This window comes from Streptomyces sp. NPDC006516 (assembly GCF_040611875.1).
Taxonomy (GTDB): Bacteria; Actinomycetota; Actinomycetes; order Streptomycetales; family Streptomycetaceae; genus Streptomyces.
Genome location: NZ_JBEXPD010000005.1, coordinates 1 through 56,878, shown reverse-complemented (window position 1 = coordinate 56,878; position 56,878 = coordinate 1). Strand labels below are relative to the sequence as shown.

Sequence of the window (56,878 nt, the reverse complement as noted above, 5' to 3'; positions counted from 1 at the left end):
TTAGCTTCCAGCGCCATGAGGCCCTTGCGGAGGACGCGACAGCTGACGGCGACGGCACTCTGCGGGGCGGCGGTGATCGCGGCGCTGGCCGCGCCGCCGGCGCAGGCTGCCCCGGAGAAGCACCAGGAGCCCGGATGGGTGCTCTCCACGACGGGGTCGGACGCACGCTTCCGCGGTCTCGCCGCGGTGGGCCGGGACGCGGCCTGGGTCGCGGGCTCCGGGGGCACGGTCCTGCGCACCGTCGACGGGGGCCGGCACTGGAGCGATGTCTCGCCCCCGGGCGCGGCGGGGCTGGAACTCCGCGACATCGAGGCGTTCGACCGGCGACGGGCGGTGGCACTGGCCATCGGCGAAGGAGAGGCGTCGCGTGTCTTCCGTACCGAGGACGGCGGAACCACCTGGACCGAGTCCTTCCGCAACACCGACGCCCGCGCCTTCTACGACTGCCTGACCTTCTTCGACAGCCGCCACGGGCTCGCGATGAGCGACCCGGTGGACGGCAGGTTCCGCATCCTGTCCACCTCCGACGGCGGACGGAACTGGCGGGTGCTGCCCGACGCGGGGATGCCCGCCGCGCAGCCCGGCGAGGCGGGGTTCGCTGCGAGCGGCCAGTGCCTGGTCAGCTCGGGCGCCCGGGACGTCTGGCTCGCCACCGGTGGCGCGGCGACCGCCCGCGTGCTGCACTCCCGGGACCGTGGACTGACGTGGACCGAGACCGAGTCGCCGATCCCGGCGGGGGATCCGGCGCGCGGTGTCTTCGGCCTCGCGTTCCGCGACCGTACGCACGGCATCGCGGTGGGCGGCGACTACCGCGCTGACCAGCCGTCCCCGGCCGCCGCCTCCGTCACCCGGGACGGCGGCCGGAGCTGGGAGCGCTCGGCCACCCCGCCGCCGGCCTACCGCTCCGGCGTGGCATGGCTGCCGCACAGCGCGCGGTCGGCGCTGGCCGTGGGTCCGACGGGAACCGACCTCACCCGGAACGGCGGACGCACCTGGCGGACCGTGGACACCGGCTCGTACGACACGGTGGACTGCGCACCGGACGGCGGCTGCTGGGCATCGGGCGAGAAGGGCCGCGTCGCCCGGCTGCGGTGACGGCGCGAGAAATGAGTGGTGCGCGGTCCCGCGGCCCCTCTAGGGTGGCAGCGCGACCGCGCCCCCGATGCGCCCGGCTGCGGCTACTTCCTTCTGACATCCAAGTTACGCCGCGGCCCTCTTCTTGATCTCGGAGGCGCGGCCGTTCCCGCCCGGGCCCGCCCATATGCCTGTCGGCGGCCGTCCGTTGCTCGAATCCGGGGGGATTCACTGCCTCGTCACACCCAGCGCGTCTCCAAGATCTGGACGGAGATGCTCGTGGCCCCGCACGTCTCGGCGGCCGCCCGCACCGCCTCCTCACGGCCGGGATCCCGCCCCGGCCCGGCCGAACAGAAGCTCAGGACGCACGCCGGGGGCCCGGCCTTCGTCCGGGAGCCCCGGGAGGAACTCTTCCTCCTGGCCGTCGGCAACTTCGTCACCCAGCAGACCTTCTACGAGAGCGGCCAGGAGCGCGACGACCGCTACGTCAGCCTCGTGAGCCGGCTCGCCGTCGAGGATCCGGTGTGGACGGCCGACCTGCTGCGCCGGCTCCGCGCCGAGGGCAACATGCGTACCGCGCCCCTGGTGGGCGCCGCCGCGTACGTCCGGGCCCGGCTCGCGGCCGGGGTCGCCGAGGGCCCGTCCAACCGGTCCGTGATCGACTCGGTGCTCCAGCGCGCCGACGAACCGGGGGAACTCCTCGCCCACTGGATCTCGGCGTACGGACGGAACGTGCCGCAGCCCGTCAAGAGGGGCATCGCCGACGCCGTGCGGCGGCTGTACTCCTCGCGGTCGCTGCTGAAGTACGACACCGCGTCCAAGGCCTTCCGCTTCGGCGACGTGCTCAACCTGGTGCACGCGTCCCCCGACCCGGCGAAGCCCTGGCAGGGAGCACTGTTCCGGTACGCCCTGGACCGCCGGCACCACCCCGAGCGGGCGGTCCCGCCGCCCTCCGACCGGTTGCTGACCGCGCACCGGGCACTGACGGAGCTCCAGCCCGACGAGTGGCGCGCGGTGGTGACCGGCCCGGGCGGCGCCGAGCGGCTGGCCGAGGCGGGCGTGACCTGGGAGGCCGTGGCGGGCCGGCTCCAGGGGCCGATGGACGCCGCCGTGTGGGAGGCCGTGATCCCGTCGATGGGGCCGATGGCCCTCGTGCGCAATCTGCGGAACTTCGACGAGGCGGGAGTCTCCGACGAGGTGGCGGCCCAGGTCGCCGCACGGATCTCGGACGCCACCGAGGTCGCCCGGTCCCGGCAGTTCCCCTTCCGCTATCTTGCCGCCCACCGGCACGCGCCCTCACCGCGCTGGGCGGACCCGCTGGAACGAGCGCTGGGCCACTCGCTGGCCGCCGTTTCCACCCTGCCCGGCCGGACGCTGGTCCTCGTCGACCGGTCCGACTCCATGTTCTGGGACACCGTCTCCGAGCGCTCGGAACTCACCCGCGCCGACGCGGCAGCCGTCTTCGGCGCGGCGGTGGCGCTACGGGCCGAGCACGCCGACCTCGTGCAGTACGGCTGGTCCAGTGCGGCGGTGCCGTTCCGGGCCGGGGAGCCGGTGCTGGAGATACTGGAGCGCTTCCGTGCTCTCGGGGGCACGTACACCACGAAGGCGCTCCGCACCCACTTCAGGGGCCACGACCGGGTCCTGATCGTCACCGACGAGCAGGACGCGCCCCCGGGCCCCGGCGGGCTCGCGGACCCGGTGCCGGCGGACACCCCGGTCTACACCTGGAACCTGGCGGGGTACCGGCCTGCCCACGGCCCCACGGGACCGCACCGGCACACCTTCGGAGGACTCACGGACGCCGCGTTCAGGACGGTCGGTCTCATCGAGGCCGGCAGCCACGCGGACCGCCCGTGGACCGCCGGCTCGGCATGAGGCGCTGCGGGTCCGGGCTGCCGGCCCGGCACGAGGCGCACCGGCGGCGGGGCTGCCGGCCCGGCCCGGCGCGCACCCGAGCCGGGCCGCCCAGGAACGGGCGCTCCTAGCCGGGCAGTTGCTGACGGTACGGCGCGAGCGCGTCCGAGGTCTTCGTCGCGAGGAACTCCGTGATCCGGTAGGCACACACCCCGTGTGCGGCGAAGGGGTCGGAGGCCGCGATGCGCTCGATCTCGGCGCGGTCGTCGCCCACGGCCAGGATCACACCGCCGTCGCGGGGGTTCTTGCGCCCGGAGGCGATGAACACCCCGGCCGCGTACTGCGCGTCCAGCCAGCTGACGTGCTCCGTCATGAGGGCGTCGACGCGCTCGACCGGTGCCGTGTAGGTCAATTCGAGTACGAACATGACCGGCAGGTTACCGGGCTGCCTAGACTGGCCCGTCATGACGACTTTCCGGACGCCTGCCGACGAGGCCGAGGCCCGCGCCGTCCAGGACGCGCTGCGCACCCGCGTGGTGCTGGACGAGACGGGGCCGGAGCCCGGCGCCGGGCGGGTCACCGGTGTCGACGTGGCCTACGACGACGAGCGCGATCTGGTCGTCGCGGCGGCCGTCACCCTGGACGCCGCAACCCTCGGAGTGATCGCCGAGTCCACCGCCACGGGCCGCGTCTCGTTCCCGTACGTCCCAGGGCTCCTGGCCTTCCGTGAACTCCCCACCGTCCTTGCCGCGCTGGAGGGCCTGCCGGCGGATCCGGGACTCGTCGTCTGCGACGGCTACGGACGGGCCCACCCGCGCAGATTCGGGCTCGCGAGTCACCTGGGTGTCCTCACCGGACTGCCCGTCATCGGTGTCGCCAAGAACCCCTTCACCTTCCGCTACGAGCAACCCGGCCCCCGACGAGGCGACTTCACCCCGCTCATGGACGGCGACGAGGAAGTGGGCCGGGCGTTGCGCACGCAGGACGCGACCAAGCCCGTCTTCGTCTCGGTCGGCCACCGCACCGGACTGGACAACGCCTGCGCCCATACGCTCGCGCTGGCCCGGGACTTCCGCCAGCCCGAGACCACCCGCAGGGCCGACGCCCTGTGCCGGTCCGTTCTCAGGGAAGCGATCGGAAGCGATCGGCTGACCCGGTAGCCGGTCCGGCAACTGTTGCCGACTGAGTACGAATACGGATGTTGCTCGTCGAACATCAGGGGCAGGCTGGTACACATGATCGACCACCACACTCCTCAGATGAGCACCGGAACCGTACGTCTCTCGCAGCGCGGCGTCGCCGTGGGCATGACCCTCGGCGTCCTGGCGGGCGCCGGCTGGACCGTGTCCATGGTCGTCACGCTGGCGTCCTGGATGCTCTGACCGGCCGCGTCCGCCCGTCCCGGGCTCAGCGCACCGTCGCGACCCGGAAGCGCAGCCCGGCCTTCGTCAGCCGGTGCAGCAGCGCATCGCCCGCCACGACCGCGGTCGTGACCTGTCCCGACGTCGCGGGCAGGTCGTCGAAGGCGAGGGCGAGAGCCGTCTCGGCGAGCATCTTCGCCGTCTCGCCGTAGCCGGGGTCGCCCCCGGACACCTCCGTCCACACCTGCCGGCCCCCGCCCTCGCCGATGAAACGGACGGTGAACCAGCTGCGGCGCCTGCGCTGCTCGTCAGGGCCCGTGCCCGGTTCGACCCGCGCCGAGAGCCAGGCCCGAGCGGCCGGGATCTGGGCGGCTCCGGCCAGCAGGGCCACGGCGGCCGTCCCGCCGAGCGCCATCGGCAGGCGTTTCACGGAGGCGAAGTGCCGGTAGCGGAAGTCGGGACCGTAGCGCTCCAGCGCTCGCGCGGACCGCTCGACGACGCGAGGGTCAAGGGTCGGCAGGGGCAGGGCCCAGGTGCCGGTCTCCGGGCTGAAGTGGGGCGAGCCCTGCGGGGCGCGGGCCCGGCGCCCGACGAGCCGCGGCTCGTGCAGCCGGCGTTCCCTGGCGGCCCGTAGGGTCTGCTGCCCGCGGCTCATCGCGGTCAGCGCCGAGGCGAACGTACCGCCCGAGAAGACCGCGTCGGTGCGGACGTAGCCGTCCACCGTCAGCGGGACCCCCTCGGGGAGCTGCCGGACGGTGAAGTAGACCCCGAGGTCGTGCGGTACGGAGTCGAAGCCGCAGGCGTGCACGAGGCGGGCGCCGGTCTCGCGGGCCCGGGTGTCGTGCTCCAGATACATGCGGTCGACGAACTCCGGTTCCCCGGTGAGGTCGGCGTAGTCGGTACCGGCCTCCGCGCAGGCGGCCACCAGTTCCTTGCCGTGCTGGATGTACGGTCCGACCGTCGACGCCACCACGTGGGTGGACTCGGCGAGTTCACGCAGGGCCGCGGCGTCGTCCGCGTCGGCCGTGAGCAGCGGCAGGTCCGCGCAGTGCGGACGGTTCACCGCGAGGAGGGCGCGCAGCTGCTCCAGCTTGCCGCGGTCGCGGCCCGCCAGTGCCCAGCGGCAGCCTTCCGGCGCGTGGCCGGCGAGATATTCGGCGGTGAGCGCCCCAACGAAGCCGGTGGCTCCGAAAAGGACGACGTCGTAGGGGCGTTCTGCCCCGTTCTGCCTGTTCATGAGTGCCTCCGCAGGGCCCGGCGCAGATGTGGCAGGCAGAGGTTAGCGGAGGTGTTCGTGGTGCCGTGCGGCCGGGCGGGCTCCGGTGCGAGAGGATCCCCTGAAAAGAACTAAGCGCTTGCTCGGCCAAAAGGGTTGTGCGGAGCGCGGTCCCTTCTTAGCATCATCGATGTTACATCAGTTGTGTCACACCGCTGGGGGCTTGATGGCAACGACAGGACAAGGGCCGCAGGGCCCGTTGACCGGGGTGCGCGTCGTGGAACTGGCGGGCATCGGCCCGGGGCCGTTCGCCGCGATGCTCCTCGCCGATCTCGGGGCCGACGTGGTGCGCGTGGACAGACCGGGCGGTTCGGTCATCGGCATCGAACCCGCCTTCGACCTCACCAACCGCAACAAGCGCTCCGTCCTCGTCGATCTGAAGGCCGAGGGCGGGGCCGACACGGTCCTCGACCTCGTCGAGCGTGCCGACGTACTCATCGAGGGATACCGGCCCGGCGTCGCGGAGCGCCTCGGCGTCGGCCCCGAGGTGTGCCTGAAGCGCAATCCGCAGCTCGTCTACGGCCGGATGACCGGCTGGGGCCAGGACGGACCGCTGGCCGACCGGGCGGGCCACGACATCTCCTACATCGCTCTCACCGGCACCCTCTCCATGATCGGCAGGTCCGGCGAGCCGCCCACCGTGCCCGCCAATCTGGTCGGCGACTTCGCCGGCGGCTCGCTCTACCTGGTCGTCGGCGTGCTCGCCGCCCTCCAGCACGCGCGTACGCCCGGCGGAACGGGGCAGGTCGTGGACGCCGCCATCGTCGACGGCGCCTCCCATCTCGCCACGATCATCCACGGGATGCTGGCGGCCGGAAGCTGGCAGGACCGGCGCGGCGCCAACCTCCTCGACGGCGGATGCCCCTTCTACGGCTCCTACGCGACCTCCGACGGCGAGTACATGGCGGTCGGACCCCTGGAACCCCGGTTCTACGAGGAATTCGCCCACCACCTCGGACTGGGGGAGGAGGCGCCGGACCGAAACGACCCCGGGCGCTGGGAGGAGCTGCGGGCCCTCGTCGCCGACCGTTTCAGCACCCGCACGCGCGCCGAGTGGACGGAGGTCTTCGAGGGGACGGACGCCTGCGTCGCGCCCGTCCTCTCGCTCCGTGAAGCACCGCACCACCCTCACCTCGCCGCCCGCTCCACCTACGTGGAGCACGGCGGACTCACCCAGCCCGCCCCCGCCCCCCGCTTCTCCGTGACGCCCGTCTCCGTGCGCAGCGCGCCGGCGCTGCCCGGAGCGGACACCGAGGCCGTCGCCGCGGACTGGGGCCTGCCGGGCCTGCTGACCACCGGGAAGGACACGACCGGCTGATGGAACTCTCCCTGCCGCTGAACTACGCGGGTGACCCGCGCGTCGCCTGCGACCAGGTCGCGGAACTCGAGTCCGCCGGACTCGACGCCGTCTGGGTGGCCGAGGCGTACGGCTTCGACTCGCCGACCCTGATGGGTTACCTCGCCGCCCGCACCGAACGCATGAAGATCGGCGCGGCGATCCTCAACGTCTACTCCCGCACCCCCGCCCTCATCGCCCAGACCGGCGCCGGTCTGGACGCCGTGTCCGGCGGCCGGGCGCTGCTCGGACTGGGCGCGTCGGGGCCGCAGGTCGTGGAGGGCTGGCACGGCAAGCCGTACGACAAGCCGCTCGGCCGCACCCGTGAGACCGTCGAGCTCTGCCGGCGGATCTGGCGCCGCGAGATCATCGACCATCACGGCATCACCGACATGCCGCTTCCCGAGGAGAAGGGCGGCAGGCTCGGCAAGCCGCTGAAGATCCTCACCAAGCCGGTGCGCGACACCATTCCGCTCTACGTGGCCTCCCTCGGCCCGGCGAACGTCAGGATGACCGCCGAGATCGCCGACGGCTGGCTGCCCACGCTCTACATCCCGGAGAAGGCCCAGCAGGTCTGGGGCACCGCGCTCGCCGAAGGCGCCGCGAAGCGCGACCCCGCGCTGGGACCCCTGCAGACCGTCGCGGGCGGCCTGCTGGCCATCGGCGAAGACGCGGCGGCCGTCCGTGACCTGGCCCGCCCGCAGATCGCGCTGTACGTCGGCGGCATGGGCGCGCGGGGCAAGAACTTCTACAACGACCTCGCCGTCGCCTACGGCTACGAGAAGGAGGCCGCCACCATCCAGGATCTCTACCTCTCAGGGAAGAAGAGGGAGGCCGAGGCGGCGGTTCCCGACGAGTTCTGCGAACTCATGACGCTCTGCGGCCCCGAGGGCTACGTACGCGACCGCGTCGAGGCCTTCCGCGAGGCCGGGGTCACCATGCTCAACGTCACGCCCGTCGGCCCCGAGCCGGCGCGGTTGATCTCCACCGTCAAGAACTGGCTCCAGGGGGCTTGAAGTGCAGCGGAAGATCTTCACCGAAGAGCACGACGCGTTCCGCGAGACCGTCCGCACGTTCCTGGTCAAGGAGGTCCTCCCGCACTACGAGCAGTGGGAGAAGGACGGCATCGTCTCGCGCGAGGCCTGGCTCGCGGCCGGCCGGCAGGGGCTGCTCGGCCTCGCCGTCCCCGAGGAGTACGGGGGCGGAGGCAACGCCGACTTCCGCTACAGCGCGGTCATCGCGGAGGAGTTCACCCGGGCGGGGGTGGCCGGCCTCGCACTCGGCCTGCACAACGACATCATCGGTCCCTACCTCACCGGCCTCGCCACCGAGGAGCAGAAGCGCCGCTGGCTGCCCGGCTTCTGCAGCGGTGAGACGATCACCGCCATCGCCATGACGGAACCCGGCGCGGGCTCCGACCTCCAGGGCATCCGTACCACCGCCGAGGACAAGGGCGACCACTGGCTCCTCAACGGCTCGAAGACCTTCATCTCCAACGGCATCCTCGCCGACCTCGTCATCGTCGTCGCCAAGACCTCACCGGAGGGCGGTGCGAAGGGCCTGTCGCTGCTCGTCGTCGAGCGCGGCGCCGAGGGGTTCGAGCGGGGCCGCAACCTGGACAAGATCGGCCAGAAGTCCCAGGACACCGCCGAACTGTTCTTCAACGACGTACGCGTTCCCAAGGAGAACCTCCTCGGCGAGCTCGACGGCGCCTTCATCCACCTCATGACCAATCTGGCCCAGGAGCGGATGGGCATAGCGGTCGCCGGGATCGCCGCCGCCGAACACCTGCTGGAGATCACCACCCAGTACGTCAAGGAGCGTGAGGCCTTCGGGCGCCCGCTCTCCAAGCTCCAGCACATCCGCTTCGAGATCGCCGAGATGGCCACCGAGTGCGCCGTCACCCGGACCTTCCTCGACCGGTGCATCGCCGACCACTCCGACGGGACGCTCGACGCCGTGCACGCGTCGATGGCCAAGTGGTGGGCCACCGAGCTCCAGAAGCGTGTCGCCGACCGCTGCCTCCAGCTCCACGGCGGATACGGATACATGACGGAGTACCGGGTCGCCAAGGCGTTCACCGACGGCCGTATCCAGACCATCTACGGCGGCACGACCGAGATCATGAAGGAGATCATCGGCCGTTCGCTGCTCGCCTGACCCAGGGCCTCCCGTCCGGGGCGCGCCAGGCCCGCGTGATCCGGCCCGATCCGGACGGAAGACCCCACCCGCCCAGCACCGACCCGAAAGGCAGCTGCCTTGAGTACCGAAGCATTCGTCTACGACGCGATCCGCACCCCGCGCGGCCGTGGCAAGGCCAACGGCGCCCTGCACGGCACCAAGCCGATCGACCTCGTCGTCGGTCTCATCCACGAGATCCGCGACCGATTCCCCGGCCTCGACCCGGCGGCCATCGACGACATCGTCCTCGGAGTCGTCAGCCCGCTCGGCGACCAGGGCTCCGACATCGCCCGTATCGCCGCGATCGCCGCCGGACTCCCGGACTCCGTCGCGGGCGTACAGGAGAACCGCTTCTGCGCCTCCGGCCTGGAGGCCGTCAACCTGGCCGCAGCCAAGGTGCGTTCGGGCTGGGAGGACCTCGTACTCGCCGGTGGCGTCGAATCGATGTCCAGGGTGCCGATGGGCTCCGACGGCGGCGCCTGGGCCATGGACCCGATGACCAGCTTCGAGACCGGCTTCGCCCCGCAGGGCATCGGCGCCGACCTCATCGCCACCCTCGAGGGCTTCTCGCGCCGTGACGTCGACGAGTACGCCGCGCTGTCCCAGGAGCGCGCCGCGATCGCCTGGAAGGAGGAGCGCTTCGCCCGCTCCGTCGTCCCCGTCAGGGACCGCAACGGGCTGCTCGTCCTCGACCACGACGAGCACATGCGCCCCGGCACCACCGCCGACTCACTGGCCTCCCTCAAGCCGTCCTTCGCGGCGATCGGCGAGATGGGCGGCTTCGACGCCGTGGCCCTGCAGAAGTACCACTGGATCGAGAAGATCGACCACGTCCACCACGCGGGCAACTCCTCCGGGATCGTCGACGGCGCCGCCCTCGTCGCGATCGGCTCCAAGGAGACCGGCGAGCGTTACGGGCTCACCCCGCGCGCCCGGATCGTCTCCGCGGCGGTCTCCGGCTCCGAGCCGACCATCATGCTGACCGGCCCGGCGCCCGCCACCCGCAAGGCGCTGGCCAAGGCGGGGCTCACCATCGACGACATCGACCTCGTCGAGATCAACGAGGCCTTCGCCGGAGTCGTCCTGCGCTTCGCCAAGGACATGGGCCTGAGCCTCGACAAGGTCAACGTCAACGGCGGCGCCATCGCACTCGGCCACCCGCTGGGCGCGACCGGCGCGATGATCCTCGGCACGCTCATCGACGAGCTGGAGCGGCAGGACAAGCGCTACGGCCTCGCCACCCTCTGCGTCGGCGGCGGCATGGGCATCGCCACCGTCATCGAGCGTCTCTGACCGTCCCCCGGCCACCCCTGCTTACGGAGAAGACAAGAATGACCGAGAGCACGACCATCCGCTGGGAACAGGACGAGACCGGCGTCGTCACCCTCGTACTCGACGACCCCGACCAGTCCGCCAACACGATGAACCAGGGCTTCAAGGATTCCATCGCGGCCGTCGCCGAGCGCGCGGCCGCCGAGAAGGACTCCATCCGGGGCATCATCTACACCTCCGCCAAGAAGACCTTCTTCGCGGGCGGCGACCTCAAGGACATGATCAAGATCGGTCCGGAGAACGCCCAGGAGGCGTTCGACGCCGGAACCGCCATCAAGCGGTCGCTGCGGGTCATCGAGACCCTCGGCAAGCCGGTCGTCGCCGCCATCAACGGCGCGGCGCTCGGCGGCGGTTACGAGATCGCGCTCGCCGCCCACCACCGCATCGCCCTGGACGCCCCCGGCTCGCGTATCGGCCTGCCCGAGGTCACCCTCGGCCTGCTGCCCGCGGGCGGCGGCGTCACCCGCACCGTACGGCTGATGGGCATCACCGACGCGCTGCTGAAGGTGCTGCTCCAGGGCACCCAGTACACCCCGCACCGGGCCCTGGAGAACGGTCTGGTCCACGAGGTCGTCGCCACCCGCGAGGAGATGCTCGAGAAGGCCCGCGCCTTCATCGACGAGCACCCCGAGTCGCAGCAGCCGTGGGACGTCAAGGGCTACCGGATCCCCGGCGGCACCCCGTCGAACCCGAAGTTCGCGGCCAACCTGCCCGCCTTCCCCGCCAACCTGAAGAAGCAGCTCGCGGGCGCCCCCATGCCGGCCCCCCGCAACATCATGGCCGCTGCTGTCGAAGGGGCGCAGGTCGACTTCGAGACCGCGCAGACCATCGAGGCGCGCTACTTCACCGAGCTGGTCACCGGCCAGGTCGCGAAGAACATGATCCAGGCGTTCTTCTTCGACCTGCAGGCCGTCAACTCCGGCGCCAGCCGCCCCGCCGGCGTCGAGGAACGCCAGGTCCGCAAGGTCGCCGTCCTCGGGGCCGGGATGATGGGCGCGGGCATCGCCTACTCCTGTGCCCGCGCCGGCATCGACGTCGTGCTCAAAGACGTCTCCACCGAGGCGGCGGCCAAGGGCAAGGCCTACAGCGAGAAGCTCCTCGCCAAGGCGCTCTCCCGGGGCCGTACGACCGAGGCGAAGCGCGACGAGCTGCTGGCCCGCATCACCCCGACCGGCGACCCGGCCGACCTCGCCGGCTGCGACGCCGTGATCGAGGCCGTCTTCGAGGACACCGCGCTCAAGCACAAGGTGTTCCAGGAGATCCAGGACATCATCGAGCCGGACGCCCTGCTCTGCTCCAACACCTCCACGCTGCCCATCACCGTGCTCGCCGAGGGCGTCACCCGGCCCGCCGACTTCATCGGCCTGCACTTCTTCTCGCCCGTCGACAAGATGCCCCTCGTCGAGATCATCAAGGGCGAGAAGACCGGGGACGAGGCCCTGGCCCGCGCCTTCGACCTGGTGCGCCGCATCAAGAAGACCCCCATCGTGGTCAACGACTCACGCGGATTCTTCACCTCGCGGGTCATCGGCCACTTCATCAACGAGGGCGTCGCGATGGTCGGCGAGGGTGCCGAGCCCGCGTCGGTCGAGCAGGCGGCGGCACAGGCCGGCTACCCGGCCAAGGTGCTCTCGCTCATGGACGAACTGACGCTCACCCTCCCGCGCAAGATCCGCATCGAGACCAGGCGCGCCGTGGAGGAGGCGGGCGGCACCTGGGCCACGCACCCCGCGGACGAGGTCGTCGACCGCATGGTCGACGAGTTCGGGCGGCCGGGCCGCAGCGGGGGAGCCGGCTTCTACGAGTACGGCGAGGACGGCAAGCGCGGTGCGCTCTGGCCGGGCCTGCGTGAGCACTTCACGAAGCCGGGCGCCGAGATCCCGTTCGAGGACATGAAGGAGCGGATGCTCTTCTCCGAGGCGCTGGACAGTGTCCGCTGCCTGGAGGAGAACGTCCTCATGACCGTCGCCGACGCCAACATCGGCTCCATCATGGGTATCGGCTTCCCGCCTTGGACGGGCGGCGTGCTCCAGTACATCAACGGTTACGAGGGCGGCCTGCCCGGCTTCGTAGCCCGCGCCCGGCAGCTCGCGGAGCGCTACGGCGACCGCTTCCTGCCGTCCCCGCTCCTGCTGGAGAAGGCGGAGAAGGGCGAGACCTTCCACGACTGACGGTGCCGAAGGCGGGCCGCGTTCACTTCCGCTCCCCGCGGGTGAACGCGGCCCGCAGTTCCTCCTTCAGCGAGCGCTGGAAGGCCGTCAGGAGGGCCTGGAGCACCATCGGCTGCATATGGACCGAGAGGGACCTCATCGCCTCCACGCGCTCGGGGTCCGACTCCCGCTCCCGGTAGGGGTGCCACACCTCGTCCCGGAACAGCCGGGTCAGTTCGTGGGCCGCCGACCGGGTGTGCTCCAGCAGGACCGTGCGCGCGGCCAGGATCGTCTCGTGCGCGATGGGCACGTCCAGGAGCTCCACCCCGAGCCGCAGCAGCCCCGGGTCCACACGCAAGGGCCCCTCGGGCGTCGAGGGGCGCTCCAGCACGCCCATGGCGGCGAGCCGGTCCACGTCCTGCGCGCTCAGGGGCCGGCCCGCCCGCCGTTCCAGCTCGGCACGCTCCATGTCCTCGGCTGAGTCCGGGGCCCAGGAAGCCACCAGGGCACGGTGGATTGCCAGGTCCTTCGCGCTCAGGTCGGGGGGCAGCTGCTGGAGATAGCGCTCGATCGCCGCGAGCGTCATGCCCTGATGCTGGAGTTCCTCGATGAGGGCCAGCCGGGAGAGGTGGTCGTGCCCGTAGTGCCCCACCCGCCGGGGCCCGATCACCGGGGGCGGCAGCAGGCCCCTGGTGCTGTAGAAGCGCACGGTGCGCACGGTGACCCCCGCGCGCGCCGCCAGTTCGTCGACGGTCAGCGTCGGCTCTTCCGTCCCGGTCGCCATGTCCACTCCTCGTTGTTGCCAAGGCACCACTGCTCACGTGCCGCTGTGCCGGTGCTCGTGCCTGTGTCTGTCCCTGTGCACCAATCAGGTGCAACAGTATTGCTGTCTCACCACTGTTGTGAAAGTGTCCGGCAGCATCGAAGCGCAGTCTTACCCCCGGTGCGGACCGCATGGGTCCGACCGAACGGACAGGAGGCGGCCGTGACCACGATCCTGCGACTTCCCACCGAACCCGAGCAACTCACACTCCCCGCCCTGCTGCTGCGCAACGCCGAGGACCACGGTGATCTTCCCGCCCTCTCCTGGCGCACGGCGACCGACGGCGGGAACGACGCCGGCTGGACCACCCTCACCTGGCGCGAGGTACGCGGCGAGGCAGCCGTACTCGCCGCCGGCTACAGCTCCCTGGGGGTGCAGCGCGGCGAGCAGGTTCTCATGATGATGGGCAACCGGCCCGAGCACTGGCTCAGCGACGTGGCCCTCACCCACCTCGGTGCCGTGCCCGTCACCGTGTACGGCACGTCGGCCCCCGGGCAGACCGCACACATCGCCCGGCACAGCCGTGCCCGGGTCGCCGTGGTCGAGGGCGCCCGTGAACGGGAGCTCTGGGAGCCCCTGCTGGCTGACCCCACCGTGCCGCTGGAGAAGCTCGTCGTCGTGGAGCCGGCGGACGCCGGGCCGCACACGTCGTACGCCTCGCTGCACGGGACGGGGGAGCGGCTGCGGAGCGAGGAAACCTTCGACAAGGCCTGGCGCGAGACCCGTGCGCAGGACCCGCTGACGGTCGTCTACACCTCGGGCACCACGGGCGACCCGAAGGCCGTCCCCATCACTCACCGCAGCATGGTGGTCAACGCCCTCGCCCTGGACCGGGTGGTGGAGCTGCCCGACCACGTCGAGCACATCTGCTATCTCCCCTTCGCCCATATCGCCGAGCGGATGCTGGGCATCTACCTGCCGGTGTTCCGGGCCTCGCACGTCCATCTCTGCGCGGACACCGCGGCCGTGGCCGCCACCGCGCGCTCCCTGCACCCCGCCCAGTTCTTCGGGGTGCCCCGCGTGTGGGAGAAGCTCGCGGCATCCGTGCGGGCGGCCCTGGCGACGCTGCCGGAGGACCGGCGGGCCGCCATCGAGGAGGCGGGCGAGACGGCCCGTGAGCACGTCTCCTACCGGGAGCGGGGCGAACAGCCCCCCGCCGAGCTGGAGGCCGCCTACCGGCGCGCCAAGGAGACCGTCCTGGACCCCGTGCTCGCCCTGGCGGGCTTCGAGCGCCTGGTGTGGACGGCCAGCGCCTCCGCGCCCATGCCGCTCGACGTGGTGCGCTTCTGGGCGGGCTTCGGCATCGTCATCATGGACGCCTGGGGCCTCACCGAGACCGTCGGCGTGTTCACCACCAACAGCCCGTCGGCCTTCCGGCTCGGATCGGTCGGACGCCCGCTGGACGGGCTGGAGCTCAAGATCGCCGAGGACGGTGAGATCTGCGTCCGGGGGGAGACCGTTTTCGCGGGCTATCTGCGCGCCGACGGGACCGTGGACGGGGCGCTCGACGCGGACGGCTGGTTCCCCACCGGGGACATCGGCAGGGTCGACGACGACGGCTACCTGTGGCTCACCGACCGCAAGAAGGAAATGATCATCACCTCGACGGGGAAGAACGTCTCCCCGGCGCTCGTCGAGAACACCCTGAAGGAACACCCTCTGATCGGCCAGGCCCTCGTCCACGGGGACGGACATTCCTACCTCGTGGCCCTGCTCGTGATCGACACGGAGATGGCACCGGCCTGGGCGGCAGCCCGCGGCATCGAGGGCGACCCGGCCACCCACCCCGAGGTCCACGAGGAGATCGCACGCGCCGTCGAGGCCGCCAACGCCCGGCTGAACCGCACCGAACAGATCAAGCGTTACCGGGTGCTGACGCGGGAGTGGGGCCCGGAGACCGGAGAGCTCACGCCCTCCCTGAAGCTCCGCCGGCGCGTGATCCGCGACCAGTACGGCGAGGTCCTCGACGCGCTCTACGCGGAGGGCGGGGACTGAGCGAACGGCCCCTTGTCGGTGGTGCCTTGTACCGTGACGACATGCCGGGGATCACGTATGTACGGGGGGACGCCACCGCGCCGCAGGGCAAGGGCGTCAAGCTGATCGTGCACGTCTGCAACGACCTGGGCGGCTGGGGCAAGGGCTTCGTCCTCGCCCTGTCCCGCCGCTGGCCCGAGCCCGAAGCCGCCTACCGCCGCTGGCACCGCGAGCGCGCCGGTAACGACTTCGGGCTGGGGGCCGTCCAGTTCGTCCAGGTGTCCCCGTACGTCCAGGTGGCGAACATGGTGGGCCAGCGGGGGATGCGCACCGGCAGCAAGGGCGTGCCCGTGCGCTACGAGGCGATCGACGAGGGCCTGCGGAAGGTCGCGGTGCGAGCCGCCGAGCTCGGTGCCTCGGCGCACATGCCGAGGATCGGCTGCGGGCTGGCGGGCGGCAGTTGGTCCAGGATCGAACCCCTCGTCACCGAGCGGCTGGTGAAGGCCGGTGTCGAGGTGACGGTCTACGACCACGGCTGAGGGTGGTATCGGCGCGGGCCGCCCCTGCCGGCATGGCTGGGGCCGTGTCACCGCCGCTTCCGGGGCCGGCCCACGACAGGCCCCGGAAGCCGGCGGACGGTGTCTCCTCAGAGGCCGTAGCTCTTGCCGATGATGTCGCGCTGGATCTCGCTCGTGCCGCCGTACACCGTCGACACGACGGCCGTCCGCAGATGGCGCTCCATGTCGTACTCGGTGGCGTAGCCGTAACCGCCCATCATCTGCATGCCCTCCAGCGCCGCGTGGCGGGCCGTCTCGGTGGCCTTGAGCTTGGCCATGGACGCCTCACGGGGGAACAGCCTCTCCGGCTCGGCGTCGCAGGCCGCCGCCACGTCGAAGACCAGCAGGCGGGCGCACTCGATCTCCGTGGCCAGGTCGGCCAGCCGGTGCCGCAGCGCCTGGAAGGACCCGACCGGGCGGCCGAACTGCTCACGCCCCCGCACATAGGCGACGGTGTCCTCCAGGATCCGCTCCGCCAGCCCCAGCATGTTCGCCGCCAGGAAGAGCCGCTCCGCGTTCAGGCCCGCCATCAACTGCGTCCAGGCGCGGTCGGCCGTGCCCACCACGGCGTCGGCCGGCAGCCGGACATCGGTGAGGAAGACGTCGTTGACCTCGCGCCCGCCCATCGTCTCGATGGGCCGGATCTCGATGCCGGGCGTGGCGGCCGGCACATGGAACATGGTCAGCCCCTCATGCTTCGCACCGCCGGACCCGGTCCTCGCCACCAGCAGGATGTGCTCCGCCAGATGCGCGTTGGAGATCCACGTCTTGTGCCCGTCGATCACCCAGCCGCCGTCCTCCGCGCGCTCGGCCCGGCAGCGCAGCGCCGCCACGTCGGATCCCGCCCCGGGCTCCGACATCGCGATGGAGAGCACCTGTCCGGCCACCGCGCCACCGACCGCGGCCTTGCACTGCTCCTCGCTGCCGAAGCGCTCGTAGGCCTTCGCCGTGATCACGGAGGTGATGAAACCTCCCGCCGGCACCAGGCCGCGGGCCGTCTCCCGCAGGAACAGGCAGGCATCCGTCATCCCGCCGCCCGCGCCTCCGTACGCCTCGGGCAGGCACACCCCGAGCCAGCCGAGCTCGGCCATCCGGGCGTAGAGCGACGGGGCGTGCGGCCCGCCCGTCTCCGCGGCCAGGGAATCACGCTGCTCCCGGGTACCGCACTCGCGCCGGGCGAAGTCGCGCAGCGCCGTGACGAACGCCTGCTGTTCGGCGGACGCGGACCGGGGAAGGGCATGGGTGACGGACATGGATGACCTCCGGAAGGGAAAAGTGACAAGGAGTTACAAAGAGACGAGTTAGGTAACGGTGTAGCGGTGTCGATAGGGTGGCGTCGTCACGGCGGACGGGGAGGGCCCATGGCTGCACGGAACAGCGACGACTCACTGATGGCCAGGGCGCTGGTCGAGGGGCCGCCCACCGACGCGCTGAGCGAACAGATCCTGGACGCGGCGCGCGAGCAGTTCATGACCTTCGGGCTGCGCCGCTCGACCGTCGACGACGTCGCCAAGCGCGCCAAGGTCTCCAGGGTCACGGTGTACCGCCGCATCGGCAACAAGGACAGCCTTGTCTCGGCGTGCCTGCTGCGGGAGTACCGCCGGTTCGTCGCGGACGTCGACGAGGCGGTGGCGGCGCTGCCCACCATGGAGGACCGGCTCGTCGCCGGCTTCGCCGCCGTCCTCAAGCACATTCGCGAACACCCGCTGGTGGGCGGGCTGCTGAGGCTGGAGCCCGAGATCATGCTCCCCTTCCTCACCCTGGAGAGCGGGCCGGCCTTCCTCGCGATGCGTGGATATCTGGCCGACCGGCTGCGCCACGCCCAGCGCCTGGAGGGACGGCCCGAGACGGATCCGACACCGGTCGCCGAGCTGATGGTGCGGATCACGGTCTCCTTCCTCCTCAACCCGCTGAGCTGCTTCGAACTGGACGACGACGAGCAGGTGCGCGCCTTCGCCCGCCGCTATCTGGTGCCTCTGCTCAGCGCCGCCTGAACGCGGTCACCGGGCGGAGCCGGTCAGAAGCGGGCGTGCAGTCTGCGGCCGAGCTCGACCGCCCGGGCCACCTTCTCCCGGGGTGTGGAGAACGACGTCAGGTTCACCGCCGGCGCGAACCGCCGTACGGTGACGGAGCGGGGCGCCGCGAAGGACCTCAGCCCCTCCTCGCCGTGGATCCGCCCGTAGCCGGACTCGCCGGCGCCGCCGAACGGCAGCGAGGGAATCGCGGCGAAGCCGAGCACCGAGTTCACCGAAACCGCCCCGGAGTCGAGGCGTTCCGCCAGAGCGAGCCCCTTCGCGCGGGAAGAGGTGAAGACCGCGGCGCCCAGCGAGTACGCGGAGGCGTTGGCCCGCTCCACGGCCTCGTCCATGTCCCGAACCGGATTCACCACGACGACCGGCCCGAAGGTCTCCTCGGTCACGGCCGGCGAATCCTCCGGCACGCCCGCCAGCACCACCGGCCCGAGCACGCGGTCCCGCAGGGAGTCGGGCCCGCCCAGCACGGCCCGGCCGCCGTCCATCAGGGCCTGCTTCACATGCCGCTCCACCACGTCCAGCTGGGACGGCAGGGTGAGCGGACCGTAGGCCTCGCCGTGCGGCAGCGCCTGCGCGCGGCTCGTGATCCTGGCGCACAGGGCCTCGTGCACCGAGGCCACCGCGTACACCCGCTCCACGCCCGCGCAGGTCTGTCCCGCGTTGCTCATCGCGCCCCAGACGATCGCGTCGGCCGCCGCGTCCAGATCGGCGTCGGCCGCGACCAGCACCGCGTCCTTGCCCCCGCACTCGGCGAGCAGGGGAGTGAGCGTGGCCGCGCAGGACGCCGCGACCTTGCGGGCGGTGCCGGGCGAACCCGTGAAGGCGATCTTGTCCACGCCCGACGGTCCCTCCGCACCGGCCAGTGCCGCCCCGGTGGATCCCGGGCCGGTGACCGTGGCCAGCAGGTCCGCGTGGCCGGGGACGGCTTCCGCGAAGCTCCTGGCCAGCAGAGCGCCCACCCCTGGCGTGAGTTCGGACGGCTTGAACACCACGGCGTTACCCGCGGCGAGGGCATAACCGATGGACCCCATCGGCGTGTAGAGCGGGTAGTTCCAAGGCCCGATCACCCCGATCACACCGAGCGGGCGGTAGGCCAGCCGGGCCTGCTGATGGACCGACAGCAGACCGGCCCGCACCCGGCGCGGGCCCAGGACCCGGCGGGCGTTGCGTGCCGCCCAGTCCAGGTGGACCAGCGTCAGCAGCACCTCGGAACGGGCATCGAGCGCCGGCTTCCCGGTCTCGGCCGCGATCATCTCGGCGAACTCGTCCGTGCGCCGGGCCAGGGCGCGCTTCCAGAGGAGCAGCGCGTCCCGCCGCTCGCGCGGCCCCAGCGCCGCCCAGACCCTGCCCGCGTCCCTGCCCCGCGCCACCGTGGCGCGGATGTCGTCGAGGCCGTGCACAGGGGTGTCCGTACGCATCGTCATGAGGTCTCCATGGGCAGTGGTTCCAGGGGGCGGCTCTGCGCCCAGTGCGGTCCGAGGTCGTCGAGCTGATAACCGAAGGGGTAACTGCGCGGGCGAGGCCGGGAAGGCAGCCTGCGAGGCCGGGCCGGGAGCAGCCTGACGCCGAACGACCGGGCGCGTAACAGCCGTGCGGCAGCCGACCGAGCCCAGCGGGGCTGGACGGGGAAGCCGAGTGCGGTCAGCAGCGGCTCGTCCAGCAGCGCCAGGGAGAAGCGCGCGACCAGGGGGCGCAGCGGGGCCGGGTACCAGGAAGCCATGACCCGGAAGGTGGCGTTGGCGACACGGCGGTTGGCCGGGTCGTAGGCGAACATCCGGTCCTCATAGGAATCGAGCAGCTTCTCGAAGTCCTCGTAGGTTCCGGGAGCTCCCTCGATGCCCATCATGTCGGCCATCCGCCGGCCTACCTCCGCGAGCGCCGCCGTCTCCTGGTGGCACAGGGGGCGCCAGCCGAAGCGGTCTATCCACCGCTTGGGGCCGACGACCGTGGTGGCCAGCACGTAGAGGTAGTCCTCGTTCGGGATGCGGTACTTGCCGTGTATGCGGTTGAGATGCCGGGCCGCGGCCCTGGCACGCTCCGAGTCGAAGCCGTCGGCGGCCATCTCGTATCCGAACAGGACCGTGTCGTCGTAGCGCTTCTGGCCGTTCCGCTCGAACTCCTGGGTGCGGTCGAGCAGTACGGAGATCCTCGGGACCCCGTAGTCGCGCAGGAAGGCGACACTGATGCCCTGCCGGTAGTCCCACGGGAACTCGTACTGCGACATCAGCCGGAGAATCTCGGCGCAGTCGCGAGCGGGATCCATCCGGCGGATCTCGCGCAGTCGGCTGTAGCGGCCCATTCGTGCAACCTCCTCGGTGGTCGGAGCCGTTCGGTTGGATGTGGTCGCGCGGGGTGTCGACGTCGGTGACGGGATCCGGACGGACACCGTGGGCACGGTCGCGAAGGCATCGATGTCACGGGTGCCGAGCGGTACGGCGACCGTCCGGGCGTGCCGTGGAGCCCTCGGCGTTGAACCCGCTTGTCGGACACGGCATGTGACGGCCCCTCTTGCTCCGAGAGTCAAAGTTACAAATACTATTGACTTGTTTCATGGGGTGCGTCAACACTGCTGGCACAGATTCGAGGCAGGGAGCCCGCATGAACATGCGCAAGGGTGACCTTCTGCTGCTCCGGGTCGCCCACCCCGTCGTGGGCACGGGTGCCGAGAACCGCTCCGGCTTCCGTGCCCGACCCCGACCCCGGCACCGGCTCCGGTGCGCGGGACCGTCGCCGCGCACGGTGACCTTCACGGGAGGGCCCGCCGCCCCCGCGCGTCGCCGGCACGCTCGCGATCGCATACTGGAACACACACGGGCCCGGCACGGGCCGAGCACCCGCCGCCCCCTGGGAGCACCCGCATGACCAGTGCAGGCGAACCCGTACCGCCCCCGCCCGGCGGCGTCCTGTGGAGCCTGGCGGGTGACGTCCGCGGTCTGCTGATGCTGCCCGCCGCTCTCACCCTCCAGGTCGCCCATCCGGCGGTCGGGGCGGGCGTCGACGACCACTCGGTCTTCCGCACGGACCCGTGGGGGCGCGGGGAGAGGTCCCTCAGCTCGCTCCAGCTCTGGGTGTACGGCGGTGAGGCCGCGGCCGAGGAAGGGCGCAGGCTCAGGAAGCTGCACCGCGCCATCCAGGGCACCGACACGCGTGGCCGCCGCTACCACGCCCTCACCCCGGCGAACTACGCGTGGGTGCACGCCACCGGTTTCCCTGTCTACCGGCACGCCTCCCGCTATCTGGTCCGCCCGCTCACCGAGGGCCAGGAGCGAGCCCTCTACCGCGAGTGGCTCCAGGTCGGCCGGGTCCTGGGCATCAATGACCGGGACATGCCGCAGACGATCGAGGAGTTCTGGCCGTACTACCGAAAGATGCTGGCCGAGGAGGTGGAGGCGACCCTCGTCGTACGGGAACTGGTCGCGGCCGACGTGCCCGTGCCGCCTCCCGACCGGGGCCCGCTGCCGCTGCGACTGCTCCTGCGGGTGCTGTGGCCGGTCCTGCTTCCGCCGCTGGCGCGGTTCCGGAGCTTCATAACCGTAGGGCTGATGCCCCCCGACGCCCGTGCGGCCATCGGGCTGGACTGGACCCCGGAGCAGGAGCGGCGCCTGCGGCGCTTCGGCGCAGTGGTGCGGCGCGTCGTACCGGTGCTCCCGGAGCGGCTGCGCTATCTGCCTCGGGCCCGGTCGGCGCGGGCGGCCTGGCGGGCAGGGGGAGGGCGGCCGGGCCGGGGCTCCCTACAGCCGGGGTGATCACCCGGGCGCCGGGCGCGCGAACGGTGCTCGAGGGCTCAGGCCGACTCCCGGCGGATCAGTTCCGTCGGCGTGATCACCGACTCGGGCCAGGCGCCGGTGTCGCTGTTCAGCCGCTCCATCAGGAGCCGCACCATCAAGCGCCCCATGCCCTCCACGTCCTGGCGGACCGTGGTCAGCGGCGGTTCCGTGGCCTCCGCCACGGATTCCATGTCGTCGAAGCCCACCACCGCGACGTCCTCCGGAACCCGCACGCCGCGCTCCCGCAGCACTCGCAGGGCTCCTGACGCCATCATGTCGTTGGACACGAAGACCGCGTCCAGATCGGGGTGGGCGGCCAGCAGCTCCGCCATCGCCCGGGCCCCGCCCTCCGCGGTGAAGTCGCCGTCGGCGATCAGCTCGGGCCCCGCGTCCGGGAGTGCGTCGTGATAACCGTCGATCCGGTCGAGCGCCGAGGTCTGGTCGCGCGGGCCGGCGATGTGCGCGATGCGCCGCCGGCCGAGCGAGACGAGATGGCGCACGGCCTCGCGGGCGCCGCCTCGGTTGTCGCAGTCGACGTACGGAACCTGTGGCGTGTCCTCGGCGGATGACGCGGTGTGCTCCGGGCGGCCCCCGTACACCGTGGGCACCCGGAACCGCCGGATGATGGCGGGAAGTTCGTCGTCGGTGTGCAGTGAGAAGGCCAGTACGCCGTCCACGTGGCCACCGGCCAGATAGCGGGTGACGCGGTCGAAGTCACCGCTGCCCTCGACCAGGAGCAGGACGAGCTGCGCGTCGTGCGCGTTGAGCTCGCGGCTGATCCCCCGGATCTGGCGCGAAAAGAACGGGTCGGAGAAGATCCTGAACTCCGGCTCGTCGATGATCACGGCCACCGCGCCGTTGCGCCGGGTCACCAGGGTCCGCGCCGCGTGGTTCGGGATGTAGCCGAGCTCGTCCACCGCCTCGCGCACCCGTTCCACCAGGGGCCGGCGCACGCCCGCCCCGCCGTTGACGACGCGGGACGCCGTGGCCCGGGACACGCCGGCCCGGGCCGCCACCGCCTCCAGGGTCGGCCGGGCGTCACGCTGCGGATCGGAGGTCGGGTCGGGCAAGAGTCGCTCCTCGTACACGCGCGCCCCGGCGGGGAACGGCTTGAACTGGCGGGTTCGGCACGCACGAACCGGCGGGTTCGGCACGAACGCCGTCAGCCTAACCGCCTGGTCCGGGCGGCACTCCGGGAGATCAGCCGAAGGTTCGTGTCATACCGGGTCATAAACGGTCAAGGTGCATCCGCTTGTTGGTCCCGGGGGATGCACCCACTGTGTGGTACTGCCTACGGAGAGCGAAATTTCGCAAGGGTGAAAGGTGCCATCTGTGTCACAAGACGAGCAGGGTCCGGGCGGGCGGGGGGACTATCTCCCGGTCACGGCCGATCTACCCGCCGAGCCGCCCCACGGCCGGCGCCCTACGACCGACCGGGTGGTCTTCGGCGTCACGGCGGTGCTCACCGTCGCCTTCGTGGTCTGGGGCTCCACGGCCACCGGTTCGCTGGAGACCGTCTCCAACAAGCTGCTCAACGGCCTCATCCACAACGGCGGTTGGGCCTTCATGCTGGCGGCGTCCGGCTTCGTGGTCTTCGCCCTCTGGCTCGCGATCAGCCGCTACGGCAACATCTCGCTGGGGCAGGAGGGCGAGGAACCCGAATTCCGTACGGTCTCCTGGGTCGCGATGATGTTCAGCGCGGGCATGGGAATCGGCCTGATGTTCTACGGCGTGAGTGAGCCGCTGGCCCACTTCGTCGATCCGCCGCCGGGGACCCGGCCCGCGGACGCGGCCGAGGCGATGCAGACGGCGATGGCCACCACCCTCTTCCACTGGACGCTGCACCCCTGGGCGATCTATGCCGTCGTCGGGCTCGCCATCGCGTACAGCGCCTATCGCCGGCGCAGGCGGCAGACGATCAGCTCCGTCTTCGTCCCGCTCATCGGTGAGAAGCGCGCGAACGGAACCCCCGGCCGGATCATCGACATCCTCGCGATCTTCGCGACGCTCTTCGGCTCCGCGGCCTCGCTCGGCCTCGGCGCGCTCCAGATCGGCAGCGGTTTCCAGGAGCTCAACTGGATGGAGAAGACCGGCACGGGCCTTCTGGTCGCGATCATCGCGGTGCTGACGGTCGCCTTCGTCGTCTCCGCCGTCTCCGGCGTCGAGAGGGGCATCCAGTGGCTGTCCAACATCAACATGGTGCTCGCCCTGATCCTGGTGGTCTTCGTCTTCATCGCGGGCCCCACCATCATCGTGCTCGACCTGTTGCCCACCTCGATCGCCGCGTACTTCGGTGACCTCGCCCAGCTCGCCGGCCGCACCGAGGCCACAGGGAAGGGCGAAGTGGCCGACTGGCTGGCCAGCTGGACGGTCTTCTACTGGGCGTGGTGGATCTCCTGGACGCCCTTCGTCGGCATGTTCATCGCCCGGATCAGCCGGGGCCGCACGATCCGTCAGTTCGTCGGTGGCGTGATCCTGGTCCCCAGCACCGTCAGCCTGGTCTGGTTCGCGGTCTTCGGCGGGTCGGCGATCAGGCTGGAGGAGGCGGGGCGGCTCAAGGACGTGGGGGACACCGCTGAGGCACAGCTCTTCGGCGTCCTGCAGGAGTTTCCGATCGCCACCGTCATGAGCATCCTGGTCATGGTCCTGGTCGGGATCTTCTTCGTCTCCGGAGCCGACGCCGCCTCGATCGTGATGGGCACGCTCTCCCAGAAGGGCGTCCTCGAACCCGCCAAGTGGGTCGTGATCTTCTGGGGTGTCGTCACCGGCGCCGTGGCGGCGGTCATGCTGCTCGTCGGCGACGGCCAGGGCGACGCGCTGGCGGGCCTGCAGAACCTGACCATCCTCGTGGCCGCGCCGTTCACCATCGTGATGATCGGGATGTGCGTCTCCCTGATGAGGGACCTGCGGCACGACCCCATGATCGTCCGCAGGGAGTTCGGTGTGGAGGCCGTCGAATCCGCGGTCATCGAGGGGCATGCCAAGTACGACGGGGACTTCGAGATCCGGATCGGCCCCGGCACGACGGAGGTCACCACCGACCGGCGCCACAAGGACGAGTCGTAGGACTGCCCGCCGCTGCGGCCGGCCCACGAGCTGGGCCGGGCCCGCAACCCGTAGCCGGCGACCCTGCCCACGAGCCGGGCCGCGGCCGGCTGCTCGCACCCCGCGGTTCAGCTCACCAGCCGGGCCGCGGCCCGCGCACAGCCCCAGGCCACCGTCACCCCGGCGCCTCCGTGGCCGTAGTTGTGCACCAGCAGAGCGCCGCCCGGCAGCTCCTCCGCCTCGATGCGCACCCCCGTGTCCCGGGCCGGCCGCAGCCCCACCCGGTGGCCGATGACGCGGGCCCCGGCTATCTCCGGCCGCACCCGTGCGCAGCGCGCCACGATCTCCTCGGCCGTGCCGGGATCGGGCTCCGTGCGCGGATCGCCGGCCTCGGCGGTCCCGCCCAGCACCAGCCCGCCCGGCTGCGGAAAGAAGTACGTCGTCCTGCTGGACGCCGGATCAGCCTGGGTGAACCACTCGTCGATGCCCGGGTTCTCCACCACCACCAACTGGCCCCTGACCGGACGCATCCTGGCGTCCGGGACCAGCTCGCGGGCGCCCAGACCGGTGCAGTTGACCACCACCGGCGCCTCGGCCGCCGCCTGGGCGAAGCTCCGTACCGTACGCCGCTCGACCGCACCCCCGGCCTCGGCCAGCAACTCCTCCAGCCGGCGCAGATGGACAGGCATGTCGATCAGCGGGAGGGTCACACGAAGCCCCTCGGCCACCTCGGTCGCCCCCTCCAGGGACCGGGCCCAGGGCCCCAGCGCGGCCAGCCGTTCACCTCCGTGCACTCCGGCGACCATCCGCACGCCGGACCGCACAGGGTCGGCGGCCATGCGCTCGTACACCCGGAGGGATACGAGCGACCACGCGCCGACCAGGGCCTCGGGCTCGATCCGGTACGGCCACCACAGGGCGCCGGCCACCGCCGAGGTGGTGTCCGAGGCGGGGTCCCGGGACCAGACCCGCACCCGCAGCCCGCGCTCCGCCAGCACCAGGGCCGTGGTCAGCCCGCTGATGCCACCGCCCACCACGATCACGTCCGCCACCGTGCTCACCCCTGTCTCCGCCATGACCCCGTGCCCGCAGGCGGCCGGGCAGGCCATGGTCGCACCAGGGTGCGGAGGGCGGGACGGCCGCTCCCGTTCGTTAGGATCGGCACCCTGATGACTGCCACCCTCGTCGCCAAGGAACTCGCCGCCGGACACGGTGACCGCACCCTCTTCGCCGGACTCGACCTCGTCGTCGCGCCCGGAGACGTGATCGGTCTCGTGGGAGCCAACGGCGCCGGTAAATCCTCGCTGCTCCGCCTGCTCGCCGGACTCGACCGGCCCGAGGAGGGGGAGCTCCGGCTCTCCCCGCCCACCGCCACCGTCGGCCACCTCCCCCAGGAGCCCGAGCGCCGCGAAGGGGAGTCCGTACGGGAATTCCTCGCCCGCCGCACGGGGGTCGCCGAGGCCCAGACCGCGATGGACGCCGCGACCCAGGCCCTGGTCGAGGGAACAGCCGGTGCCGACGACGCCTACTCGGAGACCCTGGAGCGCTGGCTCGCCCTCGGCGGCGCCGACCTGGACGAGCGGGCCGAGGAGATCGCGGCCGACCTCGGACTCACGGTCGGCCTCGACCTCCCGATGACCGCCCTCTCCGGCGGGCAGGCCGCGCGAGCCGGACTGGCTTCGCTGCTGCTGTCGCGCTACGACGTCTTCCTGCTCGACGAGCCCACCAACGACCTGGACCTCGACGGCCTGGAGCGTCTGGAGCGTTTCGTGTCCGGGCTGCGGGCCGGCACCGTGGTGGTCAGCCACGACCGCGAGTTCCTGATGCGTACGGTCACCAAGGTCCTGGAGCTCGATCTCGCCCAGCAGCAGATCAACCTCTACGGCGGCGGCTACGCCTCCTACCTGGAGGAGCGTGAGCGCGCGCGCACGCACGCCCGCGAGGAGTTCGAGGAGTACGCCGACAAGCGCTCCGCGCTGGAGGGGCGCGCCCAGATGCAGCGGGGCTGGATGGACAAGGGCGTCAAGAACGCCCGCCGCAAGGCCACCGACAACGACAAGATCGGCCGCAAGTTCCGCAGCGAGGCCAGCGAGAAGCAGGCCGCCAAGGCCAAGCAGACGCAGCGCATGATCGAGCGCCTCGACGTCGTCGAGGAACCCCGCAAGGAGTGGGACCTGCGGATGGAGATCGCCTCCGCACCGCGCTCCGGCTCCGTGGTGGCCACCCTGCGCGACGCCGCGGTCGTCCGGGGCGGCTTCTCGTTCGGCCCGGCCACCCTGCAGATCGACTGGGCCGACCGGGTCGCCATCACCGGCGCCAACGGTGCGGGCAAGTCCACCCTGCTCGCCGCCCTGCTCGGCAGGCTGCCGCTGGACACCGGCCACGCCTCGCTCGGATCGGGCGTCGTGGTGGGTGAGGTGGACCAGGCGCGCAAGCTGTTCCACGGCACGGAGAGCCTGCTGGACGCCTTCTGCGCCGCAGTCCCCGACACCGAGCCCGCCGAGGTGCGCACGCTGCTGGCCAAGTTCGGGCTGCGCGCGGCTCATGTGCTGCGGCCCGCGACCACTCTCTCGCCCGGCGAGCGCACCCGCGCCGGGCTCGCCCTGCTCCAGGGCAGGGGAGTCAACCTGCTGGTCCTGGACGAGCCGACCAACCACCTCGACCTGCCGGCCATCGAACAGCTGGAGTCGGCGCTGGAGGCGTACACCGGGACGCTGCTGCTGGTGACGCACGACCGGCGGATGCTGGAGGCGGTCCGCACCACACGCCGCATCGAGGTCGTCGACGGCAAGGTCACCGAGGCCGCCTGAGCGGGAAAGGGCCCGCCCCTCCCGGCAGGGAGGGACGGGCCCGGACGGACCCCCGGCGCCTCAGTCGACGTAGGTGATCTCGGACGCGGAGTAGATGCAGTTGGTGCCGTCCGCACCCGAGCCGATCTCACTCGGCTCACCGCTCGTCGTGCCCTTGTACTTGGTGCAGATCTTCATGTCACGGTCTTCGTCCTCGTAGATCGTGACGTCCGATATCCGGGCCGTGTCACCGTAGTTGGTGTTGATGCCGACCAGGCTGGTCCCGGGGGCGGTCGCCCAGATGTTCTGCAGCTGGATGTGACGGGCGTTCTGCGTGGAGCAGTTGCCGCAGGAACGGACCAGCTTGCCGAAGTCGTCGACCTGGAAGTTCTTCACGACCAGGGTGCCGACGCCGTTGTGCTGGAACACCTTGTCGTCGGCCAGCTTCGCGCCACCGCCGTCGATCGTGCGGACCGTCGAGGAGGAGCCGCCGCGGAAGGTCGCGGCGTCCTCGCCCACGTCCTCCCACCAGACGTTCTTGATCGTGCAGGTGCCCGCGCAGTGCACACCGTCGGCGGCCGGAGCCCCGAGGATGACGTTCTGCAGCGTGGCGCCGTCCGCCAGCTTGATGATCGGGGGCTGGTCCTCGTCCTGGCCACCGCTGCCCAGGTCACCGCTGCCGTACAGGCGCTTCATGCCACCGTCGTACGTGCCCGAGACCTCGATGGTCGAGGAGACCGCCTGGCTGCCGTTGGCGGTCGGCCACGAAGGCCGGTCCGTGGGCGGGTCCGTCGGCTCGGTGGGCGGGTCGGTGGGCTCGGTCGGCGGGTCCGTGGGGACGGTGCCCGACGCACTGAAGGTCCAGTTCTTGCTGGTCACCGAGTCGCAGGAGTTCTGCTGCACCAGGGCGCCGGAGGCGGACGAACTGTCCTTGACGTTCAGGCACTTGCCGCCGTTGCTGTTGACGACCCGGTAGGTGTTGCCGCTGACCGACGTCAGGGTCCACACCTGCGTGGCCGAACCGGCGCAGTTCTGCTGCTCCACGGCCTTGCCGGCGCTGGTGGACGCGTCCCGCACACCCGCGCACTTGGCGCTGTGCGCGGCGGCCAGGGTGTAGCCGCTGCCCGACGCGGTCAGCTTCCAGGTCTGGTTCGCGGCTCCGGTGCAGGCGTTCTGGGCGAGCTGGGTGCCCGCGGAGGTGCCGGAGCCCGGGACCTCCAGACACAGACCGCTGGCAGCGTTCGCCAGTCTGTACGAGCCTGCGGCGGGCGCTGCCGAGGCCGAGCCGGTCGCGAAGAGGGCCGTGAGGCCCGCCGCGAGCAGTGAAACCACGGCGACAAGGGTGGCGGCAGCACGGCCGCCACGCCTTCTGACGTGCTGATTCTCAGTGCGCACTGGCTATTCCTTTCACCGCCTGCGGCGTCCTCCGCAGGCACCTGTCGGGGTTTGGTGCGGTGGTGAAGGCCGGTACCCGGCCACGGAACAAGATTCAGTAGGGTGAACCAAGTTCGTGTATGCGAACAGCGGTGACGGTACGACACGCACTTGGAGCGGTCAATAAGTTGAGCCGAAGGATCAGTCGGCCGACTGATCCGGGGACGCGGTCGAGTCCCTGACGACCAGTGAGGTCGCCAGCGTGCTCTGTGCGGTGGCGGGATCGGGCTCCGCGCTCTCCAGTGCCTGGATCAGCAGGTCGATCGCCGTGCGGCCGGCCGGAGCCGTGGGCATCGCGATCGTGGTGAGCCGTGGCCGGTTCAGCCGCCCGGCCACGGTGTCGTCCACGCCGATCACGCTGATGTCGCCCGGGACCCGCACCCCGCGGTCGTCCAGACCTTCGATGAGGCCGATGGCGACCAGGTCGTTGTAGCCGATCACGCCTGTGGCGCCGGTCCTGAGCACCTCGGCCGTCGCCGCGATGCCGCCCTGTTCCGTCGGCGCGTTGGGGCCGAGCACGTCGAGCCGGATGCCCGCGTCCGATGCCGCCTTCCCGGCGGCCCGGCGCATCTGCGCACTGGTCCACGAGCCGCGCGGACCGCAGACGAGAGCCAGATGCCCGTGCCCCAGCCCGGCCAGGTGATCCACCGCCAGTGCGGCACCGTGGGCCACATCCATCAGCACGGCGGACAGCCCTGTGATCTGGCGGTTGACCAGGACGAAGGGCAGCTCCCCGCCCAGCCGGGCCACCACGTCGTCCGACAGCCGCGGGCTGACCAGGATCACCCCGTCCACCTGGCGGGCGAGCGTCTGGATCAGCTCCTCCTCGACCCGGACGTCCTCGTCGGTGTCGGCCACGAAGACCTGGTATCCGCGCACCCGTGCGTAGGCCTGCGCCGCCTTGATGAGCGGAGGGAAGAAGGGGTTGGCGATGTCCGAGACGATCAGCCCGAGGTTCCGGGTGCGGCCGGTCGTCAGTGCCCGCGCGGACTCGTTGGGCCGGTAGCCCAGCTCCTCGGCGGCGGCGAGAACCCGCTCCCTGGTCTCCTTCTTCACGAGAGGGGAGGCCGTCAGGGCGCGCGACGCGGTGGAGACATGGACCCCTGCGGCCTGGGCGACGTCACGGATGGTCATGGCCACGGGGCGCATCACCCTGTCCGCCCCGCCCGCATCCCTGCCGACCGGGCTGTCGTTGAGTTCTGCAACCGGTTGCCGAGCGGATCGGACATCAGGGGGCTGCGCGCACCGGGAACGGCAGGGCCGGACGCCGGGGTCCAGGGGCCATCGGAAGTCCTCTCCGTCGGCGGAATGCAACCGGTTGCATCCGGTTGGCATCAGAGTGGCGCCGCGTCCTGAGCATGTCAATGCTTCGGGCGCTACGCGTTTGCGGGGTGATGGTTCGGCCCTACTCCCTGCCGTCAGCGCTTCCGGCCGCCGCCCTCGGGGCCGGTCAGACCCGCACGCGTCAGCGCTTCCGGCCGCCGCCCTCGGGGCCCGTCAGACCCGCACGCCGCAGGGCGTCGGCCATCGCGCTGTTCGCAGGCGCGGCACCCTGTCGTGCCGAGCCACCCGCGTTGCCGCCACGAGGTCCGCCCGCACCTCCGCGGGAGCCACCGGCATTGGCGCCCCGCGAGCCTCCCGCGTTGCCGCCACGCCGGTCACGGCCGCCCTGGCCCTCCGGCGCCTCGCCCTGGCCCTGCCGCTGGCGCGGCGGGCGTTCGCCCCGACCGCCCCGCTCGCGCCTGGGACCCTGTCCGCCGCCCTGGCCCGGCGTCGCCTCGTCGTCGAGCCGCAGGGTCAGGGAGACACGCTTGCGCGGGATGTCGACCTCCATGACCTTGACCTTCACGATGTCACCCGGCTTCACGACGTCCCGGGGGTCCTTCACGAACGTCCGCGACATCGCCGACACATGGACGAGCCCGTCCTGGTGGACGCCGACGTCCACGAATGCGCCGAACGCCGCCACGTTGGTGACGACTCCCTCCAGCACCATCCCCGCGGCCAGGTCGCCGAGCTTCTCGACGCCCTCCTTGAAGGTGGCCGTCCTGAAGGCCGGACGGGGGTCACGGCCCGGCTTCTCCAGCTCCTTGATGATGTCGGTGACGGTCGGCAGGCCGAACTTCTCGTCGACGAACTCCTCGGGCCGCAGCGAACGCAGGGTGTCGGTGTTGCCGATGAGCGCTGCGACGTCCCCGCCGGTCCGCTTCACCATCGTCCGCACCACCGGATAGGCCTCCGGGTGCACGCTCGACGCGTCCAGCGGATCGTCGCCGCCCCGGATCCGCAGGAAGCCCGCGCACTGCTCGTACGCCTTCGGCCCGAGGCGTGCCACGTCCTTGAGCGCCCGCCGGGAACGGAAGGGGCCGTTCGCGTCCCGGTGCGCCACGATGTTCTCGGCCAGTCCCGAGCCGATGCCGGAGACACGCGAAAGAAGCGGGGCCGAAGCGGTGTTGACGTCCACGCCGACGCCGTTCACACAGTCCTCGACCACCGCGTCCAGGGAGCGCGACAGCTTCACCTCGGACAGGTCGTGCTGGTACTGCCCGACACCGATCGACTTGGGGTCGATCTTCACGAGCTCGGCGAGCGGGTCCTGGAGCCGGCGTGCGATCGAGACCGCGCCGCGCAACGACACGTCCATGTCCGGGAGTTCCTGCGAGGCGAAGGCCGAAGCCGAGTACACGGAGGCACCCGCTTCCGAGACCATCACCTTGGTGAGCTTCAGCTCAGGGTGCCGGTCGCACAGTTCGCCCGCGAGCTTGTCGGTCTCCCGGGACGCCGTGCCGTTGCCGATGGCGATCAGGTCGACGTGGTGCTCCCTGGCCAGGCGCTCCAGGGTGGCCAGCGAACGGTCCCACTGGTTGGCGGGCACATGCGGGTGAATGACGTCCGTGGCGACGACCTTGCCGGTCGCGTCCACGACGGCCACCTTGACCCCCGTACGGAAACCGGGGTCGAGACCCAGGGTCGCCCGCGTCCCGGCGGGGGCTGCGAGCAGCAGGTCGCGCAGGTTCGAGGCGAAGACGCGTACCGCCTCGTCCTCGGCCGCCGTGCGCAGCCGGAGCCGCAGGTCGATCCCGAGGTGCACGAGGATCCGGGTCCGCCAGGCCCAGCGCACGGTGTCCCCGAGCCACTTGTCCCCGGGCCGCCCACGGTCCGCGACACCGAAACGGCGGGCGATCATGTTCTCGTAGGAGGAGGGGCCGGGCTGCTCCGACGGCTCCTCCGGTTCCAGTACGAGATCGAGGACGTCCTCCTTCTCGCCCCGCAGCATCGCGAGGACCCGGTGCGAGGGCAGCGCGGTGAAGGGCTCGGCGAAGTCGAAGTAGTCCGCGAACTTCGAGCCGGCCTCCTCCTTGCCCTCCCGGACCTTCGCGACGAGCCTGCCGCGTGTCCACATGCGCTCGCGCAGCTCGCCGGTGAGGTCGGCGTCCTCGGAGAAGCGCTCGGTCAGGATCGCCCGGGCACCGTCCAGAGCCGCCGCGGCGTCCGCGACCCCCTTCTCGGTGTTCACGAACGCGGCGGCGGCGGTGAGCGGGTCCACGGAGGGATCACCGAGCAGCGCTTCGGCCAGCGGTTCCAGACCCGCCTCGCGCGCGATCTGGGCCTTGGTCCGGCGCTTCGGCTTGAACGGCAGGTAGATGTCCTCCAGCCGCGCCTTGGTGTCCGCCGCCCGGATCTGAGCCTCCAGGGCCGCGTCGAGCTTGCCCTGCTCACGCACGGAGTCGAGGACCGCCGTGCGGCGGTCCTCGAGCTCCCGCAGATACCGCAGCCGTTCCTCGAGCGTGCGCAGCTGCGCATCGTCGAGCATCTCGGTCGCTTCCTTGCGGTAGCGCGCGATGAACGGCACGGTCGAGCCGCCGTCGAGCAAGTCGACCGCCGCCTTCACCTGACGCTCATGTACGCCGAGCTCCTCGGCGATCCTGCCTTCGATGGACGTCGTCACGGTTTTCCCGACTCGCCTTCTCATGCTGGCTGTGCTGGCTGTGCCACTGGGGTGGTCCACACCCGGGTGGGCCCCTTCGCCTGCATTGTGCCGGGTGGCCGGGGGCCGTGTCGCGTGACCTGCTCGATCACGGCCCCGACGTCCGGGTGTACGGAGCCTGCCGGAACTCAGCCCTTGCCGACCAGGTCCTCAGGGAACGCGCCCGCGGCAGCCGCCGCGAACAGGAAGCCGCGCCCGAGCTCGGTGAGCCTGGCCACCCCGTCGGCCCCGAGGTGTTCGTACGGCGCGGCGTCCATGCGGTCCGTCGCCTCCTCCAGGCCGGCCCGGAGCGCGGTGCCCGCTTCGGTGAGCTCGCCCTCCGCGTCCAGCACCCCACGCGCGCGCAGCCGCTCCACCGCCGCGTCCCAGTCCGTGCGGCGCCAGCCACGGGTGGCGAGGATCCAGCGCGGAGCCATGCCCTTGCCGGTGGCGGTGTGGCTGACCAGGGCTTCCAGCGGGTCCAGGTCCGCTGCCAGCAGCGCGGCGAGATGCCCGTCGCCCCGGTGCTCGCGCAGCAGGGTCGCCGCGTGCCAGTAGGCCAGATGCGGCTCCTCGGGCACCGGCAGATCGGCGTGAGCGGCGTACAGCGGGCGGGCGTGGCGGGTGCAGGCCTCCGCGGCCCGCAGGGCCAGCCCCGCGGCCTCCGCCATCTCCGGCGAGGCGAGGGTCTCCTCGCCGAGCACCCGGCGCAGCGTCGAGTCGGCGGCCCGCAGCCGGGCGTCGAGCGCGGCCCCGGGCGTGACGCGGGACCAGACGGCGGGCAGGTGACGGCTCACCAGCTCGTGGTTGAAGTTGTAGAAGGTGGCCGTGACCGTGCCCGCCCCGGCCGCGCCCAGGGCCGCTCCGCGAGCGGCGAAGTAGACGGCGTTCACGTCCTCGACGCCGAGCTCGCCGAACTCCTTGCCCAGGTCGGGTGAGAAGTAGACGCAGGAGTGCAGCGGGTTGAGTGCGTTGTGGCAGCGGCGCCCGGCGCGCGGCGGAAGAGTGCTCATGGCTGCACGTTACCGACTGGTTGGTACGTCGAACAGACCCGGGTGGCCGCCGGCCGCCGCATGGCAGGAAAGGCGGGAAACTCGTCATTGCGGCCACCGGTCCCGGCCGCCCAGGATGACGGGCATGAAGCAGCGATCCGTGCTCGTCGTCCTCTTCGAGGGAGTCCAGAGCCTCGACGTGAGCGGCCCGATGGAAGTCTTCGCCGGCGCCTCCCACTTTCCCGGCATCTCCTACGAGCTGCGCACCGCCTCGCTGGACGGGGCGCCGGTCCGCTGCTCCAGCGGCCTCACCCTCGTCCCCGACGGCACACTCGCCGACGCCCCGGCACCCGATGTGCTCCTCGTGCCGGGCGGGTCCGGCACGAGGTTCCAGGACCCCGAGCTGATCGACTGGCTCCGCGCCCACGCACCGGGGGCCCGGCAACTGGTCTCGGTGTGCACCGGCGCCCTGCTCCTCGCGGCGGCGGGTCTGCTCGACGGCCACCGGGTCACGACCCACTGGTCCGTCTGCGAGACGCTCGCCCGGGACTACCCGGCCGTGGAGGTGGACCCGGACCCGATCTTCGTACGCGACGGACGGCTGGCCACCTCGGCGGGCGTCACCGCCGGCATCGACCTCGCGCTCGCCCTGGTCGAGGAGGAGCACGGTCGGGAGGTCGCGCTCACCATCGCCCGCCACCTGGTGGTCTTCCTGCGGCGCCCGGGCAACCAGGCCCAGTTCAGCGTGCAGCTCACCGCCCAGACCGCCGTCCGGGAGCCCCTTCGCGAGGTTCAGCACTGGGTCACCGAGCACCCCGACGCCGACCTCTCGGTGGAGACACTCGCGGCCCGTGCCAGCCTCTCGCCCCGGCACTTCGCCCGCGCCTTCCAGGCCGAGACCGGGACCACCCCCGGCAAGTACGTCGAGCGCGTACGCCTCGAACAGGCGCGACGGCTGCTGGAGGACACCGCGGACGGCGTCACGGGGATCGCGCGCGCCAGCGGCTACGGCACCCCCGAAGCGATGCGCCGCGCCTTCGTCAAAGCCCTCGGCACGGCCCCCGCCGAATACCGGCGCCGCTTCCGTGCCCAGTCCGTGTGACCACGAGCGCCACATCCATGACACGACCGCCCCACCTGTGAAAGGACCACCCATGCAGATCGCCATCGTGCTCTTCGACCGCTTCACCGCGCTGGACGCCGTGGGCCCGTACGAGATGCTCAGCCGGGCCCCCGGCGCCGAGACCGTCTTCGTCGCCGAGCGTGCCGGAGCGGTGCGCAACGACACCGGCAGTCTTTCCCTCGTCGCCGACCGCACCTTCGCCGACGTGCCCGCCCCCGAGGTGGTGCTCGTGCCCGGAGGCCCGGGACAGAGCGGTCAGATGGAGAACGAGGAGCTGCTCGGCTGGTTGCGCACCGCCGACACCACCAGCACCTGGACGACTTCCGTGTGCACCGGCTCGCTGCTGCTGGCCGCCGCCGGACTGCTCAGCGGCAGGCGCGCCACCACGCACTGGCTCGCCCTCGACGAACTGAAGAAGTACGGAGCCGGGCCCACGGGCGAGCGGGTGGTCATCGACGGCAAGTACGTCACCGCCGCCGGAGTCTCCGCGGGCATCGACATGGGCCTCACCCTGCTCGGCAGGATCGCGGGCGACGACCACGCGCGGGCCGTCCAGCTGCTGACGGAGTACGACCCGCAGCCGCCCTACGACTGCGGATCACCCGCGAAGGCCCCTGCGGCCATGGTCGAGGAGTGGCGCTCCAAGAGCCGGTTCATCCTGACGTAGGCGAGGTTCCGTCGGCGGCGGTGGTCCACGTGAACCGGGGCTGACGGCGCTCCAGGAAGGCGGCGACCCCCTCCGCGGTGTCGCCGCTGCCCCGCGCCTGCCGGGACCAGTACCCGTCCCGGTCCTCACGGCCGTCGGCGAACTCCTTCGCCGCCGCCTGGGTCAGCTGCGAGCGCGAGGCCAGCACCCGCGCGAACGAGAGCACCCGTTCCTCCAGCCCGCCCGCGGGCAGGACCTCGTCCACCAGCCCGGTGCGGAGCGCCCGTTCCGTTCCGATCAGCTCGCCGGAGAACAGCAGGTACTTCGCACAGGCGGGGCCGACCAGCGAGACGAGCCGGCGGGTCGAGGAGGAGGGGTAGACGATCCCGAGCTTGGCCGGGGTGACGCCGAAGGACGCGCCCTCCTCGGCGAACCGCAGATCGCAGGCGGCAGCGAGCTGGCTGCCGCCGCCCACGCAGTAGCCGCGCACGGCGGCCAGCGTCGGCCGGGGAAAGGCCGCCAGGGCCTCCTCGGCCCGGACGGCGAGCGCCTGCGGGCGGCCGGCCGGGTCCTGGAGGGAGGCGATGTCCGCACCGGCGCAGAAGGTGTCACCCGCGCCGGTGAGCACGAGGACGCGGACCCCAGGGTCGGCCGCCAGCGCTTCGATCAGCGCGGGCAGGGCCCGCCACATGTCCGAGGTCATGGCATTGCGCTTGGCGGGGTTGCTGATGACGACGGTCGCGACCCCGTCCACGACCGTGTGCTCCAGCCGGGGTTCCGCCGGCGCGGCCCGTTCCGTGAGGTCCATGCGCCGGATGCTATCCGCACCCCTCGAACTTATGATCCAGAAGGGGCCGCGAAGCGAGCACGCACCGCGTACCTCTGGCTGGACGGACCAGATGGCGCCCGAAGAAGGCGAGAAGTAGTCCGTACATCCGACGCTGACATGCTCACTCGGTCAAATTGGTTCCATAAGCGGCCACTTGTGGTCAGAGCCGTACTCCAGGGCACGCTGGTCCCGACACTCATTACTCGATGGTCAGTGATGTGCGAGTCGAGAGCGGGTGCCGGTCTATGGAGAGCCGCGGGAGTGTTCCGGCCCGACCCGTGTCGTACGAAGGGGTGTGGCGCTTCACCGCCCCCGCCGTCGACGCCTCGGTGCCGCAGGCCCGGCACGCCGTACGGGACCTGCTCGACAGGCAGGGCGTACCCGTCGAGGACGACATCCTTCAGGGACTGCTGCTGATCGTGTCCGAGCTGGTGACCAACGTGGTCCGGCACGCGGCGCTGCTCTCGCCCGAGCTGGCCGTCGAGGTGGCCATCGGGGCGGAATGGATAAGAGTCTCCGTCGAGGACAACCACCCCTACCGACCCACGGCCCTGGTCACCGACTACGGGCAGACCGGCGGCCGGGGGCTGCTGCTCGTGCGGGAGATCACCGCGGAGGCGGGCGGCACCTGCGACGTGGAGCACACCGCGGGCGGGGGCAAGATCATCTGGGCGGCGCTGCCCCTGAAGACGCAGCTCTGACCGCCCTTGCGCGGTGCTCTCCGGGCCTCACCAGCCCGCGGACGGTCCCGTCAGCTCCCGGATCGCCGGCCGTGCCGCGTCCAGCACGGTCATGAACCAGGCCGAGAACGGTGCGGCGGCGTGCCGCTCCGCGAGCTCCGCCGCGCTCACGAAGGCCGTCTCGCCGACTTCCTCGGGGTCCGGCCGCAACCGCTCCTGGGCCATCCCGACGAACAGATGGTTGAACTCCTGCTCCACCAGGCCCGATACCGGATCGGGGTGGTTGTAGCGAACCGTGCCCGCCGCGGCGAGCAGCGAGGGGGAGAGCCCCAGCTCCTCGTAGGTGCGCCGGGCGGCGGCGGCGAACGGCGCCTCTCCCGGATACGGGTGACCGCAGCAGGTGTTCGACCACACGCCGGGGGAGTGGTACTTGCCGAGCGCACGGCGCTGGAGCAGCAGCCGTCCCCGCTCGTCGAAGAGGAAGACGGAGAACGCCCGGTGCAGCTGGCCCGGTGCCTGGTGGGCGGCGAGCTTCTCCGCGGTGCCGATGGTGGTGCCGCTCTCGTCGACCAGTTCGAGCATGATCGCGTCGGCTGCGGCGTTCGACGAGCTGTGCGCCGCGGTGGCTGGTGTGGTCGGCATACCCATCCTTCGCTTTGGTTCCCGGCCTCGTGCGCCGGACCCCTCGAGTGCGGTCAAGTCTGCCGTACAAAAGCCGCCTGTCCGTACTTCGGGTACGGGCATGTCCGCCCCGCGGGTTCGGCGGGACCGGCTCCTGCGCGCCTCCGGCACCGGGCCGCGGCCCGCCTCAGTGACAGAGCCGCGCCTCGTGCTCCGCGTGCCCGCTGGGCTCCAGCTGGAAGGTGCAGTGCTCGACGTCGAAGTGATGGCCGAGGCACCCCTGGAGATCGTGCAGGAGTTTCTCGTGCCCGATCGAGTCCAGCATCTCCTGGTGCACCACGACATGGGCGGAGAGCACCGGCATGCCCGAGGTGATCGTCCAGGCGTGCAGGTCGTGTACGTCGAGCACACCGGGAAGCGCCGTGATGTGGGAACGCACCTCTTCCATGTCCACCCCCTTGGGGGCCGACTCCAGCAGCACGTCGAGGGTCTCCCGCAGCAGCTTCACCGTGCGCGGCACGATCATGAGGCCGATCAGCAGCGAGGCGATCGGGTCGGCGGCCTGCCACCCGGTGGCCATGATGATGCCCGCCGACACGAGCACGGTCACCGAGCCGAGGGTGTCCGCGACGACCTCCAGATAGGCGCCCCGCACGTTGAGGCTGTCCCGCTGCCCACGCATCAGCAGCGACAGCGAGACCACGTTGGCCACCAGGCCGACGGCGGCGAAGGCGATGGCCAGTCCGCCCCGGGTCTCCGCCGGGGTGACGAAGCGGTCGACGGCCTCGAAGACCAGATAGCCGCCGACGCCGAGGAGCAGCAGGCAGTTCGCGAGCGCGGCGAGGATCTCGGCCCGGGCGAAGCCGAAGGTGCGGTTGGGGCCGGCGGGCCTGTTCGCGAAGTGGATGGCCAGCAGCGCCATGCCGAGGCCCAGCGCGTCGGTCGCCATGTGGGCGGCGTCCGCGATGAGCGCCAGCGAGTCCGCGAGGAGTCCGCCGACGATCTCCATGACCATCACGCCGAGCGTGATGCCCAGGGCGACCCGGAGCCTGCCCCGGTACGCGGCGGCGGCGGTCCCTGACGGGGGCGGCCCTCCGTGCGCATGCCCGTGATCGTGGCCTGCCCCCATGAGAACGCCTCCGGAACGCGTCGTGACCTTCGAACGGTTCGCAGCCGTCGAACGGCTCGAAACCCTCGAACGGCTCGGACGCATCTCGCCCGATGCGGCCAGTGAACTACGGGGGCGGGCTTCGGGGCAACACGGCACTGAACACCGTTGTCATATGCTCTGACCTGCGGAAACGTTCGCAGGTCAGAAGATGCGGCCCAGGTCGTCGCCTACCGTGCGGCGCGCGCCTCCGGGTGGCGCAGGCACCAGCCCTCCCAGGCCGACTCGACCATCTCGCGCATCCCGCGGCGTGCCGTCCAGCCCAGCTCGTCGGTCATCCGGGCTGCGGACGCCACGGCCCTGGCCGCGTCCCCGGGCCTGCGCGGCTCGACCACCGGCTCGACGGGCCTGCCGGTGACCTCCGCCACCAGCTCGGCGAGGCGGCGTACGGACACGCCCTCACCCCGCCCGATGTTGACGGTGAGGTCCCCGCCGCTCCCGTCACCCGCGCCCTCGTCCAGCTTTCGTGCGACGGCGAGATGCGCGTCCGCCAGGTCGGCGACGTGGATGTAGTCGCGTACACAGGTGCCGTCCGGCGTCGGGTAGTCGTCACCGAAGATGCGCGGGGCCTCCCCACGCGTCAGCCGGTCGAAGAACATGGGGACGACGTTGAAGACACCTGTGTCGGCCAGCGCGGGCTCCGCCGCCCCCGCCACGTTGAAGTACCGCAGGCAGGCCGTCGAGATGCCGTACGCCTTCCCCGCGGCTCGCACCAGCCACTCCCCGGCGAGCTTGGTCTCGCCGTACGGGTTGATCGGCGCGCAGGGAGTGTCCTCGGTGATGAGATCGGTGTCCGGGACCCCGTAGACCGCCGCGGACGACGAGAAGAGGAAGCGCCGCACGCCGGCCGCGACCACGGCCTCCAGCAGCACCGCGAGCCCGGTCACGTTCTCCCGGTAGTAGAGCAGCGGCTCCGCGACGGACTCGCCGACCTGCTTCTTCGCCGCGAGATGCACCACACCCGTGACGGCGTGCTCGGTCAGGACCCGGTCGAGCACGTCCCGGTCGGACGCCGAGCCGCGCACCAGCGTGACCTCCGCGGGCAGCCGCTCCTCGATGCCTGTGGAGATGTCGTCGAGTACGACGACCCGTTCCCCGGCCGCCGTCATGGCCTTCGCCACATGTGCCCCGATGTAGCCGGCTCCGCCTGTGATCAACCACGTCATGGACGTCAGCTTATGCGCTGCGCGGACGCGGTTTGTGGGGCGAGGCGTTGATCGACGATGATGATCGCGAACGGCGCCGCATGATGGCCGGTTCGCCCGAACGGAGCACAAACGGGCGGTGAACTCGGTCTTCCGTTCATCCGATAGCCTCAGCCGACGTGCCGCCGGCCCACCTCCGGGCCGCACTGTCGCGCGCCGTTCCCGTCAGCGCCAAGGAGTGAGTTCGTCTGTCGACCGCCATTCTCACCGGTGCGCCGGTACCCGGGTCGTCACTCGAGGACGATCTGAGGTCACTCGGCTTCGACGTGACCGCCGCAGCCGACGCCTCCGAGGCCGCCGAGCTGCTCGCCGCGGTCCCCGCGAGCAGGCGCGTCGCGCTCGTGGACCCCCGTTTCGTCGGCCATGTCCACGCCCTCAGGCTCGGACTCACCGACCCCCGCTTCGCCGCCGCCGCGATCCCCGGTGCGCTCACCGCGCAGCCCGAGGCCCGCCCCGCGCTGCTGCGCGCCCTGCGCCGTGCCGTCGTGGCCGTCGGCGCGGGCAGCCCTGTCGCGCCTCCCGGCGCCGAGCCCGTCACCGAGGACCGGACCGTCCCCGGGCGGCTGGCCGTCGCGCTCGACGCGGAGGGCACCCACGTACAGCGTCCCGAGCTCGGATCGCTCACGGCCGAGGTGCCCACGGGCGCCGAGGAGCGGGTGGCCGCGCGGACCGCCGTCGACGCCGTCGACGACGAGGCCGTACGGCTGCGCAGCGCGGTGAAGGCACACGACGGCTTCTTCACCACCTTCTTCATCAGCCCGTACTCCCGCTACATCGCGCGCTGGTGCGCCCGCCGGGGCCTCACCCCGAACCAGGTCACCACCGCCTCGCTGATCACCGCGCTGATCGCGGCGGGCAGCGCGGCGACCGGTACCCGCGGCGGATACATCGCGGCCGGGGTGCTCCTGCTCCTCTCCTTCGTCCTGGACTGCACCGACGGGCAGCTCGCCCGCTACTCGCTCCAGTACTCGACTATGGGCGCCTGGCTGGACGCCACCTTCGACCGGGCCAAGGAGTACGCGTACTACGCCGGCCTCGCCCTCGGTGCGGCCCGCGGCGGCGACGACGTGTGGGTCCTGGCACTCGGCGCGATGGTGCTCCAGGCCTGCCGCCACGTGGTGGACTTCTCGTTCAACGAGGCCAACCACGACGCGGTGTCCAACACGAGCCCGACCGCCGCGCTGTCCGACAAGCTCGACAGCGTGGGCTGGACGGTCTGGCTGCGCCGGATGATAGTGCTGCCCATCGGTGAACGCTGGGCCATGATCGCCGTGCTGACCGCCGTGACCACGCCCCGGATCGTCTTCTACGCCCTGCTCGTCGGCTGCGCCCTGGCCGCCTGCTACACCACGGCAGGGCGGCTGCTGCGCTCGCTGACCCGCAAGGCGCAGCGCACCGACCGCGCCGCCCGCGCACTCGCCGACCTCGCCGACTCGGGGCCGCTCGCCGAGGCCGTCGGCGCCGTGCTCCGACGTCCGGGCGGCGGCTTCACTGCCCCGTTCCTCGCGTTCGCCGGTGCTGTCGTGCTCGTCGCCGCGGCGCTGTTCGCGCCGTACGGAGGCTGGCTGACCGTGGGGGCCGCGGCGCTCTACGCGGTCATCTCCGGCCTCGCCGTCTCGCGGCCCCTCAAGGGCGCCCTCGACTGGCTCGTCCCCCCCGTCTTCCGGGCCGCCGAATACTGCACGGTGCTCGTACTGGCCGCCCGCAGCGACGTACCGCACGCCGTTCCCGCGGCATTCGGCCTGGTTTCTGCCGTCGCCTACCATCACTACGACACGGTGTACCGCATCCGTGGCGGCACCGGAGCGCCGCCCCGGTGGCTGGTGCGCACCATCGGCGGGCACGAGGGCAGGGCCCTGGTCGTGGCCGTCCTCGCCGCCGTACTGACCGGCGGTCCAGGTTTCACCACGGCACTCACCGTCCTGGCGGCGGCCGTGGCTCTCGTGGTGCTCGTGGAGTCCATCCGCTTCTGGGTGTCCTCCTCGGCCCCCGCAGTACACGACGAAGGAGAACTCGCATGATCGGCCTCGTACTGGCTGCCGGTGCCGGACGCCGTCTGCGTCCCTACACGGACACGCTGCCCAAGGCCCTGGTGCCTGTGGACGGCGAGAAGACGGTCCTGGACCTGACGCTGTCCAACTTCGCCGAGGTCGGACTCACCGAGGTCGCGGTCGTCGTCGGCTACCGCAAGGAGGCGGTCTACGCCCGCAAGGCCGAGTTCGAGGCGACGTACGGCGTGAAGCTGACGCTCATCGACAACGACAAGGCCGAGGAGTGGAACAACGCCTACTCCCTGTGGTGCGCCCGTGAGGTCCTGAAGCAGGGCGTCATCCTGGCCAACGGGGACACCGTCCACCCGGTCTCCGTCGAGAAGACCCTCCTGGACGCACGCGGCAAGGGCCAGAAGATCATCCTCGCCCTCGACACGGTGAAGACCCTCGCCGACGAGGAGATGAAGGTCATCACCGAGGACGGCAAGGGCGTCAGCCGGATCACCAAGCTGATGGACCCGGCCACCGCGACCGGCGAGTACATCGGCGTCACGCTGATCGAGCCCGAGGCCGCCGAGGAGCTCGCCGACGCGCTGAAGGCCACCTTCGAGCGCGACCCCGACCTCTACTACGAGGACGGCTACCAGGAACTGGTGAACCGCGGGTTCACCGTCGACGTGGCGCCCATCGGCGAGGTGACGTGGGTCGAGATCGACAACCACGACGACCTCGCCAGGGGCAGGGAGATCGCGTGCCGGTACTGACCCGTCTCATCCCGTCCCCGGTCGTCGTCGACATCCGGTGCGGCGCCATGGACGATCTGGCCGGCCTCCTCGCCGACCAGCGGATCTCAGCCTCGGGCAAGCTCGCCATCGCGATCAGCGAGGGCTCCGGTCGCGCCCTGCGCGAGAGGCTCGCCCCGGTGCTGCCCGGGGCCGACTGGTACCCGGTCACCGACGGCACGATCGACGCCGCGGTGCGGCTCGCCGACGGCATCAAGGGCAACCGTTACGACGCCGTCGTCGGCCTCGGCGGCGGCAAGATCATCGACGTGGCGAAGTACGCCGCGGCGCGCGTGGGCATGCCCATGGTCGCCGTGGCGACGAACCTGTCCCACGACGGACTCTGCTCCCCGGTCGCGACCCTGGACAACGACAACGGACGGGGCTCCTACGGGGTCCCCACCCCGATCGCCGTGGTCATCGACCTCGACGTGATCCGGGAGGCGCCCGCGCGCTACGTGCGCTCGGGCATCGGGGACGCGGTCTCCAACATCTCGTGCGTGGCCGACTGGGAGCTCGCCCACGCGACGCGCGGTGAGGACATCGACGGCCTGGCGGCGGCGATGGCCCGGCAGGCAGGCGAGGCGGTGCTGCGCCACCCCGGCGAGGTCGGGGACGACGCCTTCCTCAAGGTGCTCGCCGAGGGCCTCGTCCTGACCGGCATCTCGATGTCGATCGCCGGTGACTCCCGGCCCGCGTCCGGCGCCTGCCACGAGATCAACCACGCCTTCGACCTGCTCTACCCGAAGCGCGCGGCCAGCCACGGCGAGCAGGTCGGCCTCGGCGCCTGCTTCGCCATGTACCTGCGGGGCGCCCACTCGGACGCGCTCGACATGGTGTCCGTACTGCGGCGTCACAGGCTGCCGGTCCTGCCCGACGAGATCGGCTTCACCACCGAAGAGTTCGTACGGGCCGTCGACTACGCACCGCAGACGCGCCCGGGACGCTTCACGATCCTGGAACACCTCAACCTGTCCACCGACCAGATCAGGGACGCGTACGCCGACTATGCAAAAGCCATCCATAGCTGAACTCCGCCCGGTCGTGCACCCTCCGGGCGTGAAGGACCGGCGCAGTGGCGAGCACTGGGCGGGTCGGCTCTACATGCGCGAGATCTCGCTGCGCATCACCCGGCGCCTGGTGACCACGAAGGTCACGCCCAACCAGCTGACCTACGTGATGACCGTCGCGGGGGTTCTCGCGGCTCCCGCCCTGCTGGTCCCGGGCATCCCGGGCGCCCTGCTCGGCGTCCTCGCGGTCCAGCTCTACCTGCTGTTCGACTGCGTCGACGGCGAGGTCGCCCGGTGGAAGAAGCAGTACTCCCTGGCCGGCGTCTACCTGGACCGGGTGGCCGCCTACCTCTGTGACGCGGCCGTGCTGGTCGGCTTCGGCCTGCGCGCCGCAGACCTGTGGGGTACCGGACGCGTCGACTGGCTGTGGGCCTTCCTGGGAACGCTCGCCGCGCTCGGAGCCATCCTGATCAAGGCCGAGACCGACCTCGTCGGCGTCGCGCGCCACCAGGGCGGGCTGCCGCCGGTCAAGGAGTCCGCGTCCGAGCCGCGCTCCTCCGGCATGGCGCTCGCCCGCCGGGCCGCCGGTGCGCTCAACTTCCACCGGCTGATCCTCGGCATCGAGGCGTCCCTGGTCATCCTGGTGGTCGCCGTCCTCGACACGGTCAGGGACGACCTCTTCTTCAGCCGCCTCGCGGTCGCCGTCATGGCCGGCATCGCCCTTCTCCAGACCGTCCTGCACCTGGTGTCGATCCTGGCGTCCAGCAGGCTGAAGTGAGCTCTCCCATGAAACTCGGCGCAGTCATCATCACCATGGGCAACCGCCCCGACGAACTGCGCGCCCTTCTCGACTCGGTCGCCGCACAGGACGGCGACCGGATCGAGGTGGTCGTCGTCGGCAACGGAGCCCCGGTTCCCGACGTCCCCCCGGGCGTCCGCACCGTCGAGCTGCCCGAGAACCTGGGCATTCCGGGCGGCCGTAACGTCGGCATCGAGGCGTTCGGCCCCTCCGGAGCCGATGTGGACGCGCTGCTCTTCCTCGACGACGACGGGTTCCTCCCGAACACCGACACCGCCGAGCTCTGCCGGCAGGCGTTCGAGGCGGACCCGAAGCTCGGCATCATCACCTTCCGCATCGCGGACCCGGACACAGGGGTCACCCAGCGACGGCACGTGCCGCGGCTGCGCGCCTCCGACCCGATGCGCTCGTCCCGGGTCACGACGTTCCTCGGCGGCGCGAACGCCGTGCGCAGCCAGGTGATCGCCGAGGCCGGTCCGCTCCCCGGCGAGTTCTTCTACGCCCACGAGGAGACCGACCTCGCGTGGCGAGCCCTGGACGCCGGCTGGATGATCGACTACCGCGCGGACATGGTGCTGAACCACCCCACCACCGCGCCCTCGCGGCACGCGGTCTACCACCGCATGGTGGCCCGCAACCGGGTCTGGCTCGCCCGCCGGAACCTCCCCGCCCCGCTCGTCCCCGTGTACGTGGGCGTGTGGCTGCTGCTCACCCTGGTGCGCCGGCCCTCCCTGCCCGCGCTCAAGGCCTGGTTCGGCGGCTTCCGCGAAGGCTGGACGACGCCCTGCGGTCCCCGGCGCCCCATGAGGTGGCGTACGGTTTGGCGGCTGACCAGACTGGGCCGACCGCCCGTGATCTGAGAGGCTCTCCTCTGAGACCATGAGCCGTACTCATTTCGTACGGGTACCTGTCCGCCTTGGCCGCGCCCGCGACCGGCAGCGCATTGTGAAGACGAGAGTTCTTAACTGTGAGTGACACGACCCACGACGGCGGGATTGCGCTGAGCAGCCCGCCGTCCGCCGACGAAGGGCTCAGCGCCTCCCAGCTGGCCGACAAGTACGGCCTGACGGTGAGCGGTGCCCGGCCCGGGCTGTTCGCGTACCTGGGACAGCTCTGGGGCCGCCGGCATTTCATCCTGGCGTTCTCGCGGGCCAAGCTGACCGCGCAGTACAGCCAGGCCAAGCTCGGACAGCTGTGGCAGGTGGCGACGCCGCTCCTGAACGCGCTGGTCTACTTCCTGATCTTCGGCCTGATCCTGGGAACCCGGAAGGGGATGACCCAGGAGGTCTTCATCCCGTTCCTGGTGACCGGCGTCTTCGTCTTCACCTTCACCCAGAGCTCGGTCATGGCGGGGGTGCGCTCCATCGCCGGCAACCTCGGCCTGGTGCGGGCCCTGCACTTCCCCCGTGCCTCCCTGCCCATCTCGTTCTCGCTCCAGCAGCTCCAGCAGCTGCTGTACTCGATGATCGTGCTGCTGGCCGTGGCGGTGGGCTTCGGGAGCTATCCCTCGCTCTCCTGGCTGCTGGTCCTGCCGGCGCTGGCGATGCAGTTCTTCTTCAACACCGGCCTCGCGCTGGTCATGGCGCGCCTCGGCAGCAAGACCCCCGACCTCGCCCAGCTGATGCCCTTCGTCATGCGCACCTGGATGTACGCGTCGGGCGTCATGTTCTCCATCCCCGTGATGCTGGCCGACAAGCCGCAGTGGATCGCGGACGTGCTCCAGTACAACCCGGCGGCGATCTACATGGACCTGGTCCGTTTCGCGCTGATCGACGGCTACGGCTCCGAGAACCTGCCGGACCATGTCTGGGCCGTCGGGCTCGCCTGGTCGCTCGTGGTGGGCGTCGTGGGCTTCGTGTACTTCTGGAAGGCAGAGGAACGGTACGGCCGTGGCTGAGCAAGCGTCCCAGGGACACATCCCGACCGTGATCGCGGACGACGTGCACATCGTGTACCGCGTCAACGGCACGGGCGGCGGAAAGGGCAGCGCCACCGCGGCGCTGAGCCGGATAATGCGCCGGGGCAAGGGTGAGCCCCGTGGCGTACGCAAGGTGCACGCGGTGCGCGGTGTCTCCTTCACCGCCTACCGGGGCCAGGCCATCGGCCTCATCGGCACCAACGGTTCGGGCAAGTCCACCCTGCTCAGGGCCATCGCCGGACTGCTGCCGACCGAACACGGCAAGGTGTACACCGACGGCCAGCCGTCGCTGCTCGGTGTCAACGCCGCGCTGATGAGCGACCTGACCGGTGAGCGCAACGTCGTGCTCGGCGGTCTCGCCATGGGCATGAGCCGCGAGGAGATCCGCGCCCGCTACCAGGGCATCGTCGACTTCTCCGGCATCAACGAGAAGGGCGACTTCATCACGCTGCCGATGCGGACGTACTCGTCCGGCATGGCGGCGAGGCTGCGCTTCTCGATCGCCGCCGCCAAGAACCACGACGTCCTGATGATCGACGAGGCGCTGGCCACCGGTGACCGCAAGTTCCGGGTCCGCTCCGAGGAGCGCATCCGCGAGCTGCGCAAGGAGGCGGGCACCGTCTTCCTGGTCAGCCACAACAACAAGACGATCCGGGACACCTGTGACCGGGTGCTGTGGCTGGAGAAGGGCGAGCTCCTGATGGACGGCCCCACCGAAGAGGTGCTGAAGGCGTACGAGCGGGAGACCGGCAAGTAGCACACGTCCGTGGTGGCCCCCGCCCGAGCGCAGCGGCGGGGGCCACCCTGCTGTGCCGCTCCGGGCGGAAGGCGGCTCCGTGGACCAGGGGCGATCTCCTCCCGGCGGATGACGTCAATTGCCCCCGCCGCGGGGAAGGTTGGCGAGAGTTCAGGCGTTGTACGGTCGCGCGCCGCACCCCGGCGCGGCCCTGTGCGCCCTGCAACGTAAGCTGTACCGGTGCTGATTCGCGCCAATGTGGGGTGATACGCCCCCCGGCACATCGCCCGTTGCGTGCATGTCGCACTCGGGAGGACGAGCGGCGTGTCCGAAAAGGGATGTTTTGGGTCGGCAGTGTAGAACGGGAGATATGACGGCAATGATGGAAGATCTCCAGCTCCGACGTGGTCTCGCCGTCCCCGCGTCGGGTGGTCCGCAGTGACCCCTGTCCAGCAGGCGCGCACCGGCGCCGTCACCACCGGCACGCTGGACAAGGCCACGGACGAGAACTTCCCCGTGGCCCCCTTCTTCCTGCCCCGCGCGTGGCGTGACGACCTGATGGCCGTCTACGGCTTCGCGCGCCTCGTCGACGACATCGGTGACGGCGACCTCGCCCCCGGCGGCGGCGATGCCCGCGGTCTCGGCCTCGAACCCGGGCAGAGCGAGGACCGGCTCGCCCTCCTCGACGCACTCGAGGCCGACCTGCACCGCGTCTTCGATCGCTCCGGCGACGGCCCGAGCCACCCGCTGATGCGCGCCCTGCGTCCCACCGTCCGGCGCTGCGGCCTCACCCCCGAGCCCTTCCTCGGCCTCGTCGAGGCCAACCGGCAGGACCAGAAGGTCCGCCGCTACGGCACCTACGGCGAGCTGCTGGCCTACTGCGAGCTCTCCGCCAACCCCGTCGGACGCCTCGTGCTGGCGATCACCGGCACCGCGAGCCCCGAACGGATCCGCCGCTCCGACGCCGTCTGCACGGCGCTGCAGATCGCCGAGCACCTCCAGGACGTCGCCGAGGACCTCGGCCGCGACCGGATCTACCTTCCCGCCGAGGACATGGAGCGGTTCCACGTCACCGAAGCGGACCTGGCCGCACCGACCGCCAACGCGTCCGTGCGTGCCCTCGTCGCCTTCGAGGCGGGACGCGCCCGGGAACTGCTCGACGAGGGCATTCCCCTGGTGGACAGCGTCCACGGCCGGCTCAGGCTGCTGCTCGCCGGTTTCGTCGGCGGAGGGCGCGCGGCGCTCACCGCGATCGCGGCCGCCGGTTTCGACGTACTGCCCGGACCGCCCAGGCCCACCGCGCCCAGACTGCTGCGCGAAATGGGTGCCGTCCTGCGAAGAGCGCACAGAGAGGGGTGAGCCGGACCGTGGAGGGACAGACGACGTACATGTCGGCACCGGTACAGGCCGCATACAGCTACTGCGAGGCCGTCACCGGACAGCAGGCCCGTAATTTCGCGTACGGCATCCGGCTGCTGCCGTACGAGAAGCGGCAGGCCATGTCGGCGCTGTACGCCTTCTCCCGTCGGGTCGACGACATCGGCGACGGCGAGCTGGACGCGGAGACCAAGCACGCCCGGCTGGCGGACACCCGTGAGCTGCTCGACCGCATCCGGGACAAGGCGGTGGACGAGGACGACACCGACCCGGTCGCGGTCGCGCTCGCCGACGCCGCGCAGCGCTTCCCGCTGCCGCTCGGCGGTCTCGACGAGCTCATCGACGGTGTGCTGATGGACGTGCGCGGGGCGAGCTACGAGACCTGGGACGACCTGAAGCTGTACTGCCGGTGTGTGGCGGGCGCCATCGGGCGCCTCAGCCTCGGCGTCTTCGGCACGGAGACGGGCGCGCACGGCTCCGAACGGGCCGCGGAGTACGCCGACACCCTCGGCCTCGCGCTCCAGCTCACCAACATCCTGCGCGACGTGCGCGAGGACGCGGGCAACGGCCGTATCTACCTTCCCGCCGACGACCTCGCGAAATTCGGCTGCTCCGCCGGATTCGCACGGGCCACCCCGCCCCCCGGGTCCGACTTCGCCGGTCTGGTGCACTTCGAGGTCCGGCGTGCCCGGGCACTCTTCGCCGAGGGCTACCGGCTGCTGCCGATGCTGGACCGGCGCAGCGGTGCCTGCGTGGCGGCCATGGCCGGCATCTACCGCCGGCTGCTGGACCGCATCGAACGCGACCCCGAGGCCGTGCTGCGCGGGCGGGTCTCGCTGCCGGGCCACGAGAAGGCGTTCGTGGCGGTCCGCGGCCTGTCGGGCCTCGACGCGCGGTACGTCTCCCGCCGGACGGCCAGGGGGAGGGCCTGATGACGGGCCGGAACCGGGCCGGGCGCGGACCTCGGGCAACCCCGTCGGGTTCCGGTGCGTCCCACACTGCGACGAAGCGACGGAAGCGGCCGTGCGCGGCGGCAGGGCGAAGGGGGCAGGCATGACCGGCCGGAACCACCCTCACCCCTCCCGTGCCGTGGTCGTCGGCGGCGGCCTCGCGGGCGTGACCTCGGCGCTGCGCCTCGCCGGCGCAGGCGTCGACGTGACCCTGCTCGAAGGCCGCCCCCGGCTCGGCGGCCTCGCCTTCTCCTTCCGGCGCGGCGACCTCTCCGTCGACAACGGCCAGCACGTCTACCTGCGCTGCTGCACCTTCTACCGCTGGTTCCTCGACCGCATCGAGGGCAGCCACCTCGCCCCGCTCCAGGACCGCCTCGACGTGCCCGTACTCGACGTGGGGCGACCCACGGGTCCGAGGCTCGGACGGCTGCGCCGCACCGCGCTGCCCGTACCCCTGCATCTCGCGGGAGGCCTCGCCGCCTACCCGCACCTCTCGCTCGCGGAGAAGGCCGGCGTCGCCCGGGCGGCACTGGCGCTGGGCCGTCTCGACCCCGCGGACCCCGCACTCGACGGCATCGACTTCGCCACCTGGCTCCGCCGCCAGGGCCAGTCGCAGCGCACCATCGAGGCGCTCTGGGACCTCGTCGGCGTCGCCACGCTGAACGCCACCGCGCCGAACGCCTCGATGGCGCTGGCCGCGAAGGTCTTCAAGACGGGACTCCTCTCCGAACCGGGCGCCGCCGACATCGGCTGGGCCGCCGTGCCGCTCGGGGACCTCCACGACACCCTCGCCCGCAAGGCGCTCGAGTCCGCGGGCGTACGCATCCGCCTGCGCACCCGGGCCGCCTCCCTCACCCGCACCGAGGACGGGCGCTGGGCCGTCGGGACGGACGGCGAGCGGATCGAGGCGGACACCGTCGTCCTCGCCGTACCGCAGGGTGACGCCCACCGGCTGCTGCCCGAGGGCGCGCTGGACGACCCCGGCCGGCTGCTCGACCTCGCCGACGCGCCGATCCTGAACGTCCACGTCGTCTACGACCGCAAGGTGCTGCGCAGGCCGTTCTTCGCCGCGCTCGGCTCACCCGTGCAATGGGTCTTCGACCGCACCGCGTCCTCGGGTCTCCAAGGCGGCGGCCAGTACCTCGCGGTGTCCCAGTCCGCGGCGGGCGACGAGATCGATCTGCCCGTCGCCGAACTGCGCAAGCGCTACCTGCCCGAACTGGAGCGCCTCCTCCCGGCGGCGCGGGGGGCGGGCATCCGCGACTTCTTCGTCACCCGGGAACGCACCGCCACCTTCGCGCCCGCGCCGGGCGTGGGGCGCCTGCGGCCGGGCACGCACACGCGTGCCCCTGGGCTGCATCTGGCCGGAGCATGGACCGCCACGGGCTGGCCCGCCACGATGGAGGGCGCGGTCCGCAGCGGCTTCACCGCAGCCCAGGCCGCGCTCCAGGCCCTCGGCCGGCCACACGAACATCCGCTGCAGGAGGCGGCATGAGCAGTACCACCGGAACAAGAGGAGAGTCTGTGACCCCGGCGAATCCGGCTTCCGACACCGTGGCGGACACCACGGACGTCACCGCGCTTCTGGAGCGCGGACGGGCCCTGTCAGCGCCGGTGCTGCGAGCTGCCGTGGAGCGGCTCGCGCCCCCCATGGACACCGTCGCGGCCTACCACTTCGGCTGGATCGACGCCCAGGGCAGGCCCGCCGACGGCGACGGAGGCAAGGCGGTGCGCCCCGCGCTGTCCCTGCTGTCCGCGGAGGCGGCGGGTGCTCCTGCCGAGGCGGGGATCCCCGGCGCCGTCGCCGTCGAGCTCGTGCACAACTTCTCACTGCTGCACGACGACCTCATGGACGGCGACGAGCAGCGCCGTCACCGCGACACCGTGTGGAAGGTGCACGGCCCCGCCCAGGCGATCCTCGTCGGCGACGCGCTCTTCGCGCTGGCCAACGAGGTCCTGCTCGAGCTCGGCACCGCCGAGTCGGGCCGTGCGGCCTGGCGCCTGACGAAGGCGAGCCGCAAGCTGATCGACGGCCAGGCCCAGGACATCTCCTACGAGCACCGTGAGCGGGTCACGGTCGAGGAGTGCCTGGAGATGGAGGGCAACAAGACGGGCGCGCTGCTCGCCTGCGCCGTCTCCATCGGCGCCGTGCTCGGCGGTGCCGACGACCGCACCGCCGACGTCCTGGAGACGTACGGCTACCACCTCGGGCTCGCCTTCCAGGCCGTCGACGACCTGCTCGGGATCTGGGGCGACCCGGAGTCCACGGGCAAGCAGACGTGGAGCGATCTGCGCCAGCGCAAGAAGTCCCTCCCCGTCGTCGCCGCGCTCGCCGCGGGCGGACCCGCCTCGGAGCGCCTGGGCGAGATGCTCGCCGCCGACGCCAAGAGCAGTGACTTCGACAGCTTCTCCGAAGAGGAGTTCGCCGCACGGGCGGCACTCATCGAGGAGGCGGGCGGCCGTGAGTGGACCGCCCAGGAAGCCCGCCGTCAGCACGCGGTAGCCATAGAGGCGCTGCACGGCGTCGCCATGCCGGAACATGTGCGCGCGCAGCTCACCGCGCTCGCCGACTTCGTTGTCGTACGAAAGAGATGATCACCATCCAGATATGACTCGCAGTCGCCGGCGGGCGCCCCACGGGGAGCCCGCCGACGGAGACCCCAGCACAGCAGAGGACCAGACTGCACGAAGGGGAAGCCATGACAGCGACGACCGACGGAAGCACCGGGGCCGCGAACCTCCGCGCGGTCCCGGCAAGCGATCCGACCGAATCGACCAACGCCGCGGACGACACGCTCGCCGTCGCGCGGCGGGCCGCGGAACGCTCGGTGGAGCACCTCCTCGGCAGGCAGGACGAGCAGGGCTGGTGGAAGGGCGACCTCGCCACCAACGTCACCATGGACGCGGAGGACCTGCTGCTCCGTCAGTTCCTGGGCATCCAGGACCCGGACACCGTCAAGGCCGCGGCCCGCTTCATCCGGGGCGAGCAACTCGGCGACGGCACATGGAACACCTTCTACGAGGGGCCGCCCGACCTCTCCGCCACCATCGAGGCGTACGTCGCCCTCCGTCTCGCCGGAGACCGGCCCGACGACCCGCACATGATCCGGGCGGCCGGCTGGGTCAGGGAACAGGGCGGCATCGCGGAGTCCCGGGTCTTCACCCGGATCTGGCTCGCGCTCTTCGGCTGGTGGAAGTGGGAGGACCTGCCGGAGCTCCCGCCCGAGCTGATGTTCTTCCCGAAATGGGTCCCGCTCAACATCTACGACTTCGGCTGCTGGGCACGCCAGACCATCGTGCCGCTCACCATCGTCTCCGCCCTGCGGCCCGTACGCCCGGCGCCGTTCACCCTGGACGAACTGCACACCGATCCGGCCTGCCCCGATCCGGCCAGGCCCGCCGCCCCCGCGACCAGTTGGGACGGCGTCTTCCAGCGCCTCGACAAGGCGCTGCACCTCTACCACAAGGTCGCCCCGCGCAGGCTCCGGCGTGCAGCGATGAACGCGGCGGCCCGCTGGATCATCGAGCGACAGGAGAACGACGGCTGCTGGGGCGGTATCCAGCCGCCCGCCGTGTACTCCGTCATCGCCCTCCACCTGCTCGGATACGACCTGGACCACCCGGTGATGCGGGCGGGCCTCGCCTCGCTCGACCGGTTCACCGTGTGGCGCGAGGACGGTGCCCGCATGGTCGAGGCCTGCCAGTCCCCGGTCTGGGACACCTGCCTCGCCACCATCGCCCTCGCCGACGCCGGGGTGAGCCCCGACCATCCGGCGCTGGTGAGAGCGGCCGACTGGATGCTGGGCGAGGAGATCGTACGGCCCGGGGACTGGTCCGTACGCAGGCCCGAACTGGCGCCGGGGGGCTGGGCCTTCGAATTCCACAACGACAACTACCCCGACATCGACGACACCGCCGAAGTCGTCCTGGCACTGCGGCGGGTCCGCCACCCCGACCCGTCCAGGGTCGAGGCCGCCATCGAGCGCGGGGTGCGCTGGAACCTCGGCATGCAGTCCCGCAACGGAGCCTGGGGCGCCTTCGACGCCGACAACACCAGCCCGTTCCCCAACCGGCTGCCGTTCTGCGACTTCGGCGAGGTCATCGACCCTCCGTCGGCCGACGTCACCGGCCATGTCGTCGAGATGCTCGCGGTCGAGGGCCGTGCCCAGGACCCCCGTACCCGGCGGGGTGTCGATTGGCTGCTCGCGGAACAGGAGGCGAGCGGTGCGTGGTTCGGGCGCTGGGGAGTCAACTACATCTACGGGACGGGCTCCGTGGTGCCCGCGCTGATCGCCGCCGGGCTGCCCGCCGCGCACCCCGCCGTCCGGCGGGCCGTCGACTGGCTGAGATCCGTCCAGAACGACGACGGCGGCTGGGGCGAGGACCTGCGGTCCTACCGTGAGGAGAAGTGGATCGGTCACGGGAGCTCGACCGCCTCCCAGACGGCCTGGGCGCTCCTCGCGCTGCTCGCGGCCGGCGAGCGGGACACCAGATCCGTGGAGCGAGGCGTCGCCTGGCTCGCGGAGACCCAGCAGGCCGACGGCTCCTGGGACGAGCCGCACTTCACCGGGACCGGCTTCCCCTGGGACTTCTCCATCAACTACCACCTCTACCGGCAGGTCTTCCCCCTGACGGCGCTCGGCCGGTACGTGTACGGCGACCCGTTCGCCCTCGCGGCCGGCGTGGGCGGCATCGAGACCGGCGGGGGGGCCTGATCCGATGGGCGGTACGCAAGGACCGCCCGCCCCCGCCACGCCCCTGCTGATCGCCTGCGCGCTCGGCATCGAACGCCTCGCCCTGCGCACCGGCAGGGCCGGCGGTGCCAACGGGCACGTGAGCGTCGTCAGGACCGGGATGGGGCCCCGGGCCGCGGAGAACGCCGTCCTGCGCGCCCTGGCGCAGGACGGCGCGGAAGCCGCGGCGGTCATCGCCTCCGGATTCTGCGCCGGGCTCGCTCCCGGGATGCACCCGGGTGACCTCGTCGTGGCCGAGGAGACCCGGGACGGCGGCATCACCACCGTCTGCGTGGGGACCGGCTTCCTGGTCGACGCGCTGACCAGGGCGGTACCCGGTCGCACGGTCCACACCGGCCCGCTCGCCGGCTCCGGGCACGTCGTACGGGGTCCCGAGAGGGCAGGGCTCCGGGCCACCGGTGCCATCGCGGTGGACATGGAGTCCGCCGCCACGCTCCGCGCCGCTCTGCGGACCGGGCCGCGCCCGGTTGCGGCCGTACGGGTGGTCGTGGACGCTCCAGAGCATGAGCTCGTCCGTATCGGCACGGTCCGCGGTGGAATATCGGCATTCCGCGTTCTTCGTGCCGTGCTTCCGGCTTTCCATGAATGGCACCGATCTTTGCTGCTCCCCAGGAGGTGAGCCCAGATGGCCATGCCGCTCCGTCAGTCCATCAAGGTTGCGACGTATCTCTTCGAACAGAAGCTCCGCAAGAGGGAGAAGTTCCCGCTGATCGTCGAGCTGGAGCCCTTGTTCGCCTGCAACCTGGCGTGCGAGGGCTGTGGGAAGATCCAGCACCCGGCGGGGGTGCTCAAGCAGCGAATGCCGGTCGCGCAGGCCGTGGGGGCGGTGCTCGAATCAGGTGCCCCGATGGTCTCCATCGCCGGTGGCGAACCCCTGATGCACCCTCAGATCGACGAGATCGTCAGACAGCTGGTGGCGAAGAAGAAGTACGTCTTCCTCTGCACCAACGCCATGCTGATGCGTAAGAAGCTCGACAAGTTCACACCGTCGCCCTACTTCGCCTTCGCCGTGCACATCGACGGCCTGCGCGAACGGCACGACGAGTCGGTCGCCAAGGAAGGGGTCTTCGACGAAGCGGTGGAGGCGATGAAGGAGGCCAAGCGGCGCGGCTTCCGGGTCACCACCAACTCCACCTTCTTCAACACGGACACCCCGCAGACCGTCATCGAGGTCCTCAACTACCTCAACGACGAGCTGAAGGTCGACGAGATGATGATCTCGCCCGCCTACGCCTACGAGAAGGCCCCCGACCAGGAGCACTTCCTGGGGGTCGAGCAGACCCGCGAACTCTTCAAGAAGTCCTTCGCGGGGGGCAACCGGAACCGCTGGCGGCTCAACCACTCTCCGCTGTTCCTGGACTTCCTGGAGGGCAAGGCCGACTTCCCCTGCACGGCCTGGGCGATCCCCAACTACTCGCTCTTCGGCTGGCAGCGGCCCTGCTACCTGATGAGCGACGGCTACGTCCCCACCTACCGGGAGCTCATCGAGGACACCGACTGGGACAAGTACGGCCGGGGCAAGGATCCGCGCTGCGCCAACTGCATGGCGCACTGCGGGTACGAGCCCACTGCGGTGCTTGCCACCATGGGATCGCTGAAGGAGTCCCTTCGAGCGGCACGGGAGACCGTCGGCGGGAACCGGTGACGTCGTGACCACAGGAGAACCGGTCGCCCTGGGTCTCCCGGGGCTGCCGGCCCGGCCGCTCGCGGTGCGCCGCCCCTCGCGGCGCATCCAGGTCGGGTCGGTGGCGGTCGGTGGGGACGCACCGGTGTCGGTGCAGTCGATGACGACGACGCGTACGTCGGATGTCGGTGCGACGTTGCAGCAGATCGCTGAGCTGACGGCGTCGGGGTGTCAGATCGTGCGGGTGGCGTGCCCGACGCAGGACGACGCGGACGCGCTGGCGACGATCGCGAAGAAGTCGCAGATCCCGGTGATCGCGGACATCCACTTCCAGCCGAAGTACGTGTTCGCGGCGATCGACGCGGGCTGTGCGGCGGTGCGGGTGAACCCGGGCAACATCAAGCAGTTCGACGACAAGGTCAAGGAGATCGCCAAGGCGGCCGGGGACGCGGGGACGCCGATCCGTATCGGTGTGAACGCGGGGTCCCTCGACGCGCGTCTGCTGAAGAAGTACGGCAAGGCGACGCCGGAGGCTCTGGTGGAGTCGGCGCTGTGGGAGGCGTCGCTCTTCGAGGAGCACGGTTTCCGGGACATCAAGATCTCGGTGAAGCACAACGACCCCGTCGTGATGGTGAACGCCTACCGTCTGCTGGCGGCGCGGTCGGACTATCCGCTGCATCTGGGTGTGACGGAGGCGGGTCCGGCGTTCCAGGGGAC

General features: G+C 71.3%; 50 protein-coding genes. 33 read left to right on the top strand and 17 right to left on the bottom strand.

Translation table 11 applies throughout. The features are described 5' to 3' along the window. Positions 1-15 precede the first annotated feature (15 nt). Positions 16-1,095 carry an oxidoreductase gene (locus ABZY45_RS16690; RefSeq protein WP_356740562.1) on the top strand — a complete coding sequence of 360 codons (1,080 nt, stop codon included), beginning with the start codon at positions 16-18 and terminating at the stop codon, positions 1,093-1,095. 252 nt (positions 1,096-1,347) lie between these two features. Further along, the gene (locus tag ABZY45_RS16685) at positions 1,348-2,952 is read left to right on the top strand and encodes a TROVE domain-containing protein (protein WP_356740560.1); all 1,605 of its coding nucleotides are present in this window, start codon (positions 1,348-1,350) and stop codon (positions 2,950-2,952) included. A 106-nt stretch (positions 2,953-3,058) separates the two neighbouring features. Here ABZY45_RS16685 and ABZY45_RS16680 read toward each other — a convergent pair whose 3' ends face one another. After that, positions 3,059-3,358 carry a YciI family protein gene (locus tag ABZY45_RS16680; protein ID WP_356740558.1) on the bottom strand — a complete coding sequence of 100 codons (300 nt, stop codon included), beginning with the start codon at positions 3,356-3,358 and terminating at the stop codon, positions 3,059-3,061. Between the two features lie 37 nt (positions 3,359-3,395). Between ABZY45_RS16680 and ABZY45_RS16675 the strand changes: the two genes are divergently transcribed. Beyond that, the gene (locus tag ABZY45_RS16675) at positions 3,396-4,091 is read left to right on the top strand and encodes an endonuclease V (protein WP_356740556.1); all 696 of its coding nucleotides are present in this window, start codon (positions 3,396-3,398) and stop codon (positions 4,089-4,091) included. 99 nt (positions 4,092-4,190) lie between these two features. Beyond that, the gene (locus ABZY45_RS16670; protein WP_258310186.1) at positions 4,191-4,313 is read left to right on the top strand and encodes a hypothetical protein; all 123 of its coding nucleotides are present in this window, start codon (positions 4,191-4,193) and stop codon (positions 4,311-4,313) included. A 25-nt stretch (positions 4,314-4,338) separates the two neighbouring features. Here the strand turns inward: ABZY45_RS16670 and ABZY45_RS16665 are convergent, their stop codons facing one another. Continuing rightward, positions 4,339-5,529, bottom strand: a complete 1,191-nt coding sequence (locus ABZY45_RS16665; protein ID WP_356740553.1) for a saccharopine dehydrogenase NADP-binding domain-containing protein — start codon at positions 5,527-5,529, stop codon at positions 4,339-4,341. Between the two features lie 205 nt (positions 5,530-5,734). Between ABZY45_RS16665 and ABZY45_RS16660 the strand changes: the two genes are divergently transcribed. From ABZY45_RS16660 to ABZY45_RS16640, 5 genes are all read left to right on the top strand, one after another. Beyond that, entirely contained in the window at positions 5,735-6,886 is a 1,152-nt protein-coding gene (locus ABZY45_RS16660; RefSeq protein ID WP_356740551.1) for a CaiB/BaiF CoA-transferase family protein, read from the top strand. Next, a complete protein-coding gene (locus ABZY45_RS16655; protein ID WP_356740549.1) occupies positions 6,886-7,920 on the top strand; it encodes an LLM class F420-dependent oxidoreductase in 1,035 nt (344 codons plus the stop codon). The genes ABZY45_RS16660 and ABZY45_RS16655 overlap by 1 nt, the downstream gene beginning before the upstream one ends. Before the next feature lies 1 nt (position 7,921). Further along, positions 7,922-9,064, top strand: a complete 1,143-nt coding sequence (locus ABZY45_RS16650) for an acyl-CoA dehydrogenase family protein (protein ID WP_356740547.1) — start codon at positions 7,922-7,924, stop codon at positions 9,062-9,064. Positions 9,065-9,163: 99 nt separating this feature from the next. Beyond that, positions 9,164-10,378 carry an acetyl-CoA C-acetyltransferase gene (locus tag ABZY45_RS16645; protein WP_356740545.1) on the top strand — a complete coding sequence of 405 codons (1,215 nt, stop codon included), beginning with the start codon at positions 9,164-9,166 and terminating at the stop codon, positions 10,376-10,378. 38 nt (positions 10,379-10,416) lie between these two features. Then, complete coding sequence (locus tag ABZY45_RS16640) at positions 10,417-12,588, top strand: 3-hydroxyacyl-CoA dehydrogenase NAD-binding domain-containing protein (RefSeq protein WP_356740543.1); 2,172 nt, start codon at positions 10,417-10,419, stop codon at positions 12,586-12,588. A 22-nt stretch (positions 12,589-12,610) separates the two neighbouring features. Here the strand turns inward: ABZY45_RS16640 and ABZY45_RS16635 are convergent, their stop codons facing one another. Both ABZY45_RS16635 and ABZY45_RS16630 read right to left on the bottom strand, forming a co-directional pair. Then, positions 12,611-13,351 carry a MerR family transcriptional regulator gene (locus tag ABZY45_RS16635; protein WP_356740541.1) on the bottom strand — a complete coding sequence of 247 codons (741 nt, stop codon included), beginning with the start codon at positions 13,349-13,351 and terminating at the stop codon, positions 12,611-12,613. 107 nt (positions 13,352-13,458) lie between these two features. Next, complete coding sequence (locus ABZY45_RS16630; RefSeq protein ID WP_356740539.1) at positions 13,459-13,620, bottom strand: hypothetical protein; 162 nt, start codon at positions 13,618-13,620, stop codon at positions 13,459-13,461. On the opposite strand from ABZY45_RS16630, the gene ABZY45_RS16625 reads away from it, so the two are divergent. Continuing rightward, positions 13,553-15,385 carry an AMP-dependent synthetase/ligase gene (locus ABZY45_RS16625; RefSeq protein ID WP_356740537.1) on the top strand — a complete coding sequence of 611 codons (1,833 nt, stop codon included), beginning with the start codon at positions 13,553-13,555 and terminating at the stop codon, positions 15,383-15,385. The two genes, ABZY45_RS16630 and ABZY45_RS16625, sit on opposite strands and share 68 nt — an antisense overlap. Before the next feature lie 41 nt (positions 15,386-15,426). Beyond that, positions 15,427-15,903, top strand: coding sequence for a macro domain-containing protein (locus ABZY45_RS16620; RefSeq protein WP_356740535.1), 477 nt, complete (start codon positions 15,427-15,429; stop codon positions 15,901-15,903). A 107-nt stretch (positions 15,904-16,010) separates the two neighbouring features. On the opposite strand, the gene ABZY45_RS16615 is transcribed toward ABZY45_RS16620, so the two are convergent. Then, on the bottom strand, positions 16,011-17,174 hold the full coding sequence (locus tag ABZY45_RS16615; protein ID WP_356740533.1) for an acyl-CoA dehydrogenase family protein: 1,164 nt from the start codon (positions 17,172-17,174) through the stop codon (positions 16,011-16,013). Between the two features lie 108 nt (positions 17,175-17,282). Here ABZY45_RS16615 and ABZY45_RS16610 point away from each other — a divergent pair, with 108 nt between their 5' ends. Further along, a complete protein-coding gene (locus tag ABZY45_RS16610) occupies positions 17,283-17,915 on the top strand; it encodes a TetR family transcriptional regulator (protein WP_356740531.1) in 633 nt (210 codons plus the stop codon). A gap of 23 nt (positions 17,916-17,938) precedes the next feature. Here the strand turns inward: ABZY45_RS16610 and ABZY45_RS16605 are convergent, their stop codons facing one another. Then, a complete protein-coding gene (locus ABZY45_RS16605; RefSeq protein ID WP_356740529.1) occupies positions 17,939-19,378 on the bottom strand; it encodes an aldehyde dehydrogenase family protein in 1,440 nt (479 codons plus the stop codon). Next, a complete protein-coding gene (locus ABZY45_RS16600) occupies positions 19,375-20,253 on the bottom strand; it encodes an oxygenase MpaB family protein (RefSeq protein WP_356740527.1) in 879 nt (292 codons plus the stop codon). The genes ABZY45_RS16605 and ABZY45_RS16600 overlap by 4 nt, the downstream gene beginning before the upstream one ends. Positions 20,254-20,812: 559 nt before the next feature. On the opposite strand from ABZY45_RS16600, the gene ABZY45_RS16595 reads away from it, so the two are divergent. Continuing rightward, complete coding sequence (locus ABZY45_RS16595) at positions 20,813-21,700, top strand: oxygenase MpaB family protein (RefSeq protein ID WP_356740525.1); 888 nt, start codon at positions 20,813-20,815, stop codon at positions 21,698-21,700. Positions 21,701-21,738: 38 nt separating this feature from the next. On the opposite strand, the gene ABZY45_RS16590 is transcribed toward ABZY45_RS16595, so the two are convergent. Beyond that, on the bottom strand, positions 21,739-22,791 hold the full coding sequence (locus ABZY45_RS16590) for a LacI family DNA-binding transcriptional regulator (protein WP_356740524.1): 1,053 nt from the start codon (positions 22,789-22,791) through the stop codon (positions 21,739-21,741). 262 nt (positions 22,792-23,053) lie between these two features. Here ABZY45_RS16590 and ABZY45_RS16585 point away from each other — a divergent pair, with 262 nt between their 5' ends. Continuing rightward, positions 23,054-24,787 carry a BCCT family transporter gene (locus ABZY45_RS16585; RefSeq protein WP_356740522.1) on the top strand — a complete coding sequence of 578 codons (1,734 nt, stop codon included), beginning with the start codon at positions 23,054-23,056 and terminating at the stop codon, positions 24,785-24,787. Positions 24,788-24,894: 107 nt separating this feature from the next. On the opposite strand, the gene ABZY45_RS16580 is transcribed toward ABZY45_RS16585, so the two are convergent. Beyond that, entirely contained in the window at positions 24,895-25,827 is a 933-nt protein-coding gene (locus ABZY45_RS16580) for an FAD-dependent oxidoreductase (protein WP_356740520.1), read from the bottom strand. Positions 25,828-25,935: 108 nt separating this feature from the next. On the opposite strand from ABZY45_RS16580, the gene ABZY45_RS16575 reads away from it, so the two are divergent. Continuing rightward, positions 25,936-27,576 carry an ABC-F family ATP-binding cassette domain-containing protein gene (locus ABZY45_RS16575; RefSeq protein WP_356740518.1) on the top strand — a complete coding sequence of 547 codons (1,641 nt, stop codon included), beginning with the start codon at positions 25,936-25,938 and terminating at the stop codon, positions 27,574-27,576. Positions 27,577-27,636: 60 nt separating this feature from the next. Here the strand turns inward: ABZY45_RS16575 and ABZY45_RS16570 are convergent, their stop codons facing one another. The 4 genes from ABZY45_RS16570 to ABZY45_RS16555 all read right to left on the bottom strand — a co-directional run bounded on the left by ABZY45_RS16570 (position 27,637) and on the right by ABZY45_RS16555 (position 33,969). Further along, positions 27,637-28,887: a pectate lyase gene (locus tag ABZY45_RS16570; protein ID WP_356740516.1), complete on the bottom strand. Its 1,251-nt coding sequence runs from the start codon at positions 28,885-28,887 to the stop codon at positions 27,637-27,639. Positions 28,888-29,130: 243 nt separating this feature from the next. Continuing rightward, positions 29,131-30,123 carry a LacI family DNA-binding transcriptional regulator gene (locus ABZY45_RS16565; protein ID WP_356741071.1) on the bottom strand — a complete coding sequence of 331 codons (993 nt, stop codon included), beginning with the start codon at positions 30,121-30,123 and terminating at the stop codon, positions 29,131-29,133. 331 nt (positions 30,124-30,454) lie between these two features. Then, positions 30,455-32,938: a Tex family protein gene (locus tag ABZY45_RS16560; protein WP_356740514.1), complete on the bottom strand. Its 2,484-nt coding sequence runs from the start codon at positions 32,936-32,938 to the stop codon at positions 30,455-30,457. 167 nt (positions 32,939-33,105) lie between these two features. Beyond that, the gene (locus ABZY45_RS16555; protein WP_356740512.1) at positions 33,106-33,969 is read right to left on the bottom strand and encodes a hypothetical protein; all 864 of its coding nucleotides are present in this window, start codon (positions 33,967-33,969) and stop codon (positions 33,106-33,108) included. 124 nt (positions 33,970-34,093) lie between these two features. Here ABZY45_RS16555 and ABZY45_RS16550 point away from each other — a divergent pair, with 124 nt between their 5' ends. Together ABZY45_RS16550 and ABZY45_RS16545 are read left to right on the top strand one after the other, a co-directional pair. Continuing rightward, the gene (locus ABZY45_RS16550) at positions 34,094-35,050 is read left to right on the top strand and encodes a GlxA family transcriptional regulator (protein WP_356740510.1); all 957 of its coding nucleotides are present in this window, start codon (positions 34,094-34,096) and stop codon (positions 35,048-35,050) included. Between the two features lie 52 nt (positions 35,051-35,102). Further along, positions 35,103-35,738, top strand: a complete 636-nt coding sequence (locus ABZY45_RS16545) for a DJ-1/PfpI family protein (protein WP_356740508.1) — start codon at positions 35,103-35,105, stop codon at positions 35,736-35,738. On the opposite strand, the gene ABZY45_RS16540 is transcribed toward ABZY45_RS16545, so the two are convergent. Then, the gene (locus ABZY45_RS16540) at positions 35,725-36,525 is read right to left on the bottom strand and encodes an enoyl-CoA hydratase/isomerase family protein (protein WP_356740506.1); all 801 of its coding nucleotides are present in this window, start codon (positions 36,523-36,525) and stop codon (positions 35,725-35,727) included. The genes ABZY45_RS16545 and ABZY45_RS16540 overlap by 14 nt on opposite strands. Positions 36,526-36,791: 266 nt before the next feature. On the opposite strand from ABZY45_RS16540, the gene ABZY45_RS16535 reads away from it, so the two are divergent. Further along, complete coding sequence (locus ABZY45_RS16535) at positions 36,792-37,247, top strand: ATP-binding protein (protein ID WP_356740504.1); 456 nt, start codon at positions 36,792-36,794, stop codon at positions 37,245-37,247. 27 nt (positions 37,248-37,274) lie between these two features. On the opposite strand, the gene idi is transcribed toward ABZY45_RS16535, so the two are convergent. From idi to galE, 3 genes are all read right to left on the bottom strand, one after another. After that, positions 37,275-37,868, bottom strand: a complete 594-nt coding sequence (idi, locus tag ABZY45_RS16530; protein WP_356740502.1) for an isopentenyl-diphosphate Delta-isomerase — start codon at positions 37,866-37,868, stop codon at positions 37,275-37,277. Positions 37,869-38,034: 166 nt separating this feature from the next. Next, positions 38,035-38,976, bottom strand: a complete 942-nt coding sequence (locus ABZY45_RS16525; protein WP_356740500.1) for a cation diffusion facilitator family transporter — start codon at positions 38,974-38,976, stop codon at positions 38,035-38,037. Positions 38,977-39,185: 209 nt separating this feature from the next. After that, positions 39,186-40,181 (bottom strand): UDP-glucose 4-epimerase GalE, encoded by a 996-nt coding sequence (galE, locus tag ABZY45_RS16520; RefSeq protein WP_356740498.1) that lies wholly within the window; start codon positions 40,179-40,181, stop codon positions 39,186-39,188. A 305-nt stretch (positions 40,182-40,486) separates the two neighbouring features. On the opposite strand from galE, the gene ABZY45_RS16515 reads away from it, so the two are divergent. The 15 genes from ABZY45_RS16515 to ABZY45_RS16445 form a co-directional block, all read left to right on the top strand. Next, positions 40,487-42,241, top strand: coding sequence for a DUF5941 domain-containing protein (locus tag ABZY45_RS16515; RefSeq protein WP_356740496.1), 1,755 nt, complete (start codon positions 40,487-40,489; stop codon positions 42,239-42,241). Beyond that, the gene (locus tag ABZY45_RS16510; protein WP_356740494.1) at positions 42,238-42,975 is read left to right on the top strand and encodes a phosphocholine cytidylyltransferase family protein; all 738 of its coding nucleotides are present in this window, start codon (positions 42,238-42,240) and stop codon (positions 42,973-42,975) included. Before ABZY45_RS16515 ends, ABZY45_RS16510 begins: the two co-directional genes overlap by 4 nt. After that, the gene (locus tag ABZY45_RS16505) at positions 42,963-44,024 is read left to right on the top strand and encodes an iron-containing alcohol dehydrogenase family protein (protein ID WP_356740492.1); all 1,062 of its coding nucleotides are present in this window, start codon (positions 42,963-42,965) and stop codon (positions 44,022-44,024) included. Before ABZY45_RS16510 ends, ABZY45_RS16505 begins: the two co-directional genes overlap by 13 nt. Further along, a complete protein-coding gene (locus tag ABZY45_RS16500) occupies positions 44,002-44,781 on the top strand; it encodes a CDP-alcohol phosphatidyltransferase family protein (RefSeq protein ID WP_356740490.1) in 780 nt (259 codons plus the stop codon). The genes ABZY45_RS16505 and ABZY45_RS16500 overlap by 23 nt, the downstream gene beginning before the upstream one ends. An 8-nt stretch (positions 44,782-44,789) precedes the next feature. After that, the gene (locus ABZY45_RS16495) at positions 44,790-45,662 is read left to right on the top strand and encodes a glycosyltransferase (protein WP_356740488.1); all 873 of its coding nucleotides are present in this window, start codon (positions 44,790-44,792) and stop codon (positions 45,660-45,662) included. A gap of 107 nt (positions 45,663-45,769) precedes the next feature. Then, on the top strand, positions 45,770-46,699 hold the full coding sequence (locus ABZY45_RS16490; RefSeq protein ID WP_356740486.1) for an ABC transporter permease: 930 nt from the start codon (positions 45,770-45,772) through the stop codon (positions 46,697-46,699). Continuing rightward, positions 46,692-47,477 carry an ABC transporter ATP-binding protein gene (locus tag ABZY45_RS16485; protein WP_356740484.1) on the top strand — a complete coding sequence of 262 codons (786 nt, stop codon included), beginning with the start codon at positions 46,692-46,694 and terminating at the stop codon, positions 47,475-47,477. Before ABZY45_RS16490 ends, ABZY45_RS16485 begins: the two co-directional genes overlap by 8 nt. 417 nt (positions 47,478-47,894) lie before the next feature. Then, positions 47,895-48,815, top strand: a complete 921-nt coding sequence (hpnC, locus tag ABZY45_RS16480) for a squalene synthase HpnC (RefSeq protein WP_356740482.1) — start codon at positions 47,895-47,897, stop codon at positions 48,813-48,815. 29 nt (positions 48,816-48,844) lie between these two features. Next, a complete protein-coding gene (hpnD, locus tag ABZY45_RS16475) occupies positions 48,845-49,765 on the top strand; it encodes a presqualene diphosphate synthase HpnD (protein WP_356740480.1) in 921 nt (306 codons plus the stop codon). Positions 49,766-49,886: 121 nt separating this feature from the next. After that, on the top strand, positions 49,887-51,278 hold the full coding sequence (gene hpnE, locus ABZY45_RS16470; protein ID WP_356740478.1) for a hydroxysqualene dehydroxylase HpnE: 1,392 nt from the start codon (positions 49,887-49,889) through the stop codon (positions 51,276-51,278). Continuing rightward, positions 51,275-52,378: a polyprenyl synthetase family protein gene (locus tag ABZY45_RS16465; RefSeq protein ID WP_356740476.1), complete on the top strand. Its 1,104-nt coding sequence runs from the start codon at positions 51,275-51,277 to the stop codon at positions 52,376-52,378. The genes hpnE and ABZY45_RS16465 overlap by 4 nt, the downstream gene beginning before the upstream one ends. Positions 52,379-52,482: 104 nt before the next feature. Next, complete coding sequence (gene shc, locus ABZY45_RS16460; RefSeq protein WP_356740474.1) at positions 52,483-54,498, top strand: squalene--hopene cyclase; 2,016 nt, start codon at positions 52,483-52,485, stop codon at positions 54,496-54,498. 4 nt (positions 54,499-54,502) lie between these two features. Continuing rightward, a complete protein-coding gene (locus ABZY45_RS16455; protein WP_356740472.1) occupies positions 54,503-55,156 on the top strand; it encodes a 1-hydroxy-2-methyl-2-butenyl 4-diphosphate reductase in 654 nt (217 codons plus the stop codon). Between the two features lie 6 nt (positions 55,157-55,162). Continuing rightward, a complete protein-coding gene (gene hpnH, locus ABZY45_RS16450; protein ID WP_356740470.1) occupies positions 55,163-56,182 on the top strand; it encodes an adenosyl-hopene transferase HpnH in 1,020 nt (339 codons plus the stop codon). 4 nt (positions 56,183-56,186) lie between these two features. Continuing rightward, positions 56,187-56,878: flavodoxin-dependent (E)-4-hydroxy-3-methylbut-2-enyl-diphosphate synthase (locus tag ABZY45_RS16445; RefSeq protein WP_356740468.1), on the top strand; the 692-nt coding region annotated here is incomplete at its 3' end.

Bases quoted from the DNA above. Each gene is read 5' to 3' on its own strand.
- ABZY45_RS16690 (WP_356740562.1), top strand. From the start codon at position 16: ATGAGGCCCTTGCGGAGGACGCGACAGCTGACGGCGACGGCACTCTGC.
- ABZY45_RS16685 (WP_356740560.1), top strand. From the start codon at position 1,348: ATGCTCGTGGCCCCGCACGTCTCGGCGGCCGCCCGCACCGCCTCCTCA.
- ABZY45_RS16680 (WP_356740558.1), bottom strand. From the start codon at position 3,358: ATGTTCGTACTCGAATTGACCTACACGGCACCGGTCGAGCGCGTCGAC.
- ABZY45_RS16675 (WP_356740556.1), top strand. From the start codon at position 3,396: ATGACGACTTTCCGGACGCCTGCCGACGAGGCCGAGGCCCGCGCCGTC.
- ABZY45_RS16670 (WP_258310186.1), top strand. From the start codon at position 4,191: ATGAGCACCGGAACCGTACGTCTCTCGCAGCGCGGCGTCGCCGTGGGC.
- ABZY45_RS16665 (WP_356740553.1), bottom strand. From the start codon at position 5,529: ATGAACAGGCAGAACGGGGCAGAACGCCCCTACGACGTCGTCCTTTTC.
- ABZY45_RS16660 (WP_356740551.1), top strand. From the start codon at position 5,735: ATGGCAACGACAGGACAAGGGCCGCAGGGCCCGTTGACCGGGGTGCGC.
- ABZY45_RS16655 (WP_356740549.1), top strand. From the start codon at position 6,886: ATGGAACTCTCCCTGCCGCTGAACTACGCGGGTGACCCGCGCGTCGCC.
- ABZY45_RS16640 (WP_356740543.1), top strand. From the start codon at position 10,417: ATGACCGAGAGCACGACCATCCGCTGGGAACAGGACGAGACCGGCGTC.
- ABZY45_RS16635 (WP_356740541.1), bottom strand. From the start codon at position 13,351: ATGGCGACCGGGACGGAAGAGCCGACGCTGACCGTCGACGAACTGGCG.
- ABZY45_RS16620 (WP_356740535.1), top strand. From the start codon at position 15,427: ATGCCGGGGATCACGTATGTACGGGGGGACGCCACCGCGCCGCAGGGC.
- ABZY45_RS16615 (WP_356740533.1), bottom strand. From the start codon at position 17,174: ATGTCCGTCACCCATGCCCTTCCCCGGTCCGCGTCCGCCGAACAGCAG.
- ABZY45_RS16610 (WP_356740531.1), top strand. From the start codon at position 17,283: ATGGCTGCACGGAACAGCGACGACTCACTGATGGCCAGGGCGCTGGTC.
- ABZY45_RS16605 (WP_356740529.1), bottom strand. From the start codon at position 19,378: ATGACGATGCGTACGGACACCCCTGTGCACGGCCTCGACGACATCCGC.
- ABZY45_RS16600 (WP_356740527.1), bottom strand. From the start codon at position 20,253: ATGGGCCGCTACAGCCGACTGCGCGAGATCCGCCGGATGGATCCCGCT.
- ABZY45_RS16595 (WP_356740525.1), top strand. From the start codon at position 20,813: ATGACCAGTGCAGGCGAACCCGTACCGCCCCCGCCCGGCGGCGTCCTG.
- ABZY45_RS16575 (WP_356740518.1), top strand. From the start codon at position 25,936: ATGACTGCCACCCTCGTCGCCAAGGAACTCGCCGCCGGACACGGTGAC.
- ABZY45_RS16565 (WP_356741071.1), bottom strand. From the start codon at position 30,123: ATGACCATCCGTGACGTCGCCCAGGCCGCAGGGGTCCATGTCTCCACC.
- ABZY45_RS16555 (WP_356740512.1), bottom strand. From the start codon at position 33,969: ATGAGCACTCTTCCGCCGCGCGCCGGGCGCCGCTGCCACAACGCACTC.
- ABZY45_RS16550 (WP_356740510.1), top strand. From the start codon at position 34,094: ATGAAGCAGCGATCCGTGCTCGTCGTCCTCTTCGAGGGAGTCCAGAGC.
- ABZY45_RS16545 (WP_356740508.1), top strand. From the start codon at position 35,103: ATGCAGATCGCCATCGTGCTCTTCGACCGCTTCACCGCGCTGGACGCC.
- ABZY45_RS16540 (WP_356740506.1), bottom strand. From the start codon at position 36,525: ATGGACCTCACGGAACGGGCCGCGCCGGCGGAACCCCGGCTGGAGCAC.
- ABZY45_RS16535 (WP_356740504.1), top strand. From the start codon at position 36,792: ATGGAGAGCCGCGGGAGTGTTCCGGCCCGACCCGTGTCGTACGAAGGG.
- idi (WP_356740502.1), bottom strand. From the start codon at position 37,868: ATGCCGACCACACCAGCCACCGCGGCGCACAGCTCGTCGAACGCCGCA.
- ABZY45_RS16525 (WP_356740500.1), bottom strand. From the start codon at position 38,976: ATGGGGGCAGGCCACGATCACGGGCATGCGCACGGAGGGCCGCCCCCG.
- galE (WP_356740498.1), bottom strand. From the start codon at position 40,181: ATGACGTGGTTGATCACAGGCGGAGCCGGCTACATCGGGGCACATGTG.
- ABZY45_RS16510 (WP_356740494.1), top strand. From the start codon at position 42,238: ATGATCGGCCTCGTACTGGCTGCCGGTGCCGGACGCCGTCTGCGTCCC.
- ABZY45_RS16500 (WP_356740490.1), top strand. From the start codon at position 44,002: ATGCAAAAGCCATCCATAGCTGAACTCCGCCCGGTCGTGCACCCTCCG.
- ABZY45_RS16495 (WP_356740488.1), top strand. From the start codon at position 44,790: ATGAAACTCGGCGCAGTCATCATCACCATGGGCAACCGCCCCGACGAA.
- hpnD (WP_356740480.1), top strand. From the start codon at position 48,845: ATGTCGGCACCGGTACAGGCCGCATACAGCTACTGCGAGGCCGTCACC.
- hpnE (WP_356740478.1), top strand. From the start codon at position 49,887: ATGACCGGCCGGAACCACCCTCACCCCTCCCGTGCCGTGGTCGTCGGC.
- ABZY45_RS16465 (WP_356740476.1), top strand. From the start codon at position 51,275: ATGAGCAGTACCACCGGAACAAGAGGAGAGTCTGTGACCCCGGCGAAT.
- shc (WP_356740474.1), top strand. From the start codon at position 52,483: ATGACAGCGACGACCGACGGAAGCACCGGGGCCGCGAACCTCCGCGCG.
- ABZY45_RS16455 (WP_356740472.1), top strand. From the start codon at position 54,503: ATGGGCGGTACGCAAGGACCGCCCGCCCCCGCCACGCCCCTGCTGATC.
- hpnH (WP_356740470.1), top strand. From the start codon at position 55,163: ATGGCCATGCCGCTCCGTCAGTCCATCAAGGTTGCGACGTATCTCTTC.